The organism is Alcanivorax sp. (assembly GCF_019431375.1).
In the GTDB taxonomy this organism is placed as follows: domain Bacteria; phylum Pseudomonadota; class Gammaproteobacteria; order Pseudomonadales; family Alcanivoracaceae; genus Alcanivorax; species Alcanivorax jadensis_A.
The window spans coordinates 3,590,172-3,646,321 of the sequence record NZ_CP080267.1 but is presented as its reverse complement, the minus strand read 5'-3'; the positions used below and the strand labels follow the sequence as shown (position 1 = coordinate 3,646,321).

Annotated in this window: 58 protein-coding genes and 1 other RNA gene (2 of these 59 cut by a window edge); 22 read left to right on the top strand and 37 right to left on the bottom strand. The window is 59.6% G+C overall.

Translation table 11 applies throughout. The features are described 5' to 3' along the window. The 8 genes from KZ772_RS17165 to rsmI all read right to left on the bottom strand — a co-directional run. Positions 1–125 carry the 5' portion of a UDP-N-acetylmuramoyl-L-alanyl-D-glutamate--2,6-diaminopimelate ligase gene (locus KZ772_RS17165; protein WP_290537651.1) on the bottom strand. The gene continues 1,348 nt to the left of window position 1, outside the view, so only the first 125 of its 1,473 coding nucleotides appear in the window; its start codon is at positions 123–125; its stop codon lies off the left edge, out of view. Beyond that, positions 122–1,843 carry a penicillin-binding transpeptidase domain-containing protein gene (locus KZ772_RS17160; protein ID WP_290537650.1) on the bottom strand — a complete coding sequence of 574 codons (1,722 nt, stop codon included), beginning with the start codon at positions 1,841–1,843 and terminating at the stop codon, positions 122–124. The genes KZ772_RS17165 and KZ772_RS17160 overlap by 4 nt, the downstream gene beginning before the upstream one ends. After that, positions 1,840–2,106, bottom strand: a complete 267-nt coding sequence (ftsL, locus tag KZ772_RS17155) for a cell division protein FtsL (protein ID WP_290537649.1) — start codon at positions 2,104–2,106, stop codon at positions 1,840–1,842. The genes KZ772_RS17160 and ftsL overlap by 4 nt, the downstream gene beginning before the upstream one ends. Continuing rightward, complete coding sequence (gene rsmH / locus KZ772_RS17150; RefSeq protein WP_290537648.1) at positions 2,106–3,044, bottom strand: 16S rRNA (cytosine(1402)-N(4))-methyltransferase RsmH; 939 nt, start codon at positions 3,042–3,044, stop codon at positions 2,106–2,108. The genes ftsL and rsmH overlap by 1 nt, the downstream gene beginning before the upstream one ends. After that, positions 3,044–3,484 carry a division/cell wall cluster transcriptional repressor MraZ gene (mraZ, locus tag KZ772_RS17145; protein WP_035248027.1) on the bottom strand — a complete coding sequence of 147 codons (441 nt, stop codon included), beginning with the start codon at positions 3,482–3,484 and terminating at the stop codon, positions 3,044–3,046. Before mraZ ends, rsmH begins: the two co-directional genes overlap by 1 nt. Before the next feature lie 346 nt (positions 3,485–3,830). Beyond that, entirely contained in the window at positions 3,831–4,616 is a 786-nt protein-coding gene (locus KZ772_RS17140) for an MBL fold metallo-hydrolase (protein ID WP_290537647.1), read from the bottom strand. 166 nt (positions 4,617–4,782) lie between these two features. Next, positions 4,783–5,148: RNase P RNA component class A (gene rnpB / locus KZ772_RS17135), an RNA gene on the bottom strand. Positions 5,149–5,309: 161 nt separating this feature from the next. After that, positions 5,310–6,122, bottom strand: a complete 813-nt coding sequence (gene rsmI / locus KZ772_RS17130) for a 16S rRNA (cytidine(1402)-2'-O)-methyltransferase (protein WP_365870488.1) — start codon at positions 6,120–6,122, stop codon at positions 5,310–5,312. A gap of 93 nt (positions 6,123–6,215) precedes the next feature. On the opposite strand from rsmI, the gene KZ772_RS17125 reads away from it, so the two are divergent. The 4 genes from KZ772_RS17125 to KZ772_RS17110 are packed head-to-tail and all read left to right on the top strand — an operon-like array spanning position 6,216 to position 9,661. Beyond that, positions 6,216–8,087, top strand: coding sequence for a penicillin-binding protein activator (locus tag KZ772_RS17125; protein WP_290537645.1), 1,872 nt, complete (start codon positions 6,216–6,218; stop codon positions 8,085–8,087). Further along, positions 8,068–8,445: a YraN family protein gene (locus KZ772_RS17120; protein WP_290537644.1), complete on the top strand. Its 378-nt coding sequence runs from the start codon at positions 8,068–8,070 to the stop codon at positions 8,443–8,445. The genes KZ772_RS17125 and KZ772_RS17120 overlap by 20 nt, the downstream gene beginning before the upstream one ends. Positions 8,446–8,485: 40 nt before the next feature. Further along, on the top strand, positions 8,486–9,073 hold the full coding sequence (locus KZ772_RS17115) for a phosphoheptose isomerase (RefSeq protein ID WP_290509450.1): 588 nt from the start codon (positions 8,486–8,488) through the stop codon (positions 9,071–9,073). Beyond that, on the top strand, positions 9,074–9,661 hold the full coding sequence (locus KZ772_RS17110) for a BON domain-containing protein (protein WP_290537643.1): 588 nt from the start codon (positions 9,074–9,076) through the stop codon (positions 9,659–9,661). It begins immediately after the preceding gene. Positions 9,662–9,837: 176 nt separating this feature from the next. On the opposite strand, the gene KZ772_RS17105 is transcribed toward KZ772_RS17110, so the two are convergent. The 7 genes from KZ772_RS17105 to rplM all read right to left on the bottom strand — a co-directional run bounded on the left by KZ772_RS17105 (position 9,838) and on the right by rplM (position 14,541). Beyond that, positions 9,838–10,236 carry a ClpXP protease specificity-enhancing factor gene (locus KZ772_RS17105; protein WP_290537642.1) on the bottom strand — a complete coding sequence of 133 codons (399 nt, stop codon included), beginning with the start codon at positions 10,234–10,236 and terminating at the stop codon, positions 9,838–9,840. A gap of 2 nt (positions 10,237–10,238) precedes the next feature. Next, a complete protein-coding gene (gene sspA, locus KZ772_RS17100) occupies positions 10,239–10,877 on the bottom strand; it encodes a stringent starvation protein SspA (RefSeq protein ID WP_290509447.1) in 639 nt (212 codons plus the stop codon). A gap of 92 nt (positions 10,878–10,969) precedes the next feature. Then, positions 10,970–11,626: a cytochrome c1 gene (locus tag KZ772_RS17095; protein WP_290537641.1), complete on the bottom strand. Its 657-nt coding sequence runs from the start codon at positions 11,624–11,626 to the stop codon at positions 10,970–10,972. Next, positions 11,626–12,900 carry a cytochrome bc complex cytochrome b subunit gene (locus KZ772_RS17090; RefSeq protein ID WP_290539496.1) on the bottom strand — a complete coding sequence of 425 codons (1,275 nt, stop codon included), beginning with the start codon at positions 12,898–12,900 and terminating at the stop codon, positions 11,626–11,628. The genes KZ772_RS17095 and KZ772_RS17090 overlap by 1 nt, the downstream gene beginning before the upstream one ends. A 5-nt stretch (positions 12,901–12,905) precedes the next feature. Further along, positions 12,906–13,493 (bottom strand): ubiquinol-cytochrome c reductase iron-sulfur subunit, encoded by a 588-nt coding sequence (gene petA, locus KZ772_RS17085; protein ID WP_290537640.1) that lies wholly within the window; start codon positions 13,491–13,493, stop codon positions 12,906–12,908. A 212-nt stretch (positions 13,494–13,705) separates the two neighbouring features. Beyond that, positions 13,706–14,101 (bottom strand): 30S ribosomal protein S9, encoded by a 396-nt coding sequence (rpsI, locus tag KZ772_RS17080; protein ID WP_062816707.1) that lies wholly within the window; start codon positions 14,099–14,101, stop codon positions 13,706–13,708. A gap of 11 nt (positions 14,102–14,112) precedes the next feature. Next, positions 14,113–14,541, bottom strand: a complete 429-nt coding sequence (gene rplM / locus KZ772_RS17075) for a 50S ribosomal protein L13 (protein ID WP_035248051.1) — start codon at positions 14,539–14,541, stop codon at positions 14,113–14,115. Between the two features lie 246 nt (positions 14,542–14,787). On the opposite strand from rplM, the gene KZ772_RS17070 reads away from it, so the two are divergent. From KZ772_RS17070 to KZ772_RS17055, 4 genes are all read left to right on the top strand, one after another. Further along, positions 14,788–15,825 (top strand): aldo/keto reductase, encoded by a 1,038-nt coding sequence (locus tag KZ772_RS17070; RefSeq protein WP_290537639.1) that lies wholly within the window; start codon positions 14,788–14,790, stop codon positions 15,823–15,825. Between the two features lie 222 nt (positions 15,826–16,047). After that, positions 16,048–16,659 (top strand): TetR/AcrR family transcriptional regulator, encoded by a 612-nt coding sequence (locus tag KZ772_RS17065; RefSeq protein ID WP_290537638.1) that lies wholly within the window; start codon positions 16,048–16,050, stop codon positions 16,657–16,659. Next, positions 16,656–18,281, top strand: a complete 1,626-nt coding sequence (locus tag KZ772_RS17060) for an NAD(P)/FAD-dependent oxidoreductase (protein WP_290537637.1) — start codon at positions 16,656–16,658, stop codon at positions 18,279–18,281. The genes KZ772_RS17065 and KZ772_RS17060 overlap by 4 nt, the downstream gene beginning before the upstream one ends. Positions 18,282–18,284: 3 nt before the next feature. After that, positions 18,285–19,007, top strand: a complete 723-nt coding sequence (locus tag KZ772_RS17055; RefSeq protein WP_290537636.1) for an SGNH/GDSL hydrolase family protein — start codon at positions 18,285–18,287, stop codon at positions 19,005–19,007. 189 nt (positions 19,008–19,196) lie between these two features. Here KZ772_RS17055 and KZ772_RS17050 read toward each other — a convergent pair whose 3' ends face one another. The 4 genes from KZ772_RS17050 to KZ772_RS17035 all read right to left on the bottom strand — a co-directional run bounded on the left by KZ772_RS17050 (position 19,197) and on the right by KZ772_RS17035 (position 23,715). Further along, a complete protein-coding gene (locus KZ772_RS17050; RefSeq protein ID WP_290537635.1) occupies positions 19,197–20,453 on the bottom strand; it encodes an outer membrane protein transport protein in 1,257 nt (418 codons plus the stop codon). Between the two features lie 187 nt (positions 20,454–20,640). Then, on the bottom strand, positions 20,641–21,786 hold the full coding sequence (locus KZ772_RS17045) for an acyl-CoA dehydrogenase family protein (protein WP_290537634.1): 1,146 nt from the start codon (positions 21,784–21,786) through the stop codon (positions 20,641–20,643). A 158-nt stretch (positions 21,787–21,944) separates the two neighbouring features. Then, positions 21,945–23,027, bottom strand: a complete 1,083-nt coding sequence (gene zapE, locus KZ772_RS17040) for a cell division protein ZapE (protein WP_290511057.1) — start codon at positions 23,025–23,027, stop codon at positions 21,945–21,947. Between the two features lie 55 nt (positions 23,028–23,082). After that, positions 23,083–23,715, bottom strand: a complete 633-nt coding sequence (locus KZ772_RS17035) for an alpha/beta family hydrolase (protein WP_290537633.1) — start codon at positions 23,713–23,715, stop codon at positions 23,083–23,085. 456 nt (positions 23,716–24,171) lie between these two features. Between KZ772_RS17035 and KZ772_RS17030 the strand changes: the two genes are divergently transcribed. Then, entirely contained in the window at positions 24,172–24,702 is a 531-nt protein-coding gene (locus tag KZ772_RS17030; protein WP_290537632.1) for a YhcB family protein, read from the top strand. Positions 24,703–24,861: 159 nt separating this feature from the next. Here the strand turns inward: KZ772_RS17030 and KZ772_RS17025 are convergent, their stop codons facing one another. Together KZ772_RS17025 and KZ772_RS17020 are read right to left on the bottom strand one after the other, a co-directional pair. Next, a complete protein-coding gene (locus KZ772_RS17025) occupies positions 24,862–25,734 on the bottom strand; it encodes a diacylglycerol kinase family protein (protein ID WP_290537631.1) in 873 nt (290 codons plus the stop codon). A gap of 25 nt (positions 25,735–25,759) precedes the next feature. Then, positions 25,760–26,512: a Nif3-like dinuclear metal center hexameric protein gene (locus KZ772_RS17020; protein WP_290537630.1), complete on the bottom strand. Its 753-nt coding sequence runs from the start codon at positions 26,510–26,512 to the stop codon at positions 25,760–25,762. A 122-nt stretch (positions 26,513–26,634) separates the two neighbouring features. Between KZ772_RS17020 and KZ772_RS17015 the strand changes: the two genes are divergently transcribed. Beyond that, the gene (locus tag KZ772_RS17015; protein WP_290537629.1) at positions 26,635–27,747 is read left to right on the top strand and encodes a trypsin-like peptidase domain-containing protein; all 1,113 of its coding nucleotides are present in this window, start codon (positions 26,635–26,637) and stop codon (positions 27,745–27,747) included. A 171-nt stretch (positions 27,748–27,918) separates the two neighbouring features. Here the strand turns inward: KZ772_RS17015 and KZ772_RS17010 are convergent, their stop codons facing one another. The 7 genes from KZ772_RS17010 to KZ772_RS16980 form a co-directional block, all read right to left on the bottom strand. Next, positions 27,919–29,517, bottom strand: a complete 1,599-nt coding sequence (locus KZ772_RS17010) for a DUF4139 domain-containing protein (protein ID WP_290537628.1) — start codon at positions 29,515–29,517, stop codon at positions 27,919–27,921. Positions 29,518–29,910: 393 nt separating this feature from the next. Continuing rightward, the gene (gene hisC, locus KZ772_RS17005) at positions 29,911–30,984 is read right to left on the bottom strand and encodes a histidinol-phosphate transaminase (protein WP_290537627.1); all 1,074 of its coding nucleotides are present in this window, start codon (positions 30,982–30,984) and stop codon (positions 29,911–29,913) included. After that, the gene (gene hisD / locus KZ772_RS17000; protein ID WP_290537626.1) at positions 30,981–32,321 is read right to left on the bottom strand and encodes a histidinol dehydrogenase; all 1,341 of its coding nucleotides are present in this window, start codon (positions 32,319–32,321) and stop codon (positions 30,981–30,983) included. Before hisD ends, hisC begins: the two co-directional genes overlap by 4 nt. Positions 32,322–32,494: 173 nt before the next feature. After that, complete coding sequence (gene hisG, locus KZ772_RS16995; RefSeq protein WP_290537625.1) at positions 32,495–33,139, bottom strand: ATP phosphoribosyltransferase; 645 nt, start codon at positions 33,137–33,139, stop codon at positions 32,495–32,497. A gap of 11 nt (positions 33,140–33,150) precedes the next feature. After that, positions 33,151–34,413, bottom strand: a complete 1,263-nt coding sequence (gene murA, locus KZ772_RS16990) for a UDP-N-acetylglucosamine 1-carboxyvinyltransferase (RefSeq protein WP_290537624.1) — start codon at positions 34,411–34,413, stop codon at positions 33,151–33,153. Positions 34,414–34,452: 39 nt separating this feature from the next. After that, entirely contained in the window at positions 34,453–34,707 is a 255-nt protein-coding gene (locus KZ772_RS16985) for a BolA/IbaG family iron-sulfur metabolism protein (RefSeq protein ID WP_062816689.1), read from the bottom strand. Positions 34,708–34,832: 125 nt separating this feature from the next. Further along, positions 34,833–35,477: an ABC transporter substrate-binding protein gene (locus KZ772_RS16980; RefSeq protein WP_290537623.1), complete on the bottom strand. Its 645-nt coding sequence runs from the start codon at positions 35,475–35,477 to the stop codon at positions 34,833–34,835. 272 nt (positions 35,478–35,749) lie between these two features. Between KZ772_RS16980 and KZ772_RS16975 the strand changes: the two genes are divergently transcribed. The 11 genes from KZ772_RS16975 to mgtE all read left to right on the top strand — a co-directional run bounded on the left by KZ772_RS16975 (position 35,750) and on the right by mgtE (position 44,350). Beyond that, a complete protein-coding gene (locus KZ772_RS16975; protein WP_290537622.1) occupies positions 35,750–36,718 on the top strand; it encodes a KpsF/GutQ family sugar-phosphate isomerase in 969 nt (322 codons plus the stop codon). Next, entirely contained in the window at positions 36,719–37,222 is a 504-nt protein-coding gene (locus tag KZ772_RS16970) for an HAD hydrolase family protein (protein WP_290537621.1), read from the top strand. Beyond that, on the top strand, positions 37,219–37,776 hold the full coding sequence (gene lptC, locus KZ772_RS16965; protein ID WP_290537620.1) for an LPS export ABC transporter periplasmic protein LptC: 558 nt from the start codon (positions 37,219–37,221) through the stop codon (positions 37,774–37,776). Before KZ772_RS16970 ends, lptC begins: the two co-directional genes overlap by 4 nt. Then, positions 37,760–38,317 carry a lipopolysaccharide transport periplasmic protein LptA gene (lptA, locus tag KZ772_RS16960; RefSeq protein ID WP_290539495.1) on the top strand — a complete coding sequence of 186 codons (558 nt, stop codon included), beginning with the start codon at positions 37,760–37,762 and terminating at the stop codon, positions 38,315–38,317. Before lptC ends, lptA begins: the two co-directional genes overlap by 17 nt. After that, complete coding sequence (gene lptB / locus KZ772_RS16955; protein WP_290510650.1) at positions 38,314–39,039, top strand: LPS export ABC transporter ATP-binding protein; 726 nt, start codon at positions 38,314–38,316, stop codon at positions 39,037–39,039. Before lptA ends, lptB begins: the two co-directional genes overlap by 4 nt. A gap of 255 nt (positions 39,040–39,294) precedes the next feature. Beyond that, entirely contained in the window at positions 39,295–40,761 is a 1,467-nt protein-coding gene (locus KZ772_RS16950; RefSeq protein ID WP_290537619.1) for an RNA polymerase factor sigma-54, read from the top strand. A gap of 39 nt (positions 40,762–40,800) precedes the next feature. Further along, a complete protein-coding gene (gene raiA, locus KZ772_RS16945; protein ID WP_062816681.1) occupies positions 40,801–41,100 on the top strand; it encodes a ribosome-associated translation inhibitor RaiA in 300 nt (99 codons plus the stop codon). A 16-nt stretch (positions 41,101–41,116) separates the two neighbouring features. Continuing rightward, positions 41,117–41,590, top strand: coding sequence for a PTS IIA-like nitrogen regulatory protein PtsN (ptsN, locus tag KZ772_RS16940; RefSeq protein WP_290537618.1), 474 nt, complete (start codon positions 41,117–41,119; stop codon positions 41,588–41,590). Between the two features lie 109 nt (positions 41,591–41,699). Next, positions 41,700–42,551 (top strand): RNase adapter RapZ, encoded by an 852-nt coding sequence (gene rapZ / locus KZ772_RS16935; RefSeq protein WP_290537617.1) that lies wholly within the window; start codon positions 41,700–41,702, stop codon positions 42,549–42,551. Between the two features lie 8 nt (positions 42,552–42,559). Further along, complete coding sequence (locus KZ772_RS16930; protein ID WP_290537616.1) at positions 42,560–42,829, top strand: HPr family phosphocarrier protein; 270 nt, start codon at positions 42,560–42,562, stop codon at positions 42,827–42,829. A 156-nt stretch (positions 42,830–42,985) separates the two neighbouring features. Further along, entirely contained in the window at positions 42,986–44,350 is a 1,365-nt protein-coding gene (gene mgtE / locus KZ772_RS16925) for a magnesium transporter (RefSeq protein WP_290537615.1), read from the top strand. A 68-nt stretch (positions 44,351–44,418) separates the two neighbouring features. Here the strand turns inward: mgtE and KZ772_RS16920 are convergent, their stop codons facing one another. Then, positions 44,419–45,174, bottom strand: coding sequence for a BPSS1780 family membrane protein (locus KZ772_RS16920; RefSeq protein ID WP_290537614.1), 756 nt, complete (start codon positions 45,172–45,174; stop codon positions 44,419–44,421). A 53-nt stretch (positions 45,175–45,227) separates the two neighbouring features. Then, positions 45,228–46,583: a metalloprotease PmbA gene (pmbA, locus tag KZ772_RS16915; protein WP_290537613.1), complete on the bottom strand. Its 1,356-nt coding sequence runs from the start codon at positions 46,581–46,583 to the stop codon at positions 45,228–45,230. A 36-nt stretch (positions 46,584–46,619) separates the two neighbouring features. Here pmbA and yjgA point away from each other — a divergent pair, with 36 nt between their 5' ends. After that, positions 46,620–47,159, top strand: a complete 540-nt coding sequence (yjgA, locus tag KZ772_RS16910; protein ID WP_290537612.1) for a ribosome biogenesis factor YjgA — start codon at positions 46,620–46,622, stop codon at positions 47,157–47,159. A gap of 88 nt (positions 47,160–47,247) precedes the next feature. Here yjgA and KZ772_RS16905 read toward each other — a convergent pair whose 3' ends face one another. The 7 genes from KZ772_RS16905 to mreD form a co-directional block, all read right to left on the bottom strand. After that, on the bottom strand, positions 47,248–48,744 hold the full coding sequence (locus KZ772_RS16905; protein ID WP_290537611.1) for a C13 family peptidase: 1,497 nt from the start codon (positions 48,742–48,744) through the stop codon (positions 47,248–47,250). 28 nt (positions 48,745–48,772) lie between these two features. Then, a complete protein-coding gene (locus KZ772_RS16900) occupies positions 48,773–49,234 on the bottom strand; it encodes a cyclic nucleotide-binding domain-containing protein (protein ID WP_290537610.1) in 462 nt (153 codons plus the stop codon). After that, positions 49,234–50,676, bottom strand: coding sequence for a metalloprotease TldD (gene tldD, locus KZ772_RS16895; RefSeq protein WP_290537609.1), 1,443 nt, complete (start codon positions 50,674–50,676; stop codon positions 49,234–49,236). The genes KZ772_RS16900 and tldD overlap by 1 nt, the downstream gene beginning before the upstream one ends. Beyond that, a complete protein-coding gene (locus KZ772_RS16890) occupies positions 50,666–51,514 on the bottom strand; it encodes a carbon-nitrogen hydrolase family protein (protein WP_290537608.1) in 849 nt (282 codons plus the stop codon). Before KZ772_RS16890 ends, tldD begins: the two co-directional genes overlap by 11 nt. Then, complete coding sequence (locus tag KZ772_RS16885; protein WP_290537607.1) at positions 51,511–55,338, bottom strand: YhdP family protein; 3,828 nt, start codon at positions 55,336–55,338, stop codon at positions 51,511–51,513. The genes KZ772_RS16890 and KZ772_RS16885 overlap by 4 nt, the downstream gene beginning before the upstream one ends. Positions 55,339–55,340: 2 nt before the next feature. Then, complete coding sequence (locus KZ772_RS16880) at positions 55,341–55,928, bottom strand: Maf family protein (protein ID WP_290537606.1); 588 nt, start codon at positions 55,926–55,928, stop codon at positions 55,341–55,343. A 139-nt stretch (positions 55,929–56,067) separates the two neighbouring features. Then, positions 56,068–56,150, bottom strand: partial view of a rod shape-determining protein MreD gene (gene mreD / locus KZ772_RS16875; RefSeq protein WP_290537605.1) — the end only. 409 nt of this gene lie beyond the right edge of the window; 83 of the gene's 492 nt are visible here — the last part of the coding sequence; its start codon lies off the right edge, out of view; its stop codon occupies positions 56,068–56,070.

The following is a 56,150-nucleotide window of genomic DNA, read 5'->3' as shown; positions in this document are numbered from 1 at the left end:
GGCACGGCCACAAACACCTCGCCGGGCTGCAGACGACGGCTGTCCAGCTGCAAGCCGGAAATGGCAAGGCCTGCCACTTGGGCAGGCAGGCTATGCTCGGGGAGCAATTGCTGGAGGCGCATCATGAGCGGTCCTCCGTGTCCGGGCCGCCGGCCAGCAGCCCTTCGGGCTTGTCCGGCGGCACATGCAAGGTCCGCAATACCCCGCCCATGATCCGGGAAAAGGCCGGGGCAGCGACCAGTCCGCCGTAGTAAGCATCGCTGCGTGGATCGTCGATGACTACCACAGTAACAATACGAGGGTCCGTGGCCGGAGCCAGTCCGGCAAACAGCCCAATATAGCTGTCATCCGCATACCCACCGGAAACCACCTTGTGCACGGTGCCGGTCTTGCCGGCCACCTGGTAACCGGGCACTTGGGCACGGCTGGCCGTGCCCACCTGGCTAACCACGGTTTCCAGCATCTGTACCAGTTGCCGGGCAACCGGCTTGCCGAGCACCTGTTGCCCGGCGGGTTTGTCTGTCACCTTTTTCAGGGTCAGCGGTACCTTGACTCCGTCGTTGGCGATTACCGCATAGGCCTGAGCCAGCTGTACCGCCGAAACGCTCAGACCGTAACCATAGGAAAGCGCAGCCCGCTCCACTTCTCGCCAGTGGCTGCGCAATGGCAGCATGCCATTGCTTTCACCGGGAAAATCAATGGCGGTGGCCTGACCAAAACCGAAACGCTCCAGATAGGTGGGCAGCGCCAGCGGCTCCATGGCCAGCGCCAGCTTGCTGGTACCCACGTTGGAGCTCTTGGTGAGCACGGTGGTGATATCGATCACACCGTAATCGCGATGATCGCGGATGGTCTTGCTGCCCACACGCAGGGTGCCGGGATGAGTATTGATGGTGGTAGACGGCGTCACCATGCCCATCTCCATGGCCGCCGCCACGGTAAAGGGCTTCATGGTGGAACCGGGCTCGAACAGGTCGGTCACCGCCCGATTGCGCAGCGCGCCGGTATCCAGATTGCCGCGGTTATTGGGGTTGTAGGCGGGTTGATTCACCATGGCCAGCACTTCGCCGGTACGCACATCCAGCACCACCGCACTGCCGCCCTTGGCCTTGAATTGCTGCACTGCGCCGAGCAGCTCACGGTAAGCCAGGTACTGCAGACGCAGGTCGATGCTCAGGGTCACGTCTTCGCCGGGCTGCGCCGGCTCCAACACCTCGATATCCTGGATCACCCGGCCCAGCAGATCACGAACCACCTTCTTGCGACCGGATTTACCAGACAGGTGTGATTCCATGTCCAGCTCAACACCTTCCTGGCCCTGATCATCAATATTGGTGAAGCCCACCACATGGCTGGTCACTTCGCCGGCCGGGTAGTAACGCCGGTATTCGGTCAACGAATGGATACCAGGGACATTCAGATCCAATACTGCCTTGGCAGCTTCCGGCGCCAGGCCACGGCCAAGATAGATGAATTCCCGGGATTCGTGACGGCGCACCTTGCGGGCAAATTCCTGCTGACTAATCACCGAATTGCCCGCCAGCCGACCCCACTGTTCCTGATTCTCCAAGGCTTCACGGGGGTTCGCCCAAAGAGTGACCACCGGCGTGCTTACCGCCAGAGGGCGACCATCACGATCACGAATCACGCCACGGTGGGCGGCCAAGGGCTCCACACGCAGATTGCGGATATCCCCCTGATGGGCAAGAAAATCGTGCTGGATCACTTGCAGGTCCACCGCCCGCACCACCAGGACACAGGCGCACACCAGCCAGAAGCCCAGCACAAAGCGCCAGCGCATCTGGTGATTGGGTTGCCGTGTCTTGCGAGCCTGGCGTTTCATGGCCGGATCAGCACTCTCTCATCGGTTTTCGGTAATTTCATGCCCAGCTTCTCGCGAGCCAAGCGCTCCACCCGGGCATAGCTGCCCCAGGTGCTGTGTTCCAACAGCAGCTGACTCCACTGGCTCTCCAGACGGGTCTGCTGCTGTTGCAGTTTCTGACTCTCGTCGGTGAGTCGACGGGCCTCGTGAACGCTGTAGCTCACTGCCAACGCGGAGATCACTATCAGCATCACCAGGGTGCGGATCAGCCAGGGGGCACTCATCAGGCCACCTTCTCCGCCACCCGCAACACCGCACTACGCGAGCGAACATTTACTTTCAGCTCAGCCTTGCTTGCACGAATAGCCTTGCCGACCGGCTCCAGCCGCTGGGGCATTTCATCGCCCAACGGCAAGCCACCGCGCCCCTTGGGAGCCCGGCCTGAATGATCGCGAATGAACAACTTCACGATCCGGTCTTCCAGAGAATGGAAGCTGATAATGGCGAGACGCCCGCCGATGGCGAGCGTCTCCAGGGACTGTTCGAGCACTTGGGTCAGCGCATCCAGCTCCCCGTTTATGTGTATTCGCAATGCCTGAAAACTGCGTGTGGCCGGGTGCTTTCCCGGCTCACCGCGACCAATGGCCGACTCGATCAGATCGGCAAGCTGCAAGGTGCGGGTAATCGGCTGCTCCTTGCGCTCCTCGCAGATGCGCCGGGCAATCCGCCGCGACTTGCGCTCATCGCCGTAGCGATACAGCACATTGGCAATGTCCTGCTCGTCGGCCCGGGCCAGCCACTGCGCCACACTTTCACCCCGGGTGGGGTCCATGCGCATATCCAACGGCCCGTCACGCAGAAAGCTGAAGCCGCGATCGGCGTCGTCCAGTTGCGGAGAAGAGACACCCAGATCCAGCAACAGACCATCGATGGATCGCCCCTCTTCCGCCACTATCTCAGGGAGGCAGTCAAAGCGGCTGGCCACAATCCGGAAACGGCCATCTTCGGACGCCAGTTGTTCACCCGCGGCAACAGCCTGGGGGTCGCGATCAATACCGGCCAGGCGACCCTGGGCATCCAGTTTTTCCAGCAGTGCACGGCTGTGGCCCCCTCGCCCGAAGGTGCCGTCTACATAAAAACCATCACCACGGCTGAACCACATATCCAGTACCTCTTCCAGCATCACCGGCTGGTGTTCGTACTGCGCGCCCTTGTCGGTCATCAGAAAGACAGCTCCTGGACACTTTCCGGCAATGCATCCGGATCCAGAGTGCCGTCCTCTTCCAACCAGCTTTCTGCTTTCCAGATTTCAAAGCGGTGCATCTGACCGATCAGCATGGCCTGCTTCTCCAGCCCGATAGCCGCCCGCAATTCCGGCGGCACCAGCAGCCGGCCATTACTATCCATATCAATTTCCACCGCCTGGCCGAGAAAGCGACGCTTCAGCTGGCGCACCTGCGGACTGGAATCTCGCTGGGCGGAGAGCTTACCGGCGGTTTCCATGAATTCATCACGTGGGTAAAGGGCGAGACATTCGTCATAGGGGTGACGGGTAAGCACAAGCTGGCCGCCGCAGGCTTCGTTCAACGAAGCGCGATAGCGAGTCGGCATGGTGAGCCGCCCTTTGGCATCCAGATTGAGTGATGTGCTTCCAGTAAACACTGGCCGTCCTCATGCTCGATTATTCGGTTCCTTCCCGGGGGCTCTGTTTACCCCACTTCGCGACACCGGCCGCCAAGAAATTCCCACTTTTTCCCACTTTTCACCACATTGAGACACTCTATGGCCACAAGGAACACCAAGTCAAGCATCGACACCCGGGTAAACGTAAAAGAATTTCCTGACAAATCAGCCTGTTAGCTGTGTCACAGGGAATGCGTGAAGGGACGAACGGAGGGAGTTTCGTGACGAATCAGAGCGCTGGAACGCGCAGGTGAGAAAGCACTTTAAGTGTTAGACGGATTAGTTATTAGCAGGCCTTTATATATTCACTTATTGACTCAAAACCCTATCCAGACACGGGCAATCGATAGGAATGACTATCCAGCAGGTCGACGCCGCACTCCAGCGTTGCCAGCCAGTCCAAAAATCGGCCCACCTGCTCCCCCGCAAAATAACCACCATGCTGAGGCACGATCATGTGAGGCGCCAGCTTGCGCACCATGGCCACCCACAGCCGACAGGCCCGGTTGCTGGCCATATAGCGGCGATGAAACCCGGTCATGCTGTGAAGGTGATCGGCAAAGTTATCCACCCGCCCTTCCTCGCCACCCAGAGACGCACCAATATCGCCGGAAAACAGGATGCCGCTGAGCGGATCGTAGAAGCTGAAATTGCCTACCGAATGCAGAAAGTGAGCGGGCAGCACCCAGATCTCGGTATCCGCAAACGACAGTACCTTGCCCTCATCCGCCACCCCCAGGATACGTGACTGCAATTGTTCCCCCATTTTGCCAGTCACATAGGAGGACGCCAGGTGAGGCAGAAAGCGTGCCCATAACCGGCTGACCACCACCTGGCTGCGAGTATGCATCAGCCAGCGTGGCAGGGAGGCGATAATATCCGGATCCTGATGGGATGCCAGGATGTAGACAAGGCCATCCAGACTGACACGGCGACTCAGGGCAATGGTCAACGGGGTATAAGTGAGATCGCCACCCGGATCGATCAGCGCAGCACGGTCCCCGTGGCGAATGCAAAACTGGTTGGCCTGCACGCCTTCACCGACAACCAGATCGGAAAAGCGCAGCACTTCATTATTATTGTCGAGAAAAAGGGTATCGATCTGCGCCATGCCAGACTCCTGCCAGATTGTAAGCCCGACAATTCTGACGACATGACATCAGCTGATAATGACTCAGGTCAAAAAGAGGAAGCGTTTCAGTACAAGAGCCACGAGTCACGAAAAACAACCCCCGGTTCAAGGGGGGCACTTCTCGCAACTCGCATCTCGTAATGAAAAGGTGGATCGGTCGATAAGCCGGGTTCTGTCGTGGACAGTCATTCATCTGGGGCTTGCGTCGCCACAAACCTCTAGCAACCTACCCGGATCCAGCGCGGGCCACGCCATAGGATCCCTATTTGGTCTTGCTCCGGGTGGGGTTTACCCTGCCACCGCTGTTGCCAGCGGCGCGGTGCGCTCTTACCGCACCTTTTCACCCTTACCGGTTCCTTCCAGAGGAGGGAACAGGCGGTATCTTCTCTGTGGCACTAGCCGTAGCCACACCGTCACCAGTGTGGCCCCCAGGCGTTACCTGGCACCCTGCCCTGTGGAGCCCGGACTTTCCTCCAGCGGCTACGCCGCCAGCGACTGCCTGACCGATCCGGGGGCGATTCTAGTCAGTTAACAGTGAACAGTGAACAGTTAATAGTTCGCGGGCCGTGTTTTTCTGCTCCTAAACGCAGAAGGCCGCGCCCAAACCCCGGGCGCGACCTTCATTGCTGACGGTTCTCTCCTGTCCTCTCGCGATCTGTTAACTGTTCACTATTAACTGCCTTCAAGGAGCGCATACACCGCCTGGCGCTTCAGTCCGGTGTGGGCAGCCATGATTTTCGCTACCCGGGACACCGGCAGTTCCGCCAGCAGGGATTTGGCCAGTGCCTGGTCCTTATCGCTCCAGTCCGCAGTTTGTGCGGCGGGGGACAGCACCAGTACCAGTTCGCCGCGCTGCTGATTGCGATCTGAGGCCACCCAATCACAAATATCAGCCACGGTGCCCATGCGAATCGTCTCAAATTGCTTGGTCAGCTCACGGCAAAGCGAGATTTCACGATCTTTTTCAACCAGCGGTTTCAGTGCTTCCAGGAAGGACAGCACCCGGTGCGGTGCTTCGTAGATAATACTTGTGACCGACAACTTGGCCAGGCGCTCGATGGCCTGCTGCCGGGGCGCCCCCTTGGCCGGCACAAAGCCCTCGAAAAGAAAACGATCAGACGGCTGCCCCGCTGCCGCCAACGCGGCCAGCAGCGCCGACGCACCGGGAATCGGCACCACCGGAACACCAGCCTGGTGGCAAGCGCGCACCAGACGATAGCCGGGATCACTGACCAGCGGCGTACCCGCATCGCTGATCAGAGCACCCTGCTCTCCTGACTGCAAACGAGCCACCAGCTCTTCACTGCGGGCACTTTCGTTGTGATCATGACAGCTGATCAGCCGGCAGCGAATCCCCAGCTGCTCCAGCATGCGCTGACTGTGCCGGGTATCTTCCGCAGCCACCCAGTCCACCTCACCCAGTAGCGCTATCGCCCGACGACTAATGTCATCCAGATTTCCGATCGGTGTACTAACAATATACAAAGTTCCACTCATATCTGTGCACGACTCAACTGGTGGGGCTCCAATGAAGCGCCTACAATAGCGGCTTCATTCTGGTAATACGAACCTCTCGCCATGGAATTCAGAAAGGCCCGTTTGGCAGCCCTGCTTGCTGCCGCAGTCATCGCCGGCTGTTCTACCACAACCCCTCCGCGCACCACGGTTTATGAACAGCCGTCGGCTCCCAAGGTTGCCGCCACTCCCTCGGCGCTGTCGGCTGCCCGCAGTCAGCTGGCCACCATGAAAACCGATGCCCGCATCAATGCTGCACTGCAATGGGCAGAGGATTATCTGGACCAGCAACGGGCCGGCGATGCCAGCCAGTTGCTGGCCGATCTGAACCCACAGGTCATGGACGACGAGCAGCGGTTTTCATGGATACTGCTCAGCGGTCGTGCTCAGCTTGGCGACCAACGACCCGACGAGGCACTTGGCCTGCTGCAAAGCCACCAAAGTGACATCCTCCAATACCCCGCGGAGAAACAGGCCCGGCTGGACCTACTCAAAGCAGACGCCTTGGCCATGAAGGGGGATCTGACCCGCAGCCTTCAAGAACGAGTAGCCGCACACCCTTTGCTGGGGGGCGATGACCAGGACTACAACCACGGCATGATTTGGCAGTTGCTGATGCAGCTGTCCAATACCGAACTGGCCGATGCCATTGAAGGCAGCAGCGGCGATTTGCGTGGCTGGCTGACTCTGGCACAACTTTACCGGGACCCAATCGCCGACCTGGATGCCCAGGTCAGCCGACTGAATCAATGGAGCGCCCAGTGGCGCACTCACCCGGCCACCGAGGACGTTCCTGACATTCTTGAGGCTCTGGAAAAAGCCGCCAACGAAAAACCCAGCAAGGTTGCCATTCTGCTGCCCACCACCGGCCCCCTGAAGAATGCCGGCAAGGCCCTGCAGGAAGGCATTATGACTGCCTACTATCGACACAAGCAGAACGGCAACCCACCGGTATTGCGCTTCTACGATTCCGGTAGCGACAACATCCTTACCCTCTATGACCAGGCCATTCAGGACGGCGCCGACTTTGTCCTCGGTCCACTGGCCAAAGACAAGGCTGCCACCATTGCCAACCAGGGCTCTCTGCCCGTTACCACACTGGCCCTGAACTACATTGATCAGGACAACCTGCCCGAAAATTTCTTCCAGTTCGGCCTCGCCCCGGAAGACGAAGCTCGCCAGATAGCCATGCAGGGTGCTCGTGAAGGCGCCAGCCAGGCAGGCATCCTTTATCCGCAAGGGGAATGGGGAGAACGGGTTGCCCAGGCTTTCGCTGAAGAATGGCAATCCCTTGGCGGCACAATAACGGTGACACGCACCTATCAGGAAGGCCCCACCCTGGGTGACACCGTCAAGGAGTTGCTGCTGGTTGCGCAAAGTCAGAGCCGCGGCGAGGCAGTCAGCCGCTTCACCAGCCTGGACATGGATATCCAGCCACGCCGCCGCCAGGACATGGGGTTTCTGTTCCTGCTGGCCAACCCCAATCAGGGGCGCCAGGTGAAACCAGCCCTGAATTTTCATTACGCCAAGGATTTGCCGGTGTATTCCACCGCCCTGATACACAGCGGCGAGTCCAACCCTCGCCGCGATCAGGACCTGAACGGCGTCCGCTTTGTGGACATGCCCTGGATGTTAAGCAACGAGGACTCGGAGCTACGCAGAATGACCGAGAAACAATGGCCCGAAGGTCACGGTCGTTACGAGCGCCTGTTCGCCATGGGCATTGATGCCTACCGGCTACAAAGCCGTCTCTACCTTTTGAGCACCCTGCCCTCCAGTGAGCTGCCCGGCGTCACTGGCCGTCTAAGAATGAAACAACAACGCATCGTGCGCGAACTGGACTGGGGCGTCTTCATCAATGGTGAAGCCCGCGCCCTACCCAAGGTGTCCGAGCCGGGGAACAGCAGCAGGTCCCGTGAAGTTACGGCGCAGTAACAAAGATTCCGGTGGCGAAGCGGAAAAACAGGCTGCACACTGGCTGACGCAGCAGGGGCTGGCAGTTGTGGCTCGCAATTTCCGCTGTCGGCAGGGCGAAATCGACCTGATCATGCAGGATGGTGACACCCTGGTATTCACGGAAGTGCGTTGGCGCAGTTATCGTAGCCATGGCGGCGCCCTGGCTTCCGTTGATCGCCACAAGCAACGCCGGCTGATCCTGGCGGCTCAGCATTACCTGGCCCGCCACCCGCAATACCATGATCGGCCCTGCCGCTTTGATGTACTGGGAATGGAACCGGACAATAACGACACTGTCCGTTATCAGTGGATACAAAACGCGTTCTACAGCGAGTAGCTGTACCCAATAACCGAACGCGCAGAACAATGAGGTAATTATGAGCGTGGACCGTATCCGGCAACTGTTTGCCGAAAGCATTGAAACCAAAGCCAAGGCCGGCGAAGTGCTTCCCACCGTCATCGAAGCGGCTGGCCAAGCCATGGTGGAATGCCTGCTCAACGGCGGCAAGATTCTTACCTGTGGGAATGGCGGTTCCGCCGGCGACGCCCAGCATTTTTCTTCCGAGCTGCTCAATCGGTTCGAAATGGAGCGTCCGGCATTGCCAGCAATCGCGCTGACCACCGACTCCTCCACACTCACCTCTATCGCCAACGATTACAGCTATAACGAAATTTTTTCCAAGCAGGTCCGTGCTCTAGGCAGTAGTGGCGACATTCTGCTGGCCATCTCTACCAGCGGCAACTCTGCCAACGTCATCCAGGCCATCCAGGCCGCCCACGACCGGGAAATGCGCGTTGTCGCCATGACCGGCAAGGAAGGCGGTGAAATGGTCAACCTGTATGGCCCCAATGACATCGAGATCCGGGTGCCTGCCACCTCCACCGCTCGCATCCAGGAAGTTCACCTGCTGGTGATCCACTCCCTGTGCGACTACATCGACCAGCAACTGTTCGGAGGCCAGTAAATGGCCGCACGCTTCACCCGCTTCAGCAACGTCCTGGCCTTGCTTCTCATGCTGGCCGGCACCACCGGCTGTGTTTCCCTGTCCAAGGGCATGTCCGATCAACCTGTCGACCAGAACCATGGGAAACGCACCTTCGGCGCCTTTATCGAGGACGGCAACATTGAGCGCAAGGTCGCCGTGAATCTGGCCCGTGCCAGCACTGAACTGGACGAGTCTCGCATTGTGGTAGTGAGCTATAACGGCAACGTCCTGCTCGCCGGCCAGGTGGCCAACGAAGACCTGAAGGTCCAGGCCGGCAATATCGCCGAGAAGGTTCGCCATGTACGCCATGTGCACAATGAGCTGCAGGTAGTTGGATCCAACTCTTTTCTGGCACGCACCAATGACACCTGGCTGACCAGCAAGGTCAAAAGCCGCCTGCTGATCAACGGCGATGCCCCCGGCTGGCGCACCAAGGTGGTCACGGAAAACGGTGTGGTCTACCTGATGGGCCTGCTGACCCGCGAAGAAGCCGACGCAGTGGTCGAGCAGGTACAGAAGGTGTATGGCGTGCAGAAAATCGTGAAGATTATTGAGTATATCGACTGAAGAACAGCTGCAAGCTACAAGCTGCAACACGAAGGAAGGCCCTCCCCAACCGGAACGCCGAGCCCGGGCGGCCCTACCCAAAACAAAAACCGCGCTGAAGGGTGCGGTTTTTTTGTAGCTCGTAGCTCGTAGCTCGTAGCTCGTAGCTAAAAAAAAACCGGCTTTCGCCGGTTTTTTTATTTCACCACCTTCAGATGGCTGACTTTTCCCTTGCTGTCGTCCTTTTCCGGTTCCGGAGGGGTCGGCTCAGGAGGCGGCTCTGCCGGGTCGAAAGCCATGCCTTGACCGTTCTCGCGAGCGAAGACAGCTACCACCGCATTCACGGGCACCCGCAGGGTCATGGGCATCCCACCGAAGCGGGCGGAAAAAGTGATTTCCTCATTGCCGGCAATGAAGTTCGTCACCGCCCGCGGCGCAATATTCAACACGATTTGACCGTCCTGAACAAAATCCTGGGGCACTTCCACCCCGGGGTAGGAAGCATTCACCGCCAGATGGGTCGTCAGGCCGTTATCACAGATCCACTCGTGGATCGCCCGTATCAGATACGGGCGATTGGGAGACATATCGGACATGATTACAGCGGGTTGCGCAGTTCGCGCTCGGCATCTGTCAGGCTGGCCTGAAAGGCATCACGATCGAACAGACGCTCAGCATAATCCAGCAGCGGCTTCACCTGCTTGGCCGGCAGCTCGATACCCAGAGCCGGCAACCGCCACAGAATGGGGCCAACCACACAGTCCACCAGGGTGAACTCTTCACTCATGAAGTACGGCAGCTCACTGAAGATCGGCGCAGTAGCAATAATCGCTTCACGCAGCTCCTTGCGACGCTTGTTCAGACTGGCCTCTTTTTCTTCACCAGCCAGAATCGCATCAACGTGACCACACCAGTCACGCTCAACCCGATGAATCAGCAGACGGCTATGCGCACGGGCAACCGGATACACCGGCAGCAACGGCGGATGGGGGAAACGCTCATCCAGATATTCCATGATGACGGTGGACTGATACAACGTCAGCTCACGGTCCACCAGGGTAGGCACTTCGTTGTAAGGGTTCAGCGACGCCAGATCTTCCGGCTTGTTGCTGTTGTCCACATCAACGATATCGACTGTGACCCCTTTTTCCGCCAGCACGATACGCACGCGATGGCTGTAATGATCTTCCGGGGAAGAAAAGAAAGTCATTGAAGAACGCTTGGTCACCACACCCATGGTCGAATCATCTCCGCACAAATAGCTATAACAGAAACAGGGTAACCGCTTACACGGATACCCTGTTCAACGCTGAAAAGGGGCACTAATCGTTAGTGCACGTCTTTCCAGTATTCCTTCTTGAGCAGGTATGCCGGGACAAACAGAATGCCCAGGAACACCAGTACATACACACCGAGACGCTCACGCAAGGGGCGGACCGGCTCAGCGGTGTAGGCCAGGAAATTGGTGAGGTCACCCATCGCCTGCTTGAACTCGTCCTCGCCCAGGTCCTCTTCCAGGCTAGCCATCACGTGGGGCATACCCACGTTCTCGAACACCCGGTTGTTGTAACCGAAGGGGCGAGACTCGTCTTCGTAGAAGTTGATCAGGTAGGAATACACCCAATCCTCTGAACGATAACGGGTCACCATGGTGAGATCCGGCGGTGCATTGCCGAACCAGGCCTTGGCGTCTTCCGGGTCCATGGCAGTACGCATCTGATCACCGACCTTGTCGGTGGTGAAATTCAGATTGTCCTGCACCAGCTCTTCCGGAATCTCCAAGTCCTCAGCCAGACGGCTGTAACGCTGATACTGCAGACCATGACAGCCCATGCAGTAGTTTACAAACAGCTTGGCACCATTCTGCAGGCTCACCTTGTCCTGGAGGTTAACCGGGGCAGGAACCACGTGCTCGTTATCGCCACCACCGGCGGCAAGGGCTACCCACGGCAGGCAGCTGAAAAGAACGACCGCTAATTTCTTCATCAGTGACCCCCCGTTACCCGTTCCGGAACCGGCTTGGATTTTTCAAATTTGTGTACAAACGGCATGATCAGCAGGAAATAACCGAAGTAATAGATCGTACCGAACTGCGCCATCATGGTCTTACCCGGCGTCGCCGGCTGGGTACCGAAATAACCCAGCATCAGGAAGTCCACCACGAAGATTGCCATGAACAGCTTGCTCAACCAGCCGCGATAGCGGATGGAGCGAACCGGATGGCGATCCAGCCACGGAATCACGAACAGGATCACGATAGCGCCACCCATGGCAACCAGGCCCCAGGCCTTGGAGGACATGATGATATCCAGGGTCGTGGCACGCAGCATGGCGTAGTACGGACCGTAGTACCATACCGGGGCAATATGATCCGGGGTCTTCAGCGGGTTGGCCGGTTCGAAATTCGGCTTCTCCAGCAAGTAGCCACCGCCATCCGGGAAGAAGAAGATCACCACGGCGAAGATCATCAGGAACACGATCACGCCCGGCAGGTCCTTCACGGTGTAGTACGGGTGGAACGGAATGCCGTCTACCGGGATGCCGTTTTCGTCCTTGTTCTGCTTGATTTCAACGCCATCCGGGTTGTTGGAGCCCACTTCGTGGAGCGCCAGGATGTGCAGTACTACCAGCGCCAGCAGCACGATGGGGATAGCCACTACGTGCAGCGCGAAGAACTTGTTCACCGTCGCAGTGGACAGCAGATAGTCACCGCGAACCCAGGTAGTCAGGCCTTCACCAATTTCCTTCGCTTCGGTAGCGTCGATAAACGGCAGCAGATCAAAGGGAATGGCACCGGCCAGGGAAATAATCACCTGGGCGCCCCAGTAGGACATGTTGCCCCAGGGCAGCACATAACCGAGGAAGCCTTCCGCCATCAGTGCCAGATAGATCAGCATACCGAAGATCCACACCAGCTCCCGCGGCGGCTTGTAGGAGCCGTACATCAGGCCACGGAACATGTGGATATAGACCACGGCGAAGAAGGCGGACGCCCCTACCGCGTGCATATAGCGGATCAGCCAGCCCCACTCCACATCACGCATGATGTATTCCACCGAAGCAAAGCCTTCGCTGGGAGAGTAGAACATGGTCAGCCAGATACCGGTGAGCAGCTGATTGATCAGCACCACCAGGGACAGCACACCGAAGTAGTACCAGAAATTAAAGTTCTTCGGGGCGTAATATTCGGACATGTGGCGCTTGTAAGCATCCACCACGGGCAGACGGGCATCTACCCAGTCGACAACACGATTCACCATTCCCATCATGCCTCGGTCTCCCCTTCTTCAGAACCCACGATGATGACACCTTCACTCAGGTAGGAGTGCGGCGGCACCACCAGGTTGGTGGGTGCGGGCACGCTCTTGTAGACGCGACCGGCCAGATCAAACTTGGAACCGTGACAGGGGCAGAAGAAACCACCGTGCTCCAGCTCCACTGTGGGCTCGTCCTCATACAACGGCGAACACCCCAGATGGGTACAGGTGCCAATCAGCACCAGCAGCTCCTTCTTGATGGAGCGCCACTCGTTCTGGGCATAGGCAGGCTGCTGATCCACTTCAGACGCAGGGTCACGAAGCTTGTCTTCCAGCTGCGACAAGGTTTGCAGCATATCGTCGGTACGACGCACCACCCACACGGGCTGGCCTCGCCATTCCTCAACCACACGCTGACCGGGCTCCAGTTTGCCAACATCCACGGTTACCGGCGCACCGGCATTCTTGGCTTTGGCACTGGGCTGCCAGGATTTCACAAAAGGAACAGCCGCGCCAACTGCACCTGCGGCACCAATAGCCGAGGTCAAGCCGATCAAGAAGGTGCGGCGGCTGGTATTAACGCCGTCGTTGCTCATTCAGTTATTCTCCCCTTAGATCCCACGCTCGGGAATAATCCGAGACTCGAGGTACTACCTCGCGCTCCGGGCGGAGTAAGGCGGCGCAAATGGTAAAGAAAAAGCCCACACCTGACAACCGGTTATTCCCCAGCCAGAGTCGCTAAACGCCTGATTTGAACACAAAAAAGCCCAGCATTGCTGGGCTTTTTTGTGAACAGCTGTTGTAAAGCTTAACGCTTGGAGAACTGCGGACGACGACGCGCCTTGCGCAGACCCACTTTCTTACGCTCAACTTCACGCGCATCACGGGTCACGTAACCAGCACGACGCAGCTGGCCACGCAGCTCACCGTCGTACTCCATCAGCGCACGGGTAATACCGTGACGGATGGCGCCAGCCTGACCGTTGTTGCCGCCACCGCTTACGGTAACCAGCACGTCAAACTTGTCGCTCACTTCGATCAGTTCCAGCGGCTGACGAACTACCATCTGGTTGGTTTTACGACCAAAGTAAACATCCAGAGGGCGGCCATTCACAGAAATCTTGCCGCTGCCCGGACGCAGAAAAACGCGAGCGGAAGAGGTCTTGCGGCGACCGGTTCCGTAGTTGGTTTCTACAGTTGCCATCAATTAACCCCTTAAATTTCCAGCTGCTGCGGCTGCTGAGCGGTGTGCGGATGCTCAGTACCGGCGTAAACTTTCAGTTTGCGGAACATGGCGCGACCCAGAGGGTTACGCGGCAGCATGCCCTTCACCGCCTTCTCAATGATCATTTCAGGCTTTTCAGCCTGCAGAGTGGAGAAGTTGGCTTCTTTCAGGCCACCCGGGTAACCGGTGTGACGGTAGTACATCTTGTCATTTGCCTTGTTACCGGTAACGGCCACTTTATCGGCATTGACTACGACGATGTAATCACCGGTATCGACGTGTGGAGTAAACTCCGGCTTGTGTTTACCGCGCAGACGGCTGGCGACTTCGGTCGCCAACCGACCCAGCGTTTTGCCGGAGGCGTCTACCACATACCAGTCGCGCTTTACGCTTTCCGGTTTTGCGCTGTAGGTCTTCATGGAATTCTGCCCTAAATTCAATATGTTACGGGTAGCAAACACCCGCCGGCGACGGTTCCGCCGGGCAAGAGAGCGCGAATTCTACCCAAGCCCCCCACAGAACACAAGCGGTTCAGGGGCTTTTGTTGTCATGACGTTTACTGCCTGACTACAGGTCAGTTCCCACCATTGTGCCGCAACCAGCAGCATGATGAGATTGGCGCCCATTCTAACCGTGCCTACCGGCCCCCTTGCAAGGAGTTCGCCATGGAATACCGCCGTCTTGGACGTACTGATCTGAATGTGAGCAGCCTGTGCCTGGGCACCATGACCTGGGGAAGCCAGAACACGGCGGATGAAGGGCACGCCCAGATGGACATGGCGCTGGACCACGGCATCAACTTTTTTGATACCGCCGAGATGTACGCCGTGCCGGCCAGCCCGGAAACCTCATTCCGCACCGAAACCATTATCGGCGACTGGTTTGCCCGCACCGGCAACCGCGACAAGGTCATCCTGGCCACCAAGGCCGCCGGCCCCGGCGACTATGTAAAGCATATTCGCGGCGGCCCCCGTTTCAGCGCGGAGAGCCTGCAAGGCGCTGTGGAGGGCAGCCTCAAGCGCTTGCAGACCGACGTCATCGACCTGTACCAGCTGCATTGGCCGGAACGCACCACCAACTACTTCGGGCGGCTGGGCTACAAGCACCGGGACGGCGAGGACGGTATCGCCATCAGCGAAACAGTGGCCGCCCTCAAGGCACTGGTAGATGCCGGCAAGATCCGCCACTGGGGCCTGTCCAACGAAACCCCCTGGGGCACCATGACCTTTCTGCGCGAGGCCGAGAAGATCGGTCTGGCGCCGCCGGTCAGCATCCAGAACCCCTACTCCCTGCTCAACCGCAGCTTTGAAGTGGGCCTGGCGGAAATCGCCCATCGCGAGCACGTCGGCCTGCTCGCCTACTCGCCCCTGGCCTTCGGCATGCTCACCGGCAAATACCGCAACAACCAGTGGCCCAAGGGAGCCCGGCTGACAGAGGTCAAACAATTCAGCCGCTACACCAACGAACAGGCCAGCGCGGCCACCGACGCCTACTGCCAGCTGGCAGAAGAGCGCGGCCTGAGCCCCACTCAGCTGGCCCTGCAATTCGTTACCACCCGCCCCTTCGTGACCAGCAACATCATCGGTGCCACCAGCCTGTCCCAGCTGGAGGAAAACCTGAAAAGCGTGGACCTGCCCTGGGATCGGGATCTGGAAAAAGCCCTGGAGGCTATTCATACACGCTTTCCGTACCCGGCGCCCTGATCCCGAGCAGCCCGCCGCGCCCAATGCCTGGGCGCGGTTCGTCACTCAAGAGGTGTTATTCGCTTCGCTCACCCTTCGGGCCGCACGGAAATACGGGCGTTACTCCGCTACGCTCCGTTCCTGCAGCAGCTCCGTAGCCACCTACTGACCCACATAGAACCGTTGACGATACAGCCTTGCTCATGCAATGTTAACGGCGTTAACTTTGACCAATGAGAGACCATGGCACGTACGGCATACCACCACGGCGATCTTCATCAGCAGGCCCACGAGCTGGCACTAACCATTGTTCGTGAGCAGGGTGACGGCGCCATCAGCCTGCGTGCCCTGGCCAGGCAGATCGGCGTCAGTGCGCCGGCGCTGTATCGCCACTATGCCGACCGGGAGAGCCTGCTGGCCGAACTGGCCATCAGCGGCTTTCAGGCCCTGCGCCAGCGTTTACTGGCCGTGGACCAACAGGATAGCCGCAGCGCCCTGATCGGCATCGGCCTGGCCTACGTGGCCTTCGCACGAGAGGAGCCCAACCTGTACCGGCTCATGTTCGGCGGGCGGGTGTTGCCGCGCGGCGCTCACCCCCGGCTGGATCAGGCGGGGCTGGCGGCATTCCAGGTACTGGAAGACACCGTTGCAAACGGCCAGCAACGGGGTTACCTGAAAGCCGCGCCACTGGCCCTGCTTACCGCCGCCGCCTGGTCCCTGGTGCACGGGCTGTCGCAACTGACCATCGACGGCCACCTGCCCGGCCCTGACACCGAACCGCAACTGGCAGCGGGCATCACCGCCCTGCTGCTGGATGGCAGCATTGAACGTTCCAACAAGGAGCCCACCCCATGAGCAGCCCCACACCCAGCACCCTTCGCGTTGGCCGACGTTACCGGGCCAACCGCCTGGACGGACCTTATGACGCCATTGTCATCGGCTCCGGTATCGGCGGCCTGACCGCCGCCGCCTGCCTGAGCAAACTGGGCAAGAAGGTTGTCGTGCTGGAGCAGCACTACACCGCCGGCGGCTTTACCCACAGCTATGACCGCAACGGCTACGAATGGGATGTGGGCGTGCATTACATCGGCGACATGGGCGCCAAACACACCCTGGCCCGCCGCCTGTTTGATTACGTCACTGACGGCAAACTGCAATGGGCGGCCATGGACGATCACTACGACCGCCTGTTCATCGGCGATCGGCAGATCGATCTGGTCGCCGGACCCGAGGCCTTTGCCAACGAGCTGAAAAGCCAGTTTCCGGGTGAAGAACAGGCCATCGACCGTTATCTGGATTATCTCTCCCAGGTGGCCAAGGCCATGCCCGGCGTCACCCTGGCCAAGGTACTGCCGAACCTGCTGGCCGGCCCGTTCCGGTCTCTGGCCCGCCGCAAGGCCCCCGCCTTTCTCAACCGCACCACCCGGGAGGTACTGGAAACCCTCACCGACAACCAGGAACTGATCGCCGCCCTCACCGGCCAGTGGGGCGACAATGGCCTGGTGCCAGACGACTCCAGCTTTATCATCCACGCACTGATCGCCCGGCATTATCTCTACGGCGGCTACTACCCGGTGGGCGGCGCCTCGGAGATGGCCAAGACCATTATCCCGGTAATCCAGCACGGCGGTGGCGAAGTCTTCACCTACGCCGACGTGAAAGAGATCCTGGTCGAAAACGGCAAGGCGGTGGGCGTGCGCATGGCCGACGGCCAGGCCATCCACGCCCCCGCCGTGATCAGCAATGCCGGCGTCTTCAATACGTTCGGGCCGCTACTGCCGGAGCACGCCCCCCACAAGGCGTTCTACCAGAACAAGCTGGGGCAGGTGCAACGCTCCATGGCCAGCGTCTGCCTGTATATCGGCCTGCAGGACACGGCAGAGAACCTGGCGCTGCCGAAAACCAACTTCTGGATTTACCCGGGCGCGGATTACCGTGGCCAGGTTGAGCGTTTTCTCGCCGCCCCGGACCGCCACGATATTCCGCTCACCTATATTTCCTTCCCCTCCGCCAAGGATCCCAGCTTCGCGGAGCGCTACCCGGGCCGGGCCACCATCGAGATCGTGGCACCGGGGCCATTCCAGTGGTACCAAGACTGGGCGGACAAGCCCTGGGGCAAACGCGGCGAGGATTACGAGGCGAAGAAGGAAGCCTATTCCCAGCGACTGCTGGAAAAGCTCTACGAAAAGATGCCCCATTTGCGTGGCAAGGTGGATTACTACGAACTGTCCACGCCCTTGTCCACGGACTATTTCTGCCGCTACAGCACCGGCGAGATCTACGGGCTGGACCACACGCCAGAACGGTTTGAACAGGACTGGCTGAAACCGAAGACCCGCCTGCCGGGCCTCTACCTGACCGGCCAGGACATCATGACCTGCGGCGTGGTTGGCGCCATGATCGGCGGCCTGCTCACCACCGTTGCCGTGAGCGGCCTGAAAGGCCTGCCGCTGGCCAAGAAAATGTTTGTGGGATAACCCATGCACCTGCCCTTCTGGCTCAGCACTGCCCTGCTCGCCCCACTGCTGGTCTGGCAGGGCAAGCGCACCCGCCGCACCACTCCGCGTCTGCCGGAGGCCAGCGGTGAGCCGCACGGCCAGTACGGTGAGGGGGAGCCGGCACTGCGACTGCTGGTGATCGGCGAATCCACCGCTGCCGGAGTAGGGGTGGCACATCATCAAGATGGCCTGGCCAGCCAACTGGCCCGGCAGCTATATCAGCAAAGCCGACACCCGATTGCCTGGCATAGCCACGGCATTAACGGTATCCGTCTGCAGGCCCTGCTGGACAACCTGACACACACCGAGCTGCCGCCGGCAGATGTCATCTTGCTCAGCATGGGCGTCAATGACACCACCGGGCTGACACCCAGGCGTCGTTATCGCGAGCAACTACTGACACTCGCTGCCAGACTACCGACGCCACTCTACCTGCTCAGCGTGCCGCCCATGCACCGCTTTACCGCCCTGCCCTCGCCCCTGCGCCAGCTGCTGGGCTGGCGGGCCCGACAACTGGATGCCGTCCAACGGCAGCTGGCCAGGGAGCGCCCCAATGACTTTATCCATCTGGCCTACCCGGCAATGAACGACCCGGCCCTGCTGGCCAAAGACGGCTATCACCCCGGCATCAAGGGGTACCAGGCCATGGCTACCGCGCTGGCGCCGGCCCTGGCCGCAAGACTGCGGACACGGAAAGAAACGTAGGGTGGTGTAGGGTGAATTAGCCTAAGGCGTAATCCACCTTTTATCGGCAGCCTTGATATGAAATGCAAACATGATGGATTACGCCTGCGGCTAATTCACCCTACATTGCCGGAAAGGTTTGTCTGGCTCTTACGAGCATAAAAAAAGGCCCTGCTAGCAGGGCCTTTTCTGTTGGAACGTGGCAAGGGATCAGAAGCGGTAGCTCAACTGCGCGCCAATCACATCCGCATCCAGTTCGTAGGTACCCTTCAGCGGCACGCCTTTGTCCATGCGGTTGATATCCGCATCTTCCACAAAGATATGCGCATAACCCACGTCGATGGTCATGTTCTCCACCGGGGTGAAACCGGCACCCAGGGTCACCCAGACCCGGTCAGAATCCGGAGAAATGGCCGAGCGATTATCGGTGCCCTGAGTGGACTCTTCCTGCGCCACACCGGCACGCAGTACCGTGGTGTCATTCATGGCGTGACGAACCCCCAGGGAATAACGCACAGTGTTTTCCCAGTCGAAGGTTTCCACTGCCGGGTTCGGGAGCGGAGCGGGACCAGCATGATCAATTTCCAGCTTGTCCAGACTGCTCCACTCCATCCATTCAACACCCATCAGGATCTGGGTGCGATCAGACAGATCACCCGCATAGGAAAGCTGCAGGGAAGCAGGCAGATCTACGGATGTTTCACCTTCATAGGTTCCTGCCAAAGGACCCGCAACCACCGGGTTAAAAGTGATATCGCCTTCCACGTCGTACTCAATCTTGGAGCGGTAAGCAACACCGAAATGGTTATTGTCATCCGGGCTGTAGGTCAGCCCCAGATTCCAGCCATAACTATCATCGTCACCTTCCAGTCGTGTTCCGGCATTACGAATATCGGCATCCAGACGCTGGTAGCTTACACCGACGCCCACGTTCAAATTATCCGTTAACTGAATACCCAGCGACGGGTTCACGTTGTAAGTTTTCAGATCCGATTCAGTGGAATAAAAATCACCCGTTCCTGCTGGCACAGGAAACAGAGGGGGAGCGATTTGGTTACCCCAGTTGTCGTCATACTCAACCTTTGTTCCGAACGGAGAATTCACCCCTAGCCCAAATGTCATCATGTCGGTCAATGGCACAGCGAGAAATGCACTGCCAATGAACGGTTCCACATCATCAAAGTCACCTGGTGCATTACCGAAAGGCGTCGTGGAAGCATCACCTTCGAAAGAGGTATCCACCCACACCTGATGAACCGCAGCAGACAGCTCTGCCTGCTTCAGCCCCGCCAGGGTAGCCGGGTTGTACCATTGGTTAGAGGCGTTCTCGCTGAGTACACCGGCACCGGCATAGGCGGTACCCAGAGCGGAAACGGATTGATAGGACACGGAAAAGCCACTTGCCGCCGCATGCCCGGCAGCCAGGCTCAATGCGGAACCGACAAGAACGGCACCTGTTTTTTTCATGATGTCTCTCCCTCTTCCTCGCAAAGTAGTGCTGTCATAATGATTAAAAGATCAGCAATCCACTTATACACAATAGGCGGCGGCACAAGCAAGGAATGCCGTTCACTCAGATTTTTGCATTAGAAAAGAGAAAATAAAAAAAGGGCAGCGAATGCTGCCCTTTTTATTTGCAATCATGCCGGCGATTTCAGTCAGCCAGAACGGCCTTGGCGATAATCGTCTTCATGATTTCATTGGTGCCGCCATAGATCCGCTGTACGCGTGAATCTGCAAACATGCGGGCCACCGGATATTCCCACATATAGCCGTAACCGCCATGCAACTGCACGCATTCGTCGATCACTTCGCACTGTAAATCGGTGATGTAATATTTGGCCGCGGCCGCGGTAGGAATATCCAGTTCCTTTTTCAGGTGCAGTTCCAGACAGCGATCCACGTAGGCGCGGGCCACTTCCAGCTTGGTGTGCATCTCGGCAATCTTGAACTGGGTGTTCTGGAACGCGGCAACCGGCTTGCCAAACGCCTTGCGCTCTTTGACATAATTGATGGTGTGTTCCAGCGCGGATTCCGCCATGGCCAGACCACCAATGGCAATCCCCAGGCGCTCCTGCGGCAGTTCCTGCATCAGGTAGATGAAGCCCATGCCCTCTTCACCCAGCAGATTCTCCGCCGGCACCTTCACGTCCTGGAAGAACAGCTCGGAGGTATCCTGAGCTTTCATCCCCACTTTCTTCAGGTTGGTGCCTTTCTCGAATCCTTCCGAGTCGGTTTCCACCACGAACAGACTGATCCCCTTGGCGCCCTTGGACGGATCGGTCTTGGCCACCACAATCACGATATCCGCGTTCTGACCGTTGGTGATAAAGGTCTTCGAGCCATTCAAGATGTAGTGGTCACCGTTTTTGACCGCGGAGGTTTTCACTCCCTGCAGATCCGAACCGGCACCCGGCTCGGTCATGGCAATAGCACCGATCATTTCACCGGTGACCATTTTTGGCAGGTATTTCTGCTTGAGCGTCTCGGAGCCATTGTGCTCGATATAGGGCGCCACGATTTCCGTGTGCAGCCCCCAGCCAATGCCCGTCAGACCCAGCCGGGACACTTCCTCGCCAATCACCACACTATAGAGAAAGTCGGCCCCGATACCGCCGTACTCCTCACCCACCATGGGGCACAGAAAACCCTGCTCACCCGCTTTGAGCCATACCTCTTTGGGAACGACACCGGTTTGCTCCCACTCTTCGTGATGAGGTACTGCCTCATTTTCGAGGAATTTGCGCACGGTTGCGCGGAAGGTTTCATGGTCGGAACTGAACAGCGTACGGGGAATCATTGAGCTCTCCGGAATCAGGTTATCAGGGATAGCCCCGATACCGGGCTCGGCCGGGGCACAGAATGGCTCATTCTGTGCACTGACGCCGTCGCCGGGCAATGACCGAAATGTTCACCACCGGGCAGCGATGACAATTCCGGCCAATGACGGGAAACCTGTCAGGCCCGGTGCTCGCGACCGAGATACTCGGAGGACTGCATTTCCTGAAGGCGGGAACGGGTGCGCTCGAATTCGAAGTCCAGACGGCCGCCAGCATAGATATCTTCGATGGGCACTTCAGCGGTAATCACCAGCTTCACGGCCCGGTCGTAGAACTCATCCACCAGATTGATGAACCGCCGGGCCATGTCATCCTTGCCGGCGCCCATCTGCTCCACATTGGAGACCAGCACGGTATGAAACTCCCGGGCCACTTCAATATAGTCGGTCTGGCTGCGCGGACCATCACACAGGGCCTTGAATTCAAACCACACCACATCATCGGCGCACATTACCGAGGGAATTTTTCGCCCCTCGATCAGCACATTACCGTGATCACGGTGACGGGAATGATCCGGCTCCAGGGTATGAAAACGCTCACGAAGAAAATCATCCGCCGCCTTGCCCAGCGGGCAATGGTACAGCTCGGCCTGTTCCAGCAGCCGCAGACGATAATCGTTGCCGCCGTCCACGTTGAGCACCTTGGTGTATTGCTTGAGCAGGTCGATGGCCGGCAGGAAGCGGGCCCGTTGCAGGCCGTCCTTGTAAAGGCCATCGGGCTCGATGTTGGAGGTGGCCACCAGAGTCACGCCATTGGCAAACAGCTCGCCCATCAGCCCGGCCAGAATCATGGCATCCGTAATGTCGGTGACGAAGAATTCATCAAAGCACAACACCCGGGACTGGCTGGCAAACTTGCGGGCAATGCTCACCAGCGGATTCTTTTCCCCCTGACGCTCACGCATTTCACGATGCACCTTCTGCATGAAACGGTGAAAGTGCATGCGACGCTTTTCCTTGAACGGCAGCGCCTGGAAGAACACATCCATCAGATAGGTCTTGCCGCGACCGACGCCTCCCCACATGTACAGGCCAGTGAGCGCGCGCGGCTTGCGAAAACGTGACAACAAGCCACCGCCAGCCGGCTCTGCCAGCAAGCGGTGATACAGCGCATCCAGTTCTTCCACCGCCCTTTGCTGGGCCGGGTCCTGGAAAAAGTCGTCGCGCTGGAGATCGGCTTGGTACTGTTCAAGAGGCGTCATGGGACTCGGGGCCTGCTGATAGGACGGGGCAATGTAGCGCCGCAGGGGCGGACTATCAAGCGGGTAAATGGCTGGCGGCAGCCTCTTTCAGCTCCACCAGCTTGCCATGAAAGAAGTGCCCGCAATCCGGAAAACGGATCAGATCCGGCGCCAACGGCGTGGCTTCTGCCCAGCGAAACACCTGCTCCGCCGGAACCACCTCATCATCCTCGCCCTGGACCACGGTCACCGGGCAGCCAGTCTGTTCGATATCATCAAAGGGGTAATGGTGTACGGGGGGCGCTACCAGCAGCAACTCCCTGGCCGGCATACCATTGGCCTTGAGAATTTCTGCCCCACGAGCAGCGACAAAGCTGCCAAAGGAAAAACCGGCCAGCCACAGGGGCAGATCCGGCCAGGTATGGGTCAGCCAGCTGTGTACCGCCAGCAGGTCTTCGGTTTCCCCGATACCGTCGCTGTAGGCCCCCTGGCTTTCGCCGACGCCGCGGAAGTTGAAACGCACCACGACTGCGCCCTGATCACGGGCCAAGCGACTGAGGGAAGTGACCACCTTGTTATCCATGGTGCCACCGAACAGGGGATGGGGATGACAGATAATCGCGACAAAGGATGGCGTGTCGCTGCCCTGTTCCACCACCGCCTCAAGATTACCGGCCGGCCCGGAAAGACTCTGCCGCTGTACTGCCATGACCCACCTCCATCGCTTTTCCCGCTATCCCGTGTCGCTATATCAACGATTTCGGGAAGCCAAACCTTGTCTCAACGCAACAACATGAAGAGTATCAACAGTCTCTTACACCTTGGAGCCTATTCAGGGTCTCTGCACAACCGCGCCGGAGTCAATTTTGTTGCCAGTTCGTGATTGCGATTGTGTAGTGTAGTCATTCTACATGAACAAGCGCAGTCGCGGACTGGCGGCACTCTTCACCTGAAAAGAATGGGCCCGGCCCTTCGGGTTGCCGCTAAAAATGGCCCCATGCTGTGTTATGAACCTTGAACTTGACCCGTCAGGCCCTGCGGTTCATGCCTTGCCTGGAGCCATTTTTAGCGGCAACGCGGCTGTGCAGAGACCCTGAATAGGCTCTAACCCTTGGCGACTGCCCGGCACTGTGCTGGAATAACTGGAATTCAGAAGGAGTATGCCATGGATATGCTGACAACTGGGGTGCTGTGCTTCGCCGCCGGCGTGGTAGTAGGCGCAGGATTACTGTTCTGGTTGTTACCGGCACGGCGCCAGGCCGGCCAGCTGATTCGGGATCGCGATGAAGCCCGCCAGGCCCTCAATCACTATCGTGATCAGGTGGATGATCATTTCCTGCACACCGCAGAGCTGGTCAACGACATGACCCAGGCCTACCGCTCCGTCCACGAGCATCTTTCCAAAGGCGCCCAGGCATTGTGCTCCGAAGTGGGCCGCAAACGGGCGGTGGCGAAATCCCTGGATTCCGCCCCACAGAAAGAGGGCGATGGACCTGTGGCGCCACCGCTGGATTACGCCCCCAGCGCCAAGGGCGGCACCCTCGCCGAAGACTTCGGTCTGCAACAGAAAACCACCGGACCATTCAAACCGGTGGACGTGACAGACACACCGGTAACAGACAGTATCGTGGAGCCTCCCCGTGACTATGCAGAAGGCTGCGACGAGCAGGGCTGCCCACCGGAAGAAAAGAAATGAGAGAGAACTGACACACAACAGGCTTCATGCGGCACGCCGAACGCACCTTACCGCAGGTTTTCGCTTGTCGCTGAATCAAAAAAGCCCGCTTACGCGGGCTTTTTTGATTACCTGGCCGGGATCTCACCGGGCAGGTTCAGCAACTCTCCTCATGATGAACTACTGAAACGTGTCCGCCACCCGCATGGGTACCGGCTCATCTTCCATCACGATCTCCGCCGGTAACTGGCCGGCCGGGTCGCCATCGGCCTGGATTGGCTCATCGGCGTCTTCGCAGCGAATCTCCACCCGCTGGGCCCGCAAGCTGGCAACGCCATCTACCCGCTCCATACGTCCCAACAACAGCGCGGCCAGACAACGCAGCAAGAAGCTGACTCCCGGCTTCTGGAACAACAGCACCTGCACCTGGGGACGCAGGATGTTGGCTTCCCGGCTGAGCACGAAGCTGCCACCGTAATGGCGACCATTGGTAACGATGGCGGAAAAACAGTCCAGCGGCCGGCCATCCACCATGACCCGGTAATGGCGCTGACCGTAACGGCGGATCTGCGCCAGCATGGATTGCACATAGGCCAACTTGCCGAAGCGCTCCTTCACCGCCAGGTTCACCCCGTCCACCACCCAGGCGTCATAGCCGATGCCGCACATCATGATAAAACGGCGGCCGTTGAGCCGGGCCGGGGTCACCGGCACATTCTTGCCATTGACCACGACCTGAGCCGCCAACTCCGGCGTTTTCGGCAGCTGCAGCTCCTTTGCCAGCACATTGGCGGTACCGGTGGCAAACACGCCCAGAGCCACACCGGGGGCCAGACCATTAAGGACTTCGTTGGTGGTACCGTCACCACCCACCGCCACCACGCAATCGCCCTGATCTTCCAGGCTCTGCAGATACTCGGTGGCATCCGCCGGTCCCCGGGTGTGATACAGGCGCACACGGGCACCCAGTTTCTCCAGTTCGGCCACAAAACGGCAAAGCAGCTGCTCCCGGCCACCACCGGCGGTCGGGTTGTATACGACAGTAATTTTCATGGGATCAGGGTGTTCCTCGTACTGCTCAGGCCGGGTTATCAATGTCGATAAAGATATGTTCCACACCGAACTGCTCGCTGAGCCACTGGCCCAGGGCCTGCACCCCGTAGCGTTCGGTGGCATGGTGGCCGCAGGCAAAATAATGCATGCCGGTTTCCCGGGCGAAGTGGGTGGTGGGCTCGGAAATCTCGCCGCTCAGGTAGGCATCCACGCCACGGGTCTGGGCCTTGTCGATAAAGCCCTGGGCACCGCCGGTACACCAGCCGATGGTTTCAATTTCATCGCCCGGGTCCCCCATGCAGGGGGTACGGCCCAGCACGGCTTCCGCGTGGGCCGCGAACTCCGCCGCCGACATGGGGCTGTCCAGCCGCCCCACATTGCCGATGGGGCGTGGTGAATCGTCCAGCCCGCCTTCCACGCTGAAGCCCAGACGCCGGGCCAGCTGGGCGTTGTTACCCAGGGTCGGGTGGGCATCCAGGGGCAAATGGTAGGCAAACAGGTTGATATCGTGACGCAGCAGGGTCTGCAGGCGCTGCTTTTTCATGCCGCGCACCCGCTGGTCTTCACCTTTCCAGAAGTAGCCATGGTGGACCAGGATGGCATCCGCGTCTTCCACGATCGCCGCATCGATCAACGCCTGACAGGCCGTGACCCCGCTGACCACCCGCCGGATCTGCTCGCGGCCTTCCACCTGCAATCCGTTGGGACAATAGTCCTGAAAGTGGTCCGCAGCCAGCTCCTGGTCGAGCAAAGTCAGCATGTAATCGCGCTTGAGCATGACACCTACCGGGCAATGATCTGATAATATTGCGCGCAGTTTACCTATCCAGACCCGCGCTTGTCTCGTTCGCGGCCACCCCGGCAGCGGCGCAAGGCAATAGCACGGGCCAAAGCAAGCGCATGGGGGCATTGTCGGTGATCAGAGCCTTTCGTTTTTTTGCCGGACCGATTCTGGCGGGCCTGGCCGTGGGGCTGGCCGTGCTGTGGTGGTACGAGTGGGGCCCCAATTCCCGCCCCGGCCGCTATGACAGCGGTACCGCCAGCTATGCCGGCGCGGTCAATCACTCCGCCCCGGCAGTGGTCAACATCTACACCACCCAGATCCTCACCAGCGAGGATGTGCCGGAAGCCCCCCTGTTCAACCGCTTCATGGAAGAGCCCCGCCGGGAACGGGCCCTGAACAGCCTGGGGTCCGGCGTGATCGTGGACGATAAAGGCTACATCCTCACCAGTTACCACGTGATCCGCGATGCGGACGAAATTCTGGTGGCCCTGCGCGACGGTCGCGACGCCCCGGCACGGGTGGTGGGCACCGACCCGGAAACCGACCTGGCCCTGCTCCACGTGGCGCTGGAAAACCTGCCGGAAGTGGAACTCAATGGTAACGGCCCGGTACAGGTAGGCGATGTGGTACTGGCCATCGGCAATCCGCTGGGCGTGGGCCAGACTGTCTCCATGGGTATTGTCAGTGCCACCGGCCGCAGCCATCTGGGCATTGCCACCTTCGAGAACTTTATCCAGACCGACGCGGCCATCAACCGCGGCAACTCTGGCGGCGCGCTGATCGACACCCGTGGCCACCTGATCGGCATCAACACCGCCATCCTGTCCGCCGATGGCAGCTGGCAGGGCATCGGCTTTGCCACCCCGGCCTCCATTGCCCGGGAAGTGATGGACGACCTGATTAAACACGGCCGGGTAATTCGCGGTTATCTGGGCGTCACCGTACAGGATATCACCCCTTCCCTGGCCGAAACCTTCGGCATGGACGAGGTACGCGGCGGGGTGATCACGGAAGTGGTCATCGACAGCCCGGCCCACAAGGGCGGCCTGCAGCCCGGCGATGTACTGGTGGGCATCAACGACACCGCCATGGCCGACGGCTACGAAGCCATGAACCGCATCGCTGGCATGAAACCGGAAGAAAAAGTCAGCCTGAACATCGTCCGCAACCGCCAGCCGCTGACCGTGGATGTGGTGATTGGTACACGGCCGCCGGCAGAAACGGAATGACTAGAGTGAACAGTTAATAGTTAACAGTGAACAGCGGCGCGACAGCCCGCTGGTTTGATCTGAAACGCAAGAGGCCGCGCCCAAGCGATGGGCGCGGCCTCTTGCGTTTCAAAGACAGACAAACGCTGCACGCGTCGCTGTTAACTATTCACTGTTAACTGTTAACTGCCTTTAAAGCCCTTCCACCCCGCTCAACCTCTCCCCCGCCGGATAACGTATCTCAAAGCCCTGCTTGAAGCGTTCCTCGCCGCCGGCGGGCAGGGTGAATTGCCAGCGTTGCAGGCCTTTCACATCATCCACATTGCGATCATCGGCGGCCTTGCCCATGGCGGTGACGGTAATGTCGTCGTTGCCGGCCACTGGCAGGCGGTCCAGCAGGTTTACCGTGATCGGCTTGTCGTAGTGGGATGTGAGGGTAATGTTCTTCAGGGCCGACAGGGTGCTTTCCTTGCTGATCAGGCCAGTCTCCCCTTCCCGGGAAGGTTCGCGGACCACGGCAATCTGCAAACGCGGATCATCGCCGAAGCTCATCTTCACCTGCTCGCCCTGCTTGATGCTCTCATGGCGGTGATAACGGGTCAGACGCTGCCCATCACGTAGCAACGTGACGCTGCCAGCCAACCAGGGCAGCGGGCTGCTGTTCTTCCATTCCCCCACCAGCAACACGGCAGGCTGCTGCCAGAGGTAGCTTTCCCGGCTGAGAGTCACCGGCAATTCAGCCTGCTGATAGGGAACCCGGGCGCTGGCATCGCCACTGGTCAGGGAGAGCGGCGCGGAAAGCGGCACACGCATGTCGAAACCGTGAGCAACGGGGGGCGCCACCGGCATGGCACTGACGCTCTCGGCCATGTCGGCCTCATAGGCCGCAGGCTCGGCCATCACCGCCCGCAATGATTGTTTGCGCATTTCCGGCTGAGGGGTGGCCAGACGCACGATCCAGGGCTGCGGGTCCGGCAGATGACGGTAGCCCGCCGGCACCAGCCCCAGGGTGGCGCGGACATTCTGCCAGTCCTCGCCGGTGTGATTATGGATCTGCGCAATACCGGTCACCGCCACGGCTTCATTGCTGCTGTCCAGGTCCACCCGCAGCTGATTCTGCCAACCGGCCTGGCCGGTAAAGTACTGCAGCTCAACCTGCGCGGTGGCGGGCTTGTCGGTACCGACAGAGAGCACCAGTTCGCGGCTGCGTGTCTGCCCCTGGCCCAGTTGCTGTCGTTCCTGGCGCAGGGCATCCAGTTGCTGTTGCTGGTCGTGACGCACCACCGCCCGCTGGTTGATGGCCGCCTGACGCTGTTCCACCGCCTTGCCGATAGACACCCAGGCGCTGGCCCACTTTTCCACCGGCACCTGGGCAAACACCGCCTGCCCCTGGGGAGCCTGCCCCATCAAGGATTGCAGGTGATTGATCTGCTGCTGGTCCAGCGCATCCGCTGCCTTGGCAGCGGCCATGGTGTGTTCCAGCTCGCGGATGGCCGCATCCAGCTCGGCCCGACGGACCGACACATCGGCGTCGTTGATAGCAAAGCCCTGACGAACCCCCAACAACCGGGCGCCCTTCACCGCCACCTGCAAGCTGTCCAGATCCAGCTCCGGTAGATCACTGACCACCAGTTGGTGCTCCCCGGCGGACAGGGACTGGCTGAGAGTGCGAGTGAGATGGGCCTGGGAGGGAAACAGCACCGCTTCGCTCACCGGCGCGGTGACGTTGAAATCAGCGGCAAAAAGGGGCGCCGGCAGCAACGCGCAGGCAAGCAATAACGATGGTTTCATTATTCGGGTCCTTTCCGTTGGACGATACCTGTTAGTACCGCAGGTATGGGGAAAGGTTCAAGCGGGGAGTGTTGCGGCACTGGCTTCCGCGATCTTCCTGTGTAGAAAAAATTTATTTACCACAGAGGACACTGAGAAAAAGATAAACCCCGGCGGGCCGCGTAGGGTGCACTGAGCCTAAGGCGAACTGCACCGGATGGTTGGGCAATGGTGCAGTTCGCCTTAGGCTCAGCGCACCCTACGCATTCTGTAATGGATGTTTTATCAACGGCGGGATCGCGCCGCCAGCGACGCTCCTACAGGAGAGGCTTTCACCACAGGATACCTAGCCAGCCTTTTTCTCGGTGTGCTCTGTGCCCTCTGTAGTAAAAATCAGATTTGCTGCGGCGGAGATCAGAGCAACGTGTCCAGCGCGTCAATCAACGCCTGGTTCTGCTCTGCGGTGCCCACGGTGATGCGCAGGTAGTCGGCGATGCGCTCGGGTTTGCCGAAGTGGCGCACGATGATGCCCTGCTCGCGCAGGCCCTGGGCCAGGGAGGCACCGCTGTGTTGCGGGTGGTGGGTGAAGAGGAAGTTGGCCGCTGACGGCAGGCTTGCAAAGCCCCGTTGGTTGAGCTGTTCGTTGAGCCAGTCACGCTGACTGATTACCTGCTCACAGCCCTGCTCGAACCATTCCTGATCCTCGAAGGCAGCCACACCAGCGGCAATGGCCAGACGGTCCAGCGGGTAGGAATTGAAGCTGTCCTTGATGCGGTTAAGCCCATCAATCAGCGCTTCATCGCCCACTGCCAGACCGATGCGCAGCCCGGCCAGGGAACGGGACTTGGATAATGTCTGGGTGACCAGCAGATTCGGATAACGGTTGACCAGGCTGATGGCCGTGTCACCCCCGAAGTCGATGTAGGCTTCGTCAATCACCACCAGGGTTTCTGTATTGCCCTGCAGCAGACGCTCAATATCGCTCAGCGGCAGCAACTTGCCGGTGGGGGCATTGGGGTTGGGGAAGATAATGCCACCGTTGGGCCGGAGGTAGTCCTCCACATTGATGGACAGCGTCTCGTCCAGCGGCACCGCGTCATAATCAATCTGATAGAGGCCGCAATAGACTTTATAGAAGCTGTAGGTAATGTCCGGAAACAGCAGCGGCTCGTCCTGGCGGAAAAAACCCATGAACAGATGTGCCAGCACTTCATCCGAACCATTGCCAACAAATACCTGAGAGCGCTTGATGCCGTGGCCTTTGCCAGAATAGTAATCGGCAATGGCTTGCTTGAGCTGACTGCTATCCGGATCCGGGTACAGACGCAGACGATCGTCCGCCTCGGCACGAATCGCCTCGATCACCCTGGGCGATGGGCCCAGTGGGTGCTCGTTGGTATTCAGCTTTACCAACTTGTCCATCTTCGGCTGTTCGCCGGGGACATAGGGTTCCAGTTGGTGAACGAAGTCGCTCCAGTATTTGCTCATAGGTCTTTGTCGTCCGACGCCCGACGTCTGACGTCCGACGCTGTGTTGATTCTGTACTCGGCACTGCGCGCGTGGGCGGTGAGGCTTTCGCCGCGGGCCAGGGGTGAGGCGATTTTTGCCAGTTCGCTGGCGCCCTCCGGGGAACAGCCGATCAGCGAGCTGCGCTTCTGGAAATCATAGACACCCAGGGGTGAAGAAAACCGTGCCGTAGCACTGGTGGGCAACACATGGTTGGGGCCCGCGCAGTAATCACCCAGGGCTTCCGGCGTGTGACGGCCCAGGAAGATGGCGCCGGCATGACGAATCTGCTTTGCCCACTGCTCAGCGTCGTCGATGGACAACTCCAGGTGCTCGGAGGCGATAGTATTGGCCAGGTCGATGGCCTGCTGCAGATCCTGCACCTCAATCATGGCACCGCGATTTTTCATGGAAGTGCGGATGATGGTTTCCCGCTCCAGGGTCACCGCCAGTTTTTCCATGGACTCGGCCACCTGTTGCAGGAAGTCGCCATCGGGACTGACCAGAATGGCCTGGGCTTCCTCGTCATGCTCCGCCTGGGAAAACAGGTCCATGGCGATCCAGTCCGGGTCGGTCTTGCCATCGCACACCACCAGAATTTCCGACGGACCGGCGATCATGTCGATGCCCACCTTGCCGAATACCTGGCGCTTGGCTTCTGCCACATAGATGTTGCCGGGGCCGACGATCTTGTCCACCGCAGGCACGGTATCAGTGCCGTAGGCCAGTGCCGCCACCGCCTGGGCGCCGCCCAGGGTGAACAGCTTGTCCACCCCGGCAATGGCCGCCGCCGCCAGCACCATGTCGTTGATCTCGCCATCCGGGGCCGGCGAGACCATGATGATTTCACCCACACCGGCCACCTTGGCCGGCAAGGCATTCATCAGCACCGAGCTCGGGTAGGCCGCCTTGCCCCCGGGCACATAGATACCGGCCCGATCCAGCGGCGTCACCTGCTGGCCCAGCAGGGTGCCGTCGGCTTCGCGGTACTGCCAGGAATCCTGCTTCTGCTTTTCGTGGTAGCGACGCACCCGTTCGGCGGCCGCTTCCAGCGCCTGGCGCTGTTCGGCAGGAATACGGTCCAGCGCCGCCTGCAATTGCTCATGCCCCACCACCAACTCGTCCATGCCGGCCACGTCGCGCCGGTCAAAACGGTTGGTGTATTCCACCAGCGCCGCATCGCCGCGTTTGGCCACATCACGAAGAATGCCACGCACCCGATCCGCCACTTCCTCGTCCCGCTCTTCGGACCAGGCGGTAAGCGCAGTCAGCTTGGCATCGAAATCCGCGTCTTGGGCGTTAAGCCAGGTGGTTTCCATGGTTGGCACCGTTGTCAAAGTCACAGTCTGTTTTTACCACAGAGGGCACAGAGTTCAGTGAGGAGAAGGCGTTTTTTTCTATCACAGAGATCAACAACGCCTGTCGCTCAACGCCACACCAACAGGTGGGCTTTTTATTTTGCGCGCACTGTGAACTCTGTGGTGAAAGGCTTTTAGCCTGCCTTGCGAGCCGCCACCGCCTCAGCCAGCTGATCCAGGATCCCCTGAATATCCCCGTGACGGGTTTTCATGCTGGCACGGTTGACGATCACCCGGGTGGAAATATGGGCGATCAGTTCGGTGGGTTCCAGGCCGTTGGCGCGCAGGGTGTTGCCGGTATCGACGATGTCCACGATGCGGTCGGCCAGCCCCACCAGCGGAGCCAGTTCCATGGCACCGTAGAGCTTGATCACTTCCGCTTGCTTGCCCTGCTGGGCATAGTAAGCCTTGGCCACGTTGACGAACTTGGTGGCCACGCGCAGGCGGCTGCCCACGTCCGGGGCATCCTTCACCGCCGCCACCATCAGCTTGCAACGGGCGATATCCAGATCCAGGGGTTCGAACACGCCATCGGCGCCGTGCTCCATCAGCACATCCTTGCCGGCCACACCAATATCCGCCGCGCCGTGCTGCACATAGGGCGGCACGTCGGTGGCGCGGATGATGATGATCTTCACATCATCGCGGGTGGTGTCGAAGATCAGCTTGCGCGAAGCCTCTGGATCTTCCAGCAACTCAATGCCCGCCGTTTTCAGCAACGGCAGGGTTTCCTTGAGGATGCGCCCCTTGGAGAGGGCGATGGTCAACGGCTTGGTCATTACTTTCTCGATTAGCGTGGGACGCGGCGAATCACAGCGCCCAGCGATTGCAGTTTCTCTTCGATACACTCGTAGCCGCGATCAATGTGATAGATACGGTCTACTGTGGTTTCCCCTTGCGCCGCCAGAGCCGCGATCACCAGGGAAGCGGAAGCACGCAGGTCGGTGGCCATCACCGGCGCACCGGTAAGCTGCTCCACGCCGCGACAGATGGCGGTGTTGCCCTGCACTTCAATATCCGCGCCCATGCGGTTCATTTCCTGCACGTGCATGAAGCGGTTTTCAAAGACCGTTTCCACGATGGTGCCGGTGCCCTCGGCGATCAGGTTCAGGGCCATGAACTGGGCCTGCATGTCCGTTGGCATCGCCGGGTACGGCGCGGTCCGCAGCGAGATTGCCTTGGGGCGACGACCTTCCATATCCAGCTCGATCCAGTCATCACCGGTGGTGATCTTGGCGCCGGCTTCTTCCAGTTTCTGCAGCACCGCATCGAGGATGCCGGGCACCGTGTCCTTGGTCTTGATACGGCCACCGGTGATGGCTGCCGCAATCAGGTAGGTACCGGTTTCGATACGGTCGGCGATGACTTCATGATGACCGCCGTGAAGACGCTCTACCCCTTCAATGGTGATGGTGTCGGTACCGGCTCCGCGGACCTTGCCGCCCATGGTGTTGATGAAGTCAGCCAGATCCACCACTTCCGGTTCCCGGGCGGCGTTTTCCAGGTAGGTAGTCCCTTCCGCCAGCGCCGCCGCCATCATCAGATTTTCGGTACCCGTTACGGTAACCGTATCCATGACGATGCGGGCACCTTTGAGGCGACCTTCCACAGAGGCATGCACATAGCCATTTGCCACTTCAATATCCGCACCCATGGCTTCCAGGCCGCGCAGGTGAATATCCACCGGCCGGGAACCAATGGCACAGCCACCGGGCAGGGAAACAGACGCCTTGCCAAAATGGGCCACCATGGGCCCCAGCACCAGAATGGAGGCGCGCATGGTCTTCACCAGCTCGTAGGGAGCGGTGAGTTCCTTGATGGTAGTGGCGTTCACTTCCACGTTCATGCGGTCGTCGATCACCACGTGGACGCCCATGCGACCCAGCAGCTCGATCAGGGTGGTGACATCCTGCAGATGCGGCAGGTTGCCCACGGTGACCGGCTCGTCGGCCAGCAGGGTGGCGGCCAGGATCGGCAGCGCCGCGTTTTTGGCGCCGGAAATACGGATTTCGCCGTCCAGACGTCGACCGCCGGTGATGATCAATTTATCCATGAACTGTCTCTAGACTTGTCAGAGGGCCGGGCGCATGCCTCAGCCGATACCCATTTTCTGGGCTTTTTCCCACTCGGCGGGGGTATAGGTAATGATTTGCACCGCGTGGATAGTGTTGCTCTGGATCTGCTCGTTGATGGTGGCGTAGACCAGTTGCTGCTTCTTCACCGGCATCAGGCCTTCAAAGGCCGTGGATATGACGCGAATCTGGAACCGGTCGCCGCCGCCTTCCACCGCCACATCGGCATCGTCAAAACCGGCTTCGACCAGCGCTTTTACCTCTTCCGGATTCATGTTCGCTCCTCATCGGGGCCGACAGCGGCCCGAACAGCAAGGAGCGGGCAAATACCCGCTCCTCGGTAAAACGGCAATAATACGCGAGCTGGCGCCCCCTTGCCACGGCGGCACCACCGGAACCATCAGCTCTTCTGGTCGCTATCCTCGATGCCAGCATCAATCTTGGCGTCCGCGGACCAGTTGTCGATTACCTTATCGATGTCGTTGTACTGCTGCATGCCCTGGGCGAACTGACTCTGGAAGGTATCACGCAGATCCAGGCCATTGACGTAGACGTTGATCACCCGCCACTGATCATCCCGCAGGAACAGGGTGTAATAAATCGGCACCGTCTTGCCGGAGTTGGTCTTCACCTCCATGCGCACCCGTGCATAGTCACCTTTGCGATCTCCCTCCTGCATGGGCAGGGTGGTAATCTTCTGACCCTCATAAAGGGTAATGCCGGAGGCATAGGTGTTGATCAGGCTGTTCTTGAACACATCCAGAAAACGGTACTTCTGTTCCTTGCTGGACGGCCCGAAATAATCCCCCATTACCATGCGGGTGATGCGCTTGAAGTCCACCAGATCACCCAGTTCCTCGCGCACCAGCTCCTTGGCCCGATCCGGGTCCGCTTCCAGCTGCTCACGCTCTGCCTCAATGCGGGAGGTCATGCGCTCCACCGCCTCCATCACCACCTGTCGCGGATCACTTTCCGCCGCCGCCAAAGTGGCCATGGCGGTAAGCACCATCGCCAGCCAGATCCGGATAACACGCTGCAAATGCATAAAAAACTCCCTGTTGATGTCCGGCGGTTTTACGGTTTTATGCCGCTGCTGTCCAGCAACACATTGAACCGCGTCTGCCTTATTGGAGTCACAAAGCCCATAACGGTTCCAGATCTGTTGCCTCCATTTTGCAAAGCATTACGAAACCACAAGCAGGCGCTGCCTCATCCACAAAGCCCGATCACGATGCTATTCAGAAGCGCCTTAACACAATTCGGGTCAACGTGACCGGTTCAGCAATGTATAATCAGCCCCGACCAGAGGAGAGTTGAATGAGTCATGACCACATCGGCGTAGGCCGGCGGGTACTGGACATTGAAGCCAGAGCCGTAGAGACCCTGAAAGACAGCCTGGATGACAGTTTTTCCGCCGCCTGCGACCTGATGCTCGGCGCCCGCGGACGTGTCATCGTCACCGGCATGGGGAAAAGTGGCCATGTGGGCAGCAAACTGGCAGCTACCCTGGCCAGCACCGGCACGCCTTCTTTCTTTGTTCACCCAGGCGAAGCCTCCCACGGCGACCTGGGCATGATCACCCCGGACGATGTGGTGCTGGCCCTGTCCAACTCCGGCGAAACTGCCGAAGTGCTGGCCATCCTGCCGGTGATCAAGCGCAAGGGCACCGCCCTGATCGGCATGACCGGCCGCCCGCAATCTGCCCTGGCACAACTCTCTGATGTGCACCTGACCGTGGCGGTCAGCGAAGAAGCCTGTCCGCACAATCTGGCCCCCACCTCTTCCACCACCGCAGCACTGGCCATGGGCGACGCCCTGGCCATCGCCCTGCTGGAAGCGCGCGGTTTCACCCCCGAAGATTTCGCCATGAGCCACCCCGGCGGCAGCCTGGGCCGACGCCTGCTGCTGAAAGTGGACGACATCATGCACGCCGGCGAACAGCTGCCGGTAGTCGCCAGCGGCACCTCGCTCAGCGAAGCGCTGCTGGAAATGACCCGCAAGGGGCTGGGCATGACCGCCATCACCCGGGAAGACGGCACCCTGGCCGGCATCTTTACGGATGGCGATCTGCGCCGCATGCTGGATCGCGACATCGACATCCGCAAGGCCACCATCGACGAGGTGATGGTGGCTCAGCCGATCACCATCGAACCCGGCCACCTTGCCGCTGAGGCCCTGCAGATCATGGAAACCCGCAAAATCAATGGCCTGATGGTCTGTGACAAGGACCACAAGCCTCTGGGCGCCTTCAACATGCAAGATCTACTGCGGGCCGGAGTGGTGTAGATGCCTATGCAACTGTCCTCCGTTGATGCGCAGAATCTGCGCCTGATGGCCTTTGATGTGGATGGAGTGATGACCGACGGTCGCATCTACTTCAGCCCGGAAGGCGAGACCATCAAGGTCTTTAATACCCTGGACGGCCACGGACTGAAGAAACTGGCCGCCAGCGGCGTCACCCTGGCCATTATTACCGGCCGCAACACGCCCATGGTGGCCAGGCGTGCCGCCGACCTGGGAATCGCCCATGTGATCCAGGGCCGCGAAGACAAGGGCGTGGCCCTGGCCGACCTGGCCGAACAGCTGGGCATCGCCGCCAGCGAGACCGGCTATGCCGGCGATGACGAACCGGATGTGAGCGCCCTGCACTGGGCCCAGCTCAGCTTTGCCCCGGCCAATGCCCACGACTGCGCCAAGGAAGCCGCCGACCATATTACCGAGCGGCGCGGCGGTGAAGGCGCGGTGCGAGAAATCTGCGACGCCATTCTGGCGCAACGGAGCCCGGCATGAAGCGCCAGGGCCTGCTCAGCGCCACCGGCATCCTGATGCTGGGTCTGGTGATGCTGATGACCCTGCACGAGTGGGATGACACCTTGCCCGGGCAGGAAGACGGCATCCTCACCGCGCCCGCAATTGTCGCCAAAAGCATAACCGCACGGGCTTTTAGTGAAGAGGACGGCAGTCTCCAGTACTATCTGACCGCCGAGACCCTGACCCAGTATGACCACAACCCGCTCACGGAAATGCAGCAGCCCGAGCTGGAAATGGCCAACGACAAGGGAAGCTGGACCATCGTTAGTGAACAAGGGTTGGTCCAGGAAAATGGCGATCTGATTGTATTCTCCGGCGACGTAAAAGCCCGCAACCAGCAACAGAAAATCACCCTGGACACCCAGGAGTTGCGCTTTCGTAGCGACACCAATATCGCCAGCTCTCCCGGCAGTGTGGACCTGGAATTTGAATCCGGCAAAACCCGCGCAGGCGCGCTGGAGGCCGATCTCGACAAGGGCATTCTGACCCTTGAGCAAGGAGTAAAGAGTGAGTTTGATGCGCCGGCTTCTTAGTGCCTCCAGCCTTATCGCCTTGGCTGTTGCCTTGCCGATCAGTGCCGTGGCCGCCCCGCAGGTGCCGGTATCCGTGACCGCGGATTCCGGACGCTTCGAACAGGACGCGGGCAGCGGTCTTTACCGGGGCAATGTGGAACTGGTCCAGGGAAAACGCAAACTGTTTGCCGACGAAATGCGCCTGTATACCCGCAATGGCGAACTGACCCGCGTGGAAGCCTCCGGCACCCCGGTGCGCATGGAAGAAGGCAAGGACCTGCAGGCCCACGCTAACAACCTGGTCTACGACATCCGCAAACGCACCCTGGTCCTCACCGGAGACGCCTATATTGAGCACCTGGGCAACACCTTCGAAGGCGCCAAAGTGGAATACAGTCTGGACTCCAAGCGAGTAGACGCCAGTAGTGAAGGCGACAAGCGGGTGCGACTGGTGATCCCGGCCGAGAACCAGACACCCGAGCAAGCCCCACCCGCAGACGACAATGAAAACGGCGAGGCGCCCGAAGAGCCCTCCCCCGAGGCGGAGCCAAACACCCAATGAGCCATTTACGCGCCCACCACCTGGCAAAAAGCTATAAGGGCCGCCGGGTTATCGAAGATGTCTCCCTGGACGTGGAAGCCGGCCAGATCGTCGGTTTGCTCGGTCCAAATGGCGCCGGCAAGACCACCTGCTTTTACATGATCGTGGGCCTGGTGGAAGCGGACGCAGGGCGAATCGATATCAACGAGGCAGACATCACCCATCTGCCCATGCATGGCCGCGCCCAGCGCGGCATCGGCTATCTGCCCCAGGAAGCCAGCATCTTTCGCCGCCTGACCGTGGAAGAAAACATCATGGCGATCCTGGAAACCCGCAAGGAGCTGAGCAAGGCGGAACGTCACGAGCGCATGGAAAGCCTGCTCAAGGAATTCCATATCACCCACATTCGCGATTCCCTGGGAATGAGCCTGTCCGGCGGCGAGCGGCGCCGGGCGGAAATCGCCCGTGGCCTGGCCACCGACCCGGATTTCATTCTGCTGGATGAGCCCTTCGCCGGGGTGGATCCGATTTCCGTGAACGACATCAAGGGCATTATCCGCCATCTGAAAGAACGCGGCATCGGCGTACTGATTACCGACCACAACGTGCGCGAAACCCTGGATATCTGCGACACCGCCTACATTGTCAGCGCCGGCCACATCATCGCCTCCGGCGATGCGGATACCATTCTCGGTAACCAGCAGGTACGGGATGTGTATCTGGGGGCGGACTTCAGGCTGTAAAAGGCAGTGAATAGTTAATAGTGAACAGTTCGCGAGGCAGACTTTCTGTCTTTCAAGCCCCGCAGCCGCGCACAAGCCCTAGACGCGGCTGCCTGCACCCAAACGGCGCCACGCCTAAGATCGCGCGCTGTTAACTATTAACTGTTCACTGTTAACTCCCTCCTCCTAGCACACAACAACCCTTGGCACAAATATTGCTTGTCTTACAGATAGACTGCTATTCTCAGGTTTTGGGGACCGACCAGCCTGAGCAGTATGAAGCCAAGCCTACAACTACAAATCGGCCAGCAGCTGACCATGACTCCTCAGCTGCAGCAGGCCATTCGCCTTTTGCAGCTGTCCACGCTGGACCTCCGCCAGGAGATACAGCAGGCCGTGGAAAGCAACCCTTTGCTGGAGCTGGCCGACGATTTCGGTGACGAATCCCTGCCTGACATTGACGAAGAACGTCAGGACGACCAGGAGCTGGATACCGAGCGGGACGATGCCCTGGAAGAGTTCGTGGACGGCGAACCCGGCATCGAAACGGAATGGGACGATGTCTATTCCGGCCAGACCAGAAGCGCCTCCGCCGCCCTACCCGACGATGCCGACGACTGGCAGCAGCGACATAGCGTGGCCGGCAACCTGCAGGACCATCTGCTCTGGCAACTGAATCTGACCCCCATGAGCGATGTGGACCGCATCATCGCCATGACCATTATCGAATCCCTGGACGATCGCGGCTATCTGACCGTTACCGTGGACGACATCGTGGCGATGATGAACGCCCAGGATGACCTGCTCACCGAAGGTGACGAGCTGGAAGCCGACGAAGTACTGGCCGTCCAGCATCGCCTGCAGCAATTCGATCCCGTAGGGGTGGCCAGCCTGGATCTGGCCGATTGCCTGCGTGTTCAGCTGCGTCAGTTACCCACAGACACTCCCTTCCTGGACTATGCCCTGGCCCTTCTGGAGCATCTGGAGCTGCTGGAAAAACACGATTATGCGGCCCTGCGCCGGGTGCTGCAGATCAGCGAGGAGAACCTGCTCGACGCCCTCTCCCTGTTGCGCACCCTGGACCCTGCCCCTGGCGAACAGATCGGTGAGAGCCAGGTGGATTATGCGGTACCGGACGTGATTGTGCGCCAGCATCAGGGCCACTGGCAGGTAAGCCTGAACGAGGAGGTACTGCCCAAGGTCAACCTGCAGCAGCAGTACGCCTCCATGGCCCGCAAGGCCGGGGGCGAGGATGGCCAGTACCTGCGCAACTGCGTGCAGGAAGCCAAGTGGTTCATCAAGAGCCTGCAAAGCCGCCACGACACCCTGCTGAAGGTGGCCACCCGCATTGTTGAAGTCCAGCAGGACTTCTTCGACTATGGGGAAGAAGCCATGAAACCCCTGGTTCTGGCCGACATTGCCGATGCCGTCGAGATGCACGAATCGACCATCAGTCGGGTCACCAACCAGAAATATATGATGACACCCCGCGGCGTCTTTGAGCTTAAGTATTTCTTCTCCAGCCACGTGGGAACAGACGGCGGCGGTGAGTGTTCCTCCACCGCTATTCGTGCCATTATTAAGAAGCTGGTCGCTGCCGAGAACCCCCGCAAACCGCTCAGCGACAACAAGCTTGCCAGCTTGTTGAACGAGCAGGGGATCAACGTGGCGCGCCGGACAGTCGCCAAGTATCGTGAGGCGATGAGAATACCGTCATCCAGCGCCCGCAAGCGTTTGGTGTAGGCGCCGGGACGGCCCAACGAGCAGGTAAAGGAGCCAGCCATGCAAATTAATATCAGCGGTCATCACCTGGAAATTACCGACGCTTTGCGAGCCTACGTAGGAGACAAATTCTCCCGTCTTGAACGGCATTTTGATCAGATTACCAGTGTCCAGGTGATTCTTTCCCCGGAACCCAAGACCCACAAGGCGGAATCCACCATCCATATCTCCGGGGCCGACGTCTTCGCCACCGCTGAAGCAGTGGACATGTACGCTGCCATCGACAAGCTGACGGACAAGCTTGACCGTCAGATCCTCAAACACAAGGAAAAGGCCGTCAGCCACAAACACGGCCACTGACCCCAAAGCGACAATTATGCGAGTTCGCGAACTACTCACCGAAGCACGCACCCATAGCGAGGTGCAGGCCAGCAGCAAGAAACAGCTGCTGGACCAGGTTGCGCAGCTGGCCGCGGCCGGCTGCGACAGCCTCAACGAACAGGAGGTCTTCGATGCCCTGGTAGCCCGGGAAAAGCTGGGCTCCACGGGCATCGGTGAAGGCATCGCTATACCTCACTGTCGTCTTGGTCACTGCCAGCAACCCATCGGGCTGCTGCTGAAACTGTCGACCCCCATCGATTTTGACGCCGTTGACGGTCGCCCGGTGGATCTGGTGTTTGTGCTGCTGGTTCCCCAGGAAAACCCGGAACAGCACCTGAAAACGCTCAGCCACTTGGCGTCCCTGTTCAACGACGACGACTACCGTGCCGAGCTGCGACTGAGCAAGGACGACCACCACCTTTATCACACTGCCGTGGAATCCGAAGCGGAGCTGCGACTGGCATCATGAAGCAACGCAACACACCTTCAGGCATCACCGCCCGACACACCCACGATACCCTCTCGTTTATCGATGTGACGTGCCAACGTGCCGCCAATAGCGTGCAAGCGGTACGACCATGAAACTCACCATTATCAGCGGTCGATCCGGCTCGGGAAAAACCACCGCGCTACAAGCCATGGAAGACCAGAGCTACTACTGCGTCGACAACTTGCCGGTGGGCATGCTCCCAACACTAGCGGAACAACTTGACCAGGGTGAGCTCCCCATAGAGCGAGCGGCGGTAGGCATTGATGCCCGCAACCTGCCGACCCAGTTGTTGGCCTTTGACGCCATCCTGGATGCGCTTCACCTGCAGCAGGTAAAAACCGAAATTATTTATCTGGATGCGGACGACAACACTCTGCTGAAGCGCTTCAGTGCCACCCGGCGGCGTCACCCCCTGGGCGCTCAGCAAGGCTCCGTGGAGGCAGCCATCCAGCACGAGCGGGAATTGCTGTCCAATATTCGCCTGCGTGCCGACCTGGTGATCGATACCAGCAACTATGATGTTCACAGCCTGCGCAACCTGATGCGCGAGCGGGTAGCCAATCGCAGCGCCGCCCTGTCCCTGCAACTGGAATCCTTCGGCTTCAAGAACGGCCTGCCCAACGATGCCGATCTGGTGTTTGACGTGCGGGTACTGCCCAACCCCCACTGGCGGGCCGACCTGCGGCCCTTTACCGGCCGCGATGACGCCATCATCGATTTTCTCCAGCAGCATCAGGCCAGCCACGACATGCTCGATGACATTCATCGCTTTGTTCAGCGTTGGCTTCCGGCCTTTGCCGACAGCGATCGCAGTTATGTGACTGTGGCCATTGGCTGCACCGGTGGCCGCCATCGTTCGGTATTCATTACCGAGCAACTGGCAAAACGGTTACGCGATGAGGGCACCACCCTGCAGGTCCGCCACCGCGAACTGGATTAAGCCACGCAATGATCGAAAAACAACTGGATATCATCAACAAGCTTGGCCTGCATGCCCGTGCTGCCGCCAAGGTGGTCAGCGTGGCTTCACGCTATGAAAGCCGCATTCACGTCATTCATAACGGCAAACCCATCGATGCCAAAAGCATCATGGGGCTGCTGATGCTTGGCGCCGCCAAGGGCACCAGCGTCACCTTTCAGGTCGACGGCAACGATGAAACCGCCGCCATGGAAGAACTCACCGATCTGTTCGCCCGCCGCTTTGATGAAGAAGAGTAAAAAGCCGTTAATCGTTAACAGTGAATAGTGAACAGCTAAAAAATCAAGTACCACATGCCTCGAAGGGCTGTTACTGTGGGCTTATCCAGGCCCGAGCAGCAGCACACATTGTTTTCGCTGTTAACTATTCACTGTTAACTGTTAACTGATTTTTCGATGCCCGCCGAAACCAGCCGTAGCCAGCAACACCACAAAGTCATCAACCGCGCCTTGTCCAGCGGCACCTATACTCAGGTCCGTCAGCTGTTCAATAATCTGCCCGGTGCTGAGGCGGCGCATTTGCTGGAATCCTTCCCTCCCCGGGAACGGGAAATTCTCTGGCAGCTGCTGAGCAAGGATCAGGAAAGCGAAGTTCTCCAGTATCTGGGCGAGGAAGTCCGGGTTGAATTGCTGCGCAACCTGAGCACTGACGAGCTGGTCTCGCTGGTGGAAGAGCTGGATACGGATGACCTGGCTGACCTGTTGCAGGAATTGCCGGACCACGTCACCAGCCAGGTCATGGCCAGCCTGGACGAACAGAATCGTGACCGGCTGGAACAGGTGATGAGCTACCCGGAGGACACCGCCGGGGGCCTGATGAACACGGATGTGATTACCATCCGTCCGGAAATCACCTTCGAAGTGGTGCAGCGCTATCTGCGCCGGCGAGGCGAAATCCCTCGCACCACCGATAACCTGGCGGTGGTCAATCGCCGCAACCAGTTCATCGGGCTGCTCCCCTTGACCAAGGTACTGATCAGCGATCCCGGCACCACAGTGCGGGAAGCCATGATCACTGATACCGAGTCCATTCCTGCCACCCTGCCCGCCCACGAAGTGGCCAAGATCTTCGAACGCCAGGATCTGGTAACCGCCCCGGTGGTGGATGAAGACGGCATGCTGGTCGGCCGGATTACCATTGATGACGTGGTAGACGTGATCATCGAGGAAGCGGACCACTCGTTGATGAGCATGGCAGGCCTGGATGAAGACGAGGATACCTTCGGCTCCGTTTGGCAGACAGCCCGCCGCCGGGCCGTGTGGCTGGGTATCAACCTGCTCACCGCCCTGGCCGCCTCAGCAGTAATTGGCCTGTTCGAGGCCACCCTGGAAAAAGTGGTGGCGCTGGCCATCCTCATGCCCATCGTTGCCAGCATGGGCGGCATCGCCGGCAGCCAGACCCTGACCCTGGTGATTCGTGCCATGGCCCTGGGGCAGATCCAGTCCAGTAACACCCGCTACCTGCTGGTCAAGGAATTGTCCGTGGGGGCACTGAACGGCCTGTTGTGGGCCACGGTCATCGGCATCACCGCCGCCTTGTGGTTCGACGACCCCAGCATCGGCATGGTCATCGCCGCCGCCATGATCATCAACCTGATCATGGCGGCCTGTGCCGGGGCCATGCTGCCCATGATCATGAAAAAGATGGGCATCGACCCGGCCCTGGCAGGCTCTGTGGTGCTCACCACCATCACCGATATCGTGGGTTTCTTTGCCTTCCTGGGTCTGGCCACCGTGCTCTACGCGCATCTGCTGGTCTGATTTTTCATTCGCCCACAAAAAAGGCGCCAATCAATGGCGCCTTTTTTGGTCATGCTTTCCAGCGGGATTTATTCCACAAAAATCTGCCGGAAAGACACGTAGTAGGCCCCGGCCAGAATCGGCATCACGAACAGCCAACCCAGCAGCAGTGGCAAGGCGGCCACCAACACGATCACCATGGTCACTAGCAGGTAAACGATCAGGGGAACCACGTTGCGGGTGAAACCGCTAAGGCTCAGCTTCATGGCTTCGCCCACGCCCTTGTTGCCCAGGAAGATCAGCGGCACGGTGAAATAGAACAGGTAGACGAAGCCGAACATGGCCACCAGGCCCAGCAGGCCCAGCACAACCATGGCTCCTGTAGAGGCGCCGCCCCCGGCACCCATTGCATACCCCAGTCCCCCGAAGATAATCCCGAGCAGCAGCATCACACCCAGCTGGGCCAGGGCCATCAGAATCAGCGGGCCAGTCCGCTCGGAGAACCCAGCGAACAGGTCGGCAAAATCCGACGTACCCTCGGTTTCCATGCGGTGGAAGATTTTCACGATCCCCGCGTATAACAAGGGCGTGGCCAGAACCTGCGCGATCATGCCAAGCAGCGGAATGATCTGGAACGCGGAGGTGATCAGCACGGTGACCACCAGGGCCCCCAGCACGACACCCCAGTGACCCGGCAGCATCTTGTGGCCACTGCCGATCCAGCCCAGCGCATCCCCCACACTGACCTTGCGTGGCTCAGCCAGAATGGCCAGTGGTTGTGCTGGTGGATTGTTGTCGTCAATCAGCTCGGCCTGCGGCTGTTGATACGGATTGATTTCACTCACGGTTTGCTCCTTTCCCGAAAAAAATTTTCATCCATTGAAAATGCCCGGATACGCTATCGCCCGGCGATCTTTATTGGCGACAGCAATAGCGAGCCGCTGGCAATATTACCCCGATAATCCACATCGGTGCCGCTCCCCTGAATACCCTTGAGCATCTCCCCCAAATGCCCCGCAATGGTAAACTCTTGCAAGGCGCCTTGTATGACACCGTTCTCAAACCAGAAACCGCTGGCACCACGGGAATAGTCTCCGGTCACCAGATTTACCCCCTGTCCCATGACTTCAGTGACCAGAATCCCTTTCGGCACCCGTGCCATCAACGCCGCCAGAGACTCGCCGGTATCGGTGATGGACACGTTGCGCACCCCTCCTCCATTGCCGGTAGGCTCCATCTGTAAACGGCGACCGGCATACAGGCCAAGCGCATACTGGCGCAGCAGACCATCCTCCACAAAAGACTGGGCACGGGTGGGCAAGCCATCACCATCGAAAGGCGCGGAAGCATTACCGGCAGACAGATGCGGGTTTTCTGTGAGCGCAAATCCCTTGGGCAACACTGCCTTACCGATGCTGTCCTGCAGAAAGGAACTGCGCCGGTAAAGGGCCCCACCGCTGATGGCAGATACCAGGTGGCCCAACAGGCCGGAGGCCACCTCCGGCGCGAAGATCACCGGCAATTCACCGGTCTCGGGAATACTCGCTCCCAACCTCGCCAGGGTGCGCTCTCGGGCTTTTTCACCAACCTCTTCGGCAGCGGCCAACCGCTCGCCAATACGGCCCCCGTCGTACCAGTAATCGCGCTGCATGCCGTCACCATCTTCCGCCACCACACTGCAGACCCGGCTATGGTGGGTGCCGCGATAGCCGTGCAGAAAGCCTTCCGAGGTGGCAAAGACCCGCAGGCTGGCGCCACTGTTGATGGACGCCCCTTCGGAATTGACGATACGGGCATCATCCCGGGCAACCGTTTCGCAACGCAATGCCTCGTCGATGGCAGCCTGAGTATCCAGTGCCCAGGGGTGATACAGATCCAGGTCCGGCACCTCCCGGGCCAGCAAGTTGGCCGGCGCCAGGCCCGCATAACGATCCTCCTCGGTGTAGCGGGCAATGGATGCGGCGGCCTGGATGGTGTCGCGCAGGCTGTCGCGATTGTCGTCAGAACTGCTGGCGTGGCCCTTGCGCTGGCCGCGGAACACGGTCACCGACACCCCACGGTCACGGTGGAATTCCACGGTTTCCACCTCCCCCTGGCGCACATTCACCGAATACCCCTGGGACAGGCTCACATTCACTTCCACACCATCGGCGCCCTGGCGTTTCGCCTCTTCCAGCACCCAGGCGGCCGTGTCTTCCGCCTGGCGTAATTGGGCAATATCCAGTACTGCTGTCGTTGCGGGGGAATCAGACATAAAATAGCGGTTCCGTAACCAGAATCAGAAATTGTAATGACCGAGTATAACGACGACCTGCTGACCAGCAAGACACAACAAAAACGCGATGACAGTGCTTTGCAGGAGCTGGGACTCTCGTTAATGGACATGAAGCCGGCAGAGCGCGAGCGACTGCCCCTGGGCGATGAACTGAAAAAGGCCCTGGACGAAGCCAGTCGCATCAACCATCACGAAGCGCGCCGTCGCCATGCCCAGTACATCGGCCGTCTTATGCGCGAATCCAACAGCGAGCAGATCATCCAGGCCCTGGAAGCGTTTCATGATCCATTCCGCCAGCAACGGCTGACCAACTGGGTAGAACAGATCATGGCCTGCGATCAGCCCCGGGACGCCGAGGGCACCCTGCAGCTGATCCTGGAGTTCTTTCCCCACGGGGACCGGCAGCAATTACGCAACCTGAGTCGCAATGCCCTCAAGGCCCGCGTGGCCGACCCGGCCACCGCCACCGCAGCGGAAAAGGACAAGTTTAAACGCGAGCGGCGCAAGCTGATGAACTACTTGAACCAACTGGACAAAACCGCGCCTCTGTATTGAGAGGTGCGTCAGGGGCACAAGCAACACACCTGGACACAAAATCCACCCTACGTTCGATCACTCGCGGGTTTTCGCTATTAACTGTTAATTATTCACTATTCACTGTTTTACCCTGCCACCAGCGCACGAACGCCTCACCCACCGCTTTTTGCGGCATGGAGTGCGCCTCCCCATCAATGCCCTGCTCTTCTTCCATCCGCTCCACCTTACTGTTGGCCGCGGCAAACCAGGCATCCGGAGCATCGATGCCGGCAGCCATGTCCTCACCGTATAAGGCCTTGCTGAACCAGGTGCGGTCGGAATCGTCACCACAACCGAAGGACGTGCGATCCGATGCGGCGGATGAGAACACCACTCGCTGCGGGGAAGCCAGGGCTTCCACCCATTTCCCGGAATAACAGGCCGACACCACCAGCCATTGATGCTTGACCTTCAGGGCGTTTAACCACTGTTTGCCATCCGCCACACTCAGATCATTAAGCTTGAGGTTCCGGTCATCCAGCAACAGGGCGCCCTCTTTGGAACCATGACTGACCAGATGCACCATGAGCAGATCTTCTTCCGGGTCCATCAGCGCATCCAGCGCTTCCAGAGCTTCACGCACGCTGGTACGGGTAGCCAGGGGCAGGTCATCGCTGCCACCGTTGATCAGGCGCACCTGACGGCGCTTGAGATCGAACACCGAGCCCAGCCGTTCCGTCACCCAGTCCACTTCCCGGGCAAACACAGCCTCGGTGCCATCACCGCCCACCACCAGCAGATAAACGTCACGGACGCCGGGCCGCTGTGGCGCCAAGGATGACAGCACCGACTGCAAACGGCTGGATTCGGTGTACAGGCGGGCCTCCATTTTTGCTGCCCGGGCATGGCGATTTTCCCGGTAGGCCTGCTCACTGGCATAATAGCGGCCACGCACGAAATACCCTTTTTCTTCCTGCGGCTCACCGTCGCCCTCAGCCGGCTGAGTGCGTGTGCCGCTGCCGTGGGCATGGCCGTTTTCAAACTTGCCACGGATTACCACGCCATCCGGCCGGGTCAATACCCCCTGACCATGATAGGAAAAATAACGGAACTCTCCTTCGTACCGGTAACCTTCCTCATCCCGGTAACTGCCCTCCAGTAACTCGCCATGCTCGAATCGGCCTTCATAGTGCGCGCCATCCTCGGTGACCCAGTGCCCCTGGCCATGGGGCGCAAGATCAAGAAAATCGCCCTGGTAAGAACCACCTTCCGCATAGCTGACAGAGCCCTCTACCAGCTCACCCTGTTCGAACCGGCCCTGCCAGATGGCATCGTCGCAGGTGTACTGCCCATCGCCATGCAACACTCCACCGACAAACTGCCCCTCCTGAACACAACCGTGCCGGTCCACCAGCTTGCCGTGGCCATCCAGAAGCCCTTCGCGAAACTCCCCTTCATAGTAACGACCATCGGGCCAGGTGAGCCTGCCTTCACCATGGAAGAGATCATTACGGGTTTCGCCATCGTAGACAGCCCCGTCCGGCAAACGCACATCTGCCGGCCATTGCACCGGATCACAGCCAGTCAACGCGACAAGAACCATTCCAAGGCAGAGTACTTTCATCGACAAACCTGCAGCGTATTTATTGGCGTTATCCCACCGGCAGTTTGAACTGGGCCAGTTGCGAAGAGGTACGACGCAGGTGCAGGCACAGCAGGCGAGCAATGTTCTCCATGATCAAACTGACCGCATGAGGACTACGTTTGCGCAATTGCTCGACGCCTTTGCGGGTAAGCACGATCAGGGTGGCGTCCTCGGCAGCTCGTACCGTCGCCGAACGGGGCTCATTATCCACCAGTGCCATCTCACCCATGGAATCACCCGGGCGCAAATGGGCAATCACCACCTCACCCCCGGCTTCGCTATTCTTGACGATATCCAGACAACCGCGCACCACAAAGCAGACGAAATCACTGCGGTCGCCTTCCCGGCACACCGGCTCCCCGGCGGGGACCCGGTTAACAAATACCAGCTTTTCCAGTACTGCCAGCTCATCATCACTGAGCCCGGCAAACAGGCGCATGCGTGACAGAACGTCCAGTACCTGGGACATCAGGCAGTGCCCCCCACGGTGAGAGCATCCACACGCAGGGTGGGCTGCCCCACGCCCACCGGCACGGACTGGCCGTCCTTGCCGCACACACCGATGCCACTGTCCAGGGCCAGATCATTACCGACCATGGAGATACGGCTCATCACTTCCGCCCCGCTACCGATCAGGGTGGCGCCTTTCACCGGGCAGACAATTTTGCCCTTTTCCACCAGGTAGGCTTCGCTGGTGGAAAACACAAAACGCCCGGAGGTGATATCCACCTGACCACCACCGAAATTTACCGCGTAAATACCCCGGTCCAGACTGGCGACGATGTCCTGCGGATCGCTCTCGCCGGGCAGCATGTAGGTGTTGGTCATGCGTGGCATGGGCAGGTGCGCATAGGATTCCCGGCGACCGTTGCCGGTGGGCGCCACGCCCATCAGCCGGGCGTTGGTCTTGTCCTGCATGAAGCCCACCAGCTTGCCGTTTTCGATCAGGGTATTGCAGGCGGTGGGGGTGCCTTCGTCGTCGATGGTCAGGGAGCCACGGCGATCCGCCAGGGTGCCATCATCCACCACGGTACACAGGGGGGACGCCACCTGCTGGCCAAATTTTTTGGCGAACATGGAGGTGCCCTTGCGATTAAAGTCCCCTTCCAGGCCATGGCCCACGGCTTCGTGCAGAAGCACACCTGGCCAGCCCGGTCCCAACACCACCGGCATGGTGCCCGCCGGTGCCGCTTCCGCTTCCAGATTCAGCAAGGCACCACGCACCGCTTCCCGGGCCCAGGTTTCGATGCGCTCTTCCTGCAACAGCCAGTCATAGCCCACCCGGCCGCCACCGCCGGCGCTGCCGCGCTCGCGGCGGCCATTGCGCTCGGCGATCACGCTCACATTGCAGCGGATAAGCGGCCGCACATCCGCCGCCAGGGTACCGTCGCTGGCCACCACCATGATCACATCCTGTTCAGCACTGAGGCTGGCTGTGACTTCCACGATGGCCGGGTCCAGTGAGCGGGCCATGGCATCGATACGTTGCAGCAGGGCCACCTTGTCTTCGGCGGGCCAGCCCAACAGCGGATCAATGGCGGCATAGCGGGCCGGCACCGCCCGGCTGGCCAGCTGTATCTGCCGGTCCTGGCCCTGGCGGGTAATGGCACGGGCAGCACCACTGGCCTGTTGCAGCGCATCCAGGGTGATGTCGTCGCTGTAGGCAAAACCGGTCTTGTCACCCTGGACAATGCGCACCCCGGCGCCGCGCTCGGTATTGAAACTGGCATCGCGCACGATACCGTCTTCCAGTACCCAGGCCTCATGGCGGCTGTGCTGGAAATACATGTCAGCATAATCTGCCTGGCCGGTGAGTTTACCGTTCAGCAGCGACGCCAATTGCGGGGTGTGCAGGTTTGCCGGCGCCAGTAGTACGGACTCGGCAATGGAAAGGGCGTCGTTATGTGTCATAGGGTCCTTCAATTCGGAATCGTTGATGCTGTTGAACCGGCATGCTTTGCCGAAGCTCATTCATGGTAGCAAGGTCCAGCTCGGCCACAAGAGCACCGGGGGAATCACTCAAACTATCCACCACCCTCCCCCAGGGGTCCACCAGCATGGAATGCCCATAGGTGGCCCGTCGCGGGCCGTGCTGACCACACTGGTTGGCCCCCAGCACATAGCAACCGGTCTGTACCGCCGTGGCACGCAGCAGCAGCTGCCAGTGGGCAGCCCCGGTGACGGCCGTAAAGGCCGAGGGGTACACCAGCAACTGGGCTCCGGCGCTAACCAACCTTTGGGCGAAAGCGGGAAAGCGCAGGTCGTAACAAATTGCCATACCCACCTGCAGATCACCCACAGAGGTCATCACTACCTCCTGGCCGGGCTCAAAGAAATCAGACTCCCGGTAGCGGCCCTGAGCATCCTGCACATCCGCATCGAACAGATGCAGCTTGTCATAACGTGCCAACGGTTCCCCCCCAGCACTGACGGCAATGGAACAGGTACGCACCAGCGGCGATGGTACCGGTTGGCCGTCCGGGCGCTGCAGGGCGGGCAGGCTACCGCCAATGATGGCCATATCCAATGCCCGGGCCTGCTCACACAACCAGCCGACCAGCTCGTCATGGCGTTCACCCAGCGCCCGATAGTCACCGCCGTAACTGGCGAAGTTTTCCGGCAGCACTGCCAGGCAGGCCCCTTTTTGCCGGGCCTCTGCCAGCAGCACGCCGGCCTGGCGCAGATTGTCATCCGGCTCCTTGCCACTGGTCATCTGGATAGCAGCAATCGGATAGCGCGTTACCGTCATTCGAATATCCCCTCGGTTTCTTTTACCTGCGGGCTGCTCCAGTTACCGGTTACCCGATATTCCATGGTGGTAGTCTTATCGAGCCGGTCGCCCCAGATACGCTCTACCACGAAGATACCCGCGCACGCCGCCGGCCCGGCAAGACATCCTGCATACAGGTTACTGGACAAGGGCAGCGTGACTTCCATGTTGTGATCCAGGGTTTCCTTTTCCAGATCAATGGCACCCTTCACCCGAATCGCGGCAGAAGGCGAATCAATGGCCAGATTGGACGTGGTCACACGCGAGCCATCAATAGAGAAATCGCCGGTGATACTGTCGCAGCTCATGCCCTTTTTATACAGGTCAGAAAAATCCAGCCTCAGGCGACGCTGGATAGTCCCGATATTGAGAATCCCCAGCAAACGCAGGAATGACGTTTTGGTATCGGTATCGGGAATCCGGCATTCCCCGATATCCACCTGGGTTTGCCCTTCCAGGGCCAGATAATCCATCCCCAACGGCCAGTCACCCCAGCCAAGCACCACCTGGGCGCGAGCATCATCGGACTCGATAAGAGCCGGCAACCCCCAGCCTTTCAGGGAACGCCCAAGGTCGTCCGACGTCAGGCTGCCATTGAAGCGGCTATACGATTCACCCGCTTGTTCAGTCCAATCCAGCGTGCCCTGAAAACGACTGGAGCGCCAACGTCCATCCAGCTCGGAAATACGCACACCCTCTTTCACTGGCCGAACCTTGCCCCGCCATTGACCGTAATCCTCGCCGTTGATAACAATGCTGCTGAAATTCGCATCCATAGGCGGCAGCGTCAGCGGAGACACTGGTGCGGATTCTCCGTCGTCGCCAAACGACCCTTCAGGCAATGTCAGATTGAGACGGGACACCGACATTTCCAGCGGCGCCTCACCCCGGGCGGCAAACCCGTCGGGAATACGCACAGACCCTGCCACCGCACGACTACTCAACGCCATATCCCACCCGGCATCCCCCGGCAGCACAGACAACCGGGAGTCAGCGACGTCAACGCCAAACAGATCCAGGCGATCCACCTGCAGGCTGACTTTGCTCAACGTGGCCTCAGCGGTACCGACACCGCCGCCGCTGCCCGCATTCAATGAGGGCACCAGACGGTTGCCGATAAAGTCGATCCAGGGCTCCGCACTGATTTCCGCCAGCTGGCCGCGCACCTGGATTCCCTCGCTTGGCACCTGCAATGTGCCGCTTCCCAGCAGTAGATCGCCCTGTATACGCTTGTCGATGCGCAAAGCGCCACGCAACAATCCACCATACTCCAGATCCAGCGTCAGACGACTGCCCGCATTGCTGAGACGGAGATCCAGCGGACGCGTTGACCAGGCTGACTTACCCAGTGGCGCCGGCGCATCCACGGTCACCCCCTTCATCGACGACGCTGCACGCAGGAAAAATGGCGTACCCTGCCAGGGAATCTGTACGGTCAGCCCCAGCGGCAACTGCCCTGACAGCGGCTCAAGCCAGGCAAACCCCAGCCAGTTTGCCGCTTGCTTCATGGGCAGACTTCCATCGAGCTGCAAGCGACTGCGACCCTCTCGGGTCAGCCACTGACCGCCGAACTTTCCACCCAGAGCACGAGCCTGCAGCCGGTCGATCTGTATGCCGTCATGCAAATGAAAATAGACTGGCGCCGAGGCTTCAGTGACCCGAAGTTTGCGCGGCCCATTGGATAGCGTGGCATCATTCACCTGTGCATCCACAATGACCACAGGGGCATCGTTATCTTTCTGCAAGGGAATATCCAGCAACAGATAGCCCGACATACTGCCGTCCCGAAAACGCCAGTCCAGCAACTCTTCGGGGAGCTGTTTACGCAGCGGGGTATCCTGAAAGAGCGTATCCAGATCCTGTAATGGCCCCCGGGCCTGGCCGGAAACAACCAGCCGGGGCGTCTCACCGGTTTCAAAAGCCGCCACATCCACATGCACTTCTTGCAGCTCGCTACCCAGCAACTTGCCACTGCGAGCCAACCCGCGAACCTGGCGACCATTGATCAGCACGTCCGCCGACACGTCGCTGGCCACCGGCCAGTCCGGCAGGAAAGACAAACGCACATCGCGACCCTGAAAACGCATCTGCAGGGTGCGATCCTGCTGGCGGCTCTTGTCGATTTTCACCGGCCCCTGGTAAAGAATCTGCCCACGCTGCAGGACCCCATCCTGAATGGCTTGTGCGAGCCAGCCGGACAGCCCCTCGGGTAACCGTTTGAGCGGCATATAATGGCTGGCACGAGCGCCGTTACCTTCGAAGATTTCCGCCACCAGACGCAATTGCGGAATCTGTTCCGGGCGCAGGCTGAGCTGCATCATCGCCTCGCCATGGGCATCCGGATTGACCACCTGCAACCGCCCGGAACGTACCTGTAGCTGCTCGGCGTCCCGGCGCCAGTCCAGTAGCCCGCTGACCTGGCCAGCCAGAGCATGATCATAAAGTCTCGGGAATTGCAGGCTGAGATTATCGCTGTGCAGGTAAGCCAGGCCTTCGGACGGGCTGCCGGACACCCAGCCGGAAAGCCCTTGCACACCCGGTATCCGATCCTGCGCCTGACTCGACAGACCTGTGAAGCGCAGCTGGAACGTCTCCACATTCCGGGCACGGCCACGCACATAGACGCCATTCAGCACCCCCCGTGGAGACTGTACCGCTAAACGTTCACGGACCTGTTGCAGACTATCGGGCAAGGCAAAAGGCCATTGCTGAAACTGCTGGTTGAGTCCATGTAGCGGCAGTTCAGCGCCCCGGAACTGCCATTGCCGCTGCTCGCCACGAGTCTGCCAAAGCAGCGCCATGTCTCCCAAATTGAGCGCGCCGGCTGGCGAATCACCGGACAAACGAGTCAGGGACAGGGTTGCCCGCTCCCCATCCCTTACCAGGGCCAACCGGGCAGACAGCTCGGTCATGGGCCAAGCCAACCCCTCCTGCTGTAGCGTCAGGGTGGGCAGGTTCAGATTGATGCTGGCGTCATGGGGTTGCCCCTGTTTCAGGGTAGACCAGACTTTCATACGCCCATCCAGCGCAGCCACCTGCACCGGCCAACCCAACTCCTCGGGCAGCCACTCGTGCAGACGTTCCCCCTTCAGGCTGGCATAGAGATCCGCCTCCACCTCTTCCAGAGAAAAGGCATCGCCATGCAGGTGAATCCGCGCCTGCAGGGACAGCGGGCGATCACGGGCTTCCAGGTTCAGCGCCAACCGGTGCTCGTCCCCGCGGTTGATCAAGGTGGCTTCCAGTTCAGATGCCGCCAGTGGCGGCATCCCCGGCCACTCCAGAGACAGGCGGGCATCGCTGATCGCCAGCAACTGCTGGCGGTAGAACAGGGTGAGAATACGCTCCAGCGGCGGGCGCTGCTCCGGATCCTTGCTCCCCAGTGCTTCCAGCCCGCGCAGGCGAATGCTGCCATCCTCGCCGCGCACCAGATTCAGCTCCACCCCGTGAATGCGCAGCTCCTTGAGCACCAGATCCCGGTGCCATAGGGAACGGAACACATCGATTCCCAACACCACTTCGTCCAGCTCAAGGGCGGTATCACCTTCCGGGGCAGGCAGACGGATCTGACGGGCGACAAACTGGGGTACCAGGCCGGACATCTGGCCGTCCAGCTCGGCAATGGTCAGCGGCGTCTGAATGCGTTCTTCAAAGAAGACTTCCAGGCGTTCGCGATAATCCGGCACCAGCAACATCAACTGACGGCCGAGCACCACATAGGCAGCAATAACCAACAGCAAGGCCGCCGTCAGCCACCAGAGGGACGGATAAAGTCGGTGCCAGCGATGAGGTCGAGTCGAGGCCATAATCAGTTGGGTTGCCAATAACGGATGCCGACCTGATCCAGCAATGCCACCATCTGTTCCAGCGGCAGGCCGACTACCCCACTGTAACTGCCCGTCAGCGAGGCCACCAGCGCCGCGCCCAATCCCTGAATCCCGTAGCCACCGGCCTTATCGGCCCCTTCGCCGGTATCCACATAATCCTGCAATTGCCTGTCACTGAGTTGCCTGAATTGCACCCGGGTAATGGAATAGCGAACGTCCATCTGCCCCTTGCTCAGCAGGGCCAGTGCGGACATCACCTGATGTTCGGCACCGTTGAGAGCCTGCAACATGGCCAGCGCCTGTTGCTTGTTCGCCGGCTTGCCCAGGATCTCGTCGCCCAGCACCACCGCCGTATCGGCTCCGAGCACCGCCCCGTCTGGCAAACCACCGGCTCCCGCGGCACCGGCTCGGGCCTTCTCCCGGGCCATACGGCAGACATATTCCAGGGGAGGCTCCTCCCGCATAGGCGTTTCATCGATATCCGGGGCGGGCAGCACGGAAAAAGGAACAGAAATCTGCCGTAGCAGCTCTGCCCGACGTGGCGAACCTGAGGCAAGGTAAAGAGTCATAGGATCAGTTAATCGTTAACAATGAATAGTTAACAGCTAACATCTAACAGGTCAGGCGCGGCAGCAGAACTCTGAGGTTGTTCCATCATCAGCTCGCGAACTGTTCCCTGTTAACTATTCACTGTTAACTGTTTTTTGTTCAGCGTACTAGAAAACGCAGCTGTACCCAGCGCAGTAGCGCACAGACCGGGCGCCAGAGCACCGCACTGGTCAGAGATGCAT

What these genes read in the sequence shown, in the direction of transcription:
- KZ772_RS17045 (WP_290537634.1), bottom strand. Translation starts at nt 21,786, where the DNA reads ATGATTCCCCGTACGCTGTTCAGTTCCGACCATGAAACCTTCCGCGCA.
- KZ772_RS17025 (WP_290537631.1), bottom strand. Translation starts at nt 25,734, where the DNA reads ATGAAAATTACTGTCGTATACAACCCGACCGCCGGTGGTGGCCGGGAG.
- ptsN (WP_290537618.1), top strand. Translation starts at nt 41,117, where the DNA reads ATGCGAGTTCGCGAACTACTCACCGAAGCACGCACCCATAGCGAGGTG.
- KZ772_RS17020 (WP_290537630.1), bottom strand. Translation starts at nt 26,512, where the DNA reads ATGCTCAAGCGCGATTACATGCTGACTTTGCTCGACCAGGAGCTGGCT.
- rsmH (WP_290537648.1), bottom strand. Translation starts at nt 3,044, where the DNA reads ATGACCGACAAGGGCGCGCAGTACGAACACCAGCCGGTGATGCTGGAA.
- mgtE (WP_290537615.1), top strand. Translation starts at nt 42,986, where the DNA reads ATGCCCGCCGAAACCAGCCGTAGCCAGCAACACCACAAAGTCATCAAC.
- KZ772_RS16905 (WP_290537611.1), bottom strand. Translation starts at nt 48,744, where the DNA reads ATGAAAGTACTCTGCCTTGGAATGGTTCTTGTCGCGTTGACTGGCTGT.
- KZ772_RS16970 (WP_290537621.1), top strand. Translation starts at nt 36,719, where the DNA reads ATGCCTATGCAACTGTCCTCCGTTGATGCGCAGAATCTGCGCCTGATG.
- KZ772_RS16975 (WP_290537622.1), top strand. Translation starts at nt 35,750, where the DNA reads ATGAGTCATGACCACATCGGCGTAGGCCGGCGGGTACTGGACATTGAA.
- KZ772_RS16930 (WP_290537616.1), top strand. Translation starts at nt 42,560, where the DNA reads ATGATCGAAAAACAACTGGATATCATCAACAAGCTTGGCCTGCATGCC.
- KZ772_RS16885 (WP_290537607.1), bottom strand. Translation starts at nt 55,338, where the DNA reads ATGGCCTCGACTCGACCTCATCGCTGGCACCGACTTTATCCGTCCCTC.
- rplM (WP_035248051.1), bottom strand. Translation starts at nt 14,541, where the DNA reads ATGAAGACCTACAGCGCAAAACCGGAAAGCGTAAAGCGCGACTGGTAT.
- rpsI (WP_062816707.1), bottom strand. Translation starts at nt 14,101, where the DNA reads ATGGCAACTGTAGAAACCAACTACGGAACCGGTCGCCGCAAGACCTCT.
- KZ772_RS17060 (WP_290537637.1), top strand. Translation starts at nt 16,656, where the DNA reads ATGAGCAGCCCCACACCCAGCACCCTTCGCGTTGGCCGACGTTACCGG.
- KZ772_RS17050 (WP_290537635.1), bottom strand. Translation starts at nt 20,453, where the DNA reads ATGAAAAAAACAGGTGCCGTTCTTGTCGGTTCCGCATTGAGCCTGGCT.
- ftsL (WP_290537649.1), bottom strand. Translation starts at nt 2,106, where the DNA reads ATGAGTGCCCCCTGGCTGATCCGCACCCTGGTGATGCTGATAGTGATC.
- KZ772_RS17125 (WP_290537645.1), top strand. Translation starts at nt 6,216, where the DNA reads ATGGAATTCAGAAAGGCCCGTTTGGCAGCCCTGCTTGCTGCCGCAGTC.
- KZ772_RS16985 (WP_062816689.1), bottom strand. Translation starts at nt 34,707, where the DNA reads ATGAATCCGGAAGAGGTAAAAGCGCTGGTCGAAGCCGGTTTTGACGAT.
- raiA (WP_062816681.1), top strand. Translation starts at nt 40,801, where the DNA reads ATGCAAATTAATATCAGCGGTCATCACCTGGAAATTACCGACGCTTTG.
- KZ772_RS17030 (WP_290537632.1), top strand. Translation starts at nt 24,172, where the DNA reads ATGGATATGCTGACAACTGGGGTGCTGTGCTTCGCCGCCGGCGTGGTA.
- KZ772_RS17160 (WP_290537650.1), bottom strand. Translation starts at nt 1,843, where the DNA reads ATGAAACGCCAGGCTCGCAAGACACGGCAACCCAATCACCAGATGCGC.
- pmbA (WP_290537613.1), bottom strand. Translation starts at nt 46,583, where the DNA reads ATGTCTGATTCCCCCGCAACGACAGCAGTACTGGATATTGCCCAATTA.
- KZ772_RS16950 (WP_290537619.1), top strand. Translation starts at nt 39,295, where the DNA reads ATGAAGCCAAGCCTACAACTACAAATCGGCCAGCAGCTGACCATGACT.
- lptA (WP_290539495.1), top strand. Translation starts at nt 37,760, where the DNA reads ATGCGCCGGCTTCTTAGTGCCTCCAGCCTTATCGCCTTGGCTGTTGCC.
- KZ772_RS17035 (WP_290537633.1), bottom strand. Translation starts at nt 23,715, where the DNA reads ATGGCAGTACAGCGGCAGAGTCTTTCCGGGCCGGCCGGTAATCTTGAG.
- KZ772_RS17015 (WP_290537629.1), top strand. Translation starts at nt 26,635, where the DNA reads ATGGGGGCATTGTCGGTGATCAGAGCCTTTCGTTTTTTTGCCGGACCG.
- rapZ (WP_290537617.1), top strand. Translation starts at nt 41,700, where the DNA reads ATGAAACTCACCATTATCAGCGGTCGATCCGGCTCGGGAAAAACCACC.
- hisC (WP_290537627.1), bottom strand. Translation starts at nt 30,984, where the DNA reads ATGAGCAAATACTGGAGCGACTTCGTTCACCAACTGGAACCCTATGTC.
- KZ772_RS17070 (WP_290537639.1), top strand. Translation starts at nt 14,788, where the DNA reads ATGGAATACCGCCGTCTTGGACGTACTGATCTGAATGTGAGCAGCCTG.
- hisD (WP_290537626.1), bottom strand. Translation starts at nt 32,321, where the DNA reads ATGGAAACCACCTGGCTTAACGCCCAAGACGCGGATTTCGATGCCAAG.
- petA (WP_290537640.1), bottom strand. Translation starts at nt 13,493, where the DNA reads ATGAGCAACGACGGCGTTAATACCAGCCGCCGCACCTTCTTGATCGGC.
- KZ772_RS16890 (WP_290537608.1), bottom strand. Translation starts at nt 51,514, where the DNA reads ATGACGGTAACGCGCTATCCGATTGCTGCTATCCAGATGACCAGTGGC.
- sspA (WP_290509447.1), bottom strand. Translation starts at nt 10,877, where the DNA reads ATGGGTGTGGTGACCAAGCGTTCTTCAATGACTTTCTTTTCTTCCCCG.
- KZ772_RS17010 (WP_290537628.1), bottom strand. Translation starts at nt 29,517, where the DNA reads ATGAAACCATCGTTATTGCTTGCCTGCGCGTTGCTGCCGGCGCCCCTT.
- zapE (WP_290511057.1), bottom strand. Translation starts at nt 23,027, where the DNA reads ATGACGCCTCTTGAACAGTACCAAGCCGATCTCCAGCGCGACGACTTT.
- KZ772_RS17090 (WP_290539496.1), bottom strand. Translation starts at nt 12,900, where the DNA reads ATGGTGAATCGTGTTGTCGACTGGGTAGATGCCCGTCTGCCCGTGGTG.
- murA (WP_290537624.1), bottom strand. Translation starts at nt 34,413, where the DNA reads ATGGATAAATTGATCATCACCGGCGGTCGACGTCTGGACGGCGAAATC.
- KZ772_RS17140 (WP_290537647.1), bottom strand. Translation starts at nt 4,616, where the DNA reads ATGGCGCAGATCGATACCCTTTTTCTCGACAATAATAATGAAGTGCTG.
- KZ772_RS17065 (WP_290537638.1), top strand. Translation starts at nt 16,048, where the DNA reads ATGGCACGTACGGCATACCACCACGGCGATCTTCATCAGCAGGCCCAC.
- hisG (WP_290537625.1), bottom strand. Translation starts at nt 33,139, where the DNA reads ATGACCAAGCCGTTGACCATCGCCCTCTCCAAGGGGCGCATCCTCAAG.
- lptC (WP_290537620.1), top strand. Translation starts at nt 37,219, where the DNA reads ATGAAGCGCCAGGGCCTGCTCAGCGCCACCGGCATCCTGATGCTGGGT.
- KZ772_RS17105 (WP_290537642.1), bottom strand. Translation starts at nt 10,236, where the DNA reads ATGTCCGATATGTCTCCCAATCGCCCGTATCTGATACGGGCGATCCAC.
- yjgA (WP_290537612.1), top strand. Translation starts at nt 46,620, where the DNA reads ATGACCGAGTATAACGACGACCTGCTGACCAGCAAGACACAACAAAAA.
- KZ772_RS16880 (WP_290537606.1), bottom strand. Translation starts at nt 55,928, where the DNA reads ATGACTCTTTACCTTGCCTCAGGTTCGCCACGTCGGGCAGAGCTGCTA.
- KZ772_RS17095 (WP_290537641.1), bottom strand. Translation starts at nt 11,626, where the DNA reads ATGAAGAAATTAGCGGTCGTTCTTTTCAGCTGCCTGCCGTGGGTAGCC.
- KZ772_RS16980 (WP_290537623.1), bottom strand. Translation starts at nt 35,477, where the DNA reads ATGCATTTGCAGCGTGTTATCCGGATCTGGCTGGCGATGGTGCTTACC.
- tldD (WP_290537609.1), bottom strand. Translation starts at nt 50,676, where the DNA reads ATGACACATAACGACGCCCTTTCCATTGCCGAGTCCGTACTACTGGCG.
- KZ772_RS17115 (WP_290509450.1), top strand. Translation starts at nt 8,486, where the DNA reads ATGAGCGTGGACCGTATCCGGCAACTGTTTGCCGAAAGCATTGAAACC.
- KZ772_RS17110 (WP_290537643.1), top strand. Translation starts at nt 9,074, where the DNA reads ATGGCCGCACGCTTCACCCGCTTCAGCAACGTCCTGGCCTTGCTTCTC.
- lptB (WP_290510650.1), top strand. Translation starts at nt 38,314, where the DNA reads ATGAGCCATTTACGCGCCCACCACCTGGCAAAAAGCTATAAGGGCCGC.
- KZ772_RS17055 (WP_290537636.1), top strand. Translation starts at nt 18,285, where the DNA reads ATGCACCTGCCCTTCTGGCTCAGCACTGCCCTGCTCGCCCCACTGCTG.
- KZ772_RS16900 (WP_290537610.1), bottom strand. Translation starts at nt 49,234, where the DNA reads ATGTCCCAGGTACTGGACGTTCTGTCACGCATGCGCCTGTTTGCCGGG.